The 57,671-nt window shown below is 55.7% G+C and carries 54 protein-coding genes and 4 pseudogenes (2 of these 58 only partly in view); 35 read left to right on the forward strand and 23 right to left on the reverse strand.

The features are described from left to right. From MOQ67_RS21075 to MOQ67_RS21115, 9 genes are all read left to right on the forward strand, one after another. Positions 1–419: the 3' portion of a sulfite exporter TauE/SafE family protein gene (locus MOQ67_RS21075; RefSeq protein ID WP_017847582.1), read on the forward strand. 388 nt of this gene lie to the left of the window's left edge; only the last 419 of its 807 coding nucleotides appear in the window; its start codon lies off the left edge, out of view; it ends in the stop codon at positions 417–419. A gap of 396 nt (positions 420–815) precedes the next feature. Then, positions 816–1,049 carry a hypothetical protein gene (locus MOQ67_RS21080; RefSeq protein ID WP_026140102.1) on the forward strand — a complete coding sequence of 78 codons (234 nt, stop codon included), beginning with the start codon at positions 816–818 and terminating at the stop codon, positions 1,047–1,049. A 352-nt stretch (positions 1,050–1,401) separates the two neighbouring features. After that, a complete protein-coding gene (locus tag MOQ67_RS21085) occupies positions 1,402–2,958 on the forward strand; it encodes a methyl-accepting chemotaxis protein (RefSeq protein WP_017847584.1) in 1,557 nt (518 codons plus the stop codon). Between the two features lie 255 nt (positions 2,959–3,213). Then, positions 3,214–4,245 (forward strand): phosphate ABC transporter substrate-binding protein PstS, encoded by a 1,032-nt coding sequence (gene pstS / locus MOQ67_RS21090; RefSeq protein WP_026140103.1) that lies wholly within the window; start codon positions 3,214–3,216, stop codon positions 4,243–4,245. A gap of 74 nt (positions 4,246–4,319) precedes the next feature. Further along, entirely contained in the window at positions 4,320–5,285 is a 966-nt protein-coding gene (gene pstC / locus MOQ67_RS21095; RefSeq protein WP_026140104.1) for a phosphate ABC transporter permease subunit PstC, read from the forward strand. Further along, positions 5,285–6,178 (forward strand): phosphate ABC transporter permease PstA, encoded by an 894-nt coding sequence (pstA, locus tag MOQ67_RS21100; protein WP_026140105.1) that lies wholly within the window; start codon positions 5,285–5,287, stop codon positions 6,176–6,178. The genes pstC and pstA overlap by 1 nt, the downstream gene beginning before the upstream one ends. 76 nt (positions 6,179–6,254) lie before the next feature. Further along, a complete protein-coding gene (gene pstB, locus MOQ67_RS21105) occupies positions 6,255–7,016 on the forward strand; it encodes a phosphate ABC transporter ATP-binding protein PstB (RefSeq protein ID WP_017847588.1) in 762 nt (253 codons plus the stop codon). A 104-nt stretch (positions 7,017–7,120) separates the two neighbouring features. Then, positions 7,121–7,822: a hypothetical protein gene (locus tag MOQ67_RS21110; protein ID WP_017847589.1), complete on the forward strand. Its 702-nt coding sequence runs from the start codon at positions 7,121–7,123 to the stop codon at positions 7,820–7,822. After that, positions 7,819–8,454 (forward strand): hypothetical protein, encoded by a 636-nt coding sequence (locus tag MOQ67_RS21115; protein WP_169885755.1) that lies wholly within the window; start codon positions 7,819–7,821, stop codon positions 8,452–8,454. Before MOQ67_RS21110 ends, MOQ67_RS21115 begins: the two co-directional genes overlap by 4 nt. 248 nt (positions 8,455–8,702) lie before the next feature. On the opposite strand, the gene MOQ67_RS21120 is transcribed toward MOQ67_RS21115, so the two are convergent. Beyond that, a complete protein-coding gene (locus MOQ67_RS21120) occupies positions 8,703–9,602 on the reverse strand; it encodes a LysR family transcriptional regulator (protein WP_046382743.1) in 900 nt (299 codons plus the stop codon). A 275-nt stretch (positions 9,603–9,877) separates the two neighbouring features. Between MOQ67_RS21120 and MOQ67_RS21125 the strand changes: the two genes are divergently transcribed. Further along, the gene (locus MOQ67_RS21125; RefSeq protein ID WP_307847660.1) at positions 9,878–10,855 is read left to right on the forward strand and encodes an amidohydrolase family protein; all 978 of its coding nucleotides are present in this window, start codon (positions 9,878–9,880) and stop codon (positions 10,853–10,855) included. Positions 10,856–11,260: 405 nt separating this feature from the next. After that, positions 11,261–11,530 carry a DUF2790 domain-containing protein gene (locus MOQ67_RS21130; protein ID WP_017847593.1) on the forward strand — a complete coding sequence of 90 codons (270 nt, stop codon included), beginning with the start codon at positions 11,261–11,263 and terminating at the stop codon, positions 11,528–11,530. Between the two features lie 167 nt (positions 11,531–11,697). Here the strand turns inward: MOQ67_RS21130 and MOQ67_RS21135 are convergent, their stop codons facing one another. The 4 genes from MOQ67_RS21135 to MOQ67_RS21150 form a co-directional block, all read right to left on the reverse strand. Further along, positions 11,698–12,840, reverse strand: coding sequence for an FAD binding domain-containing protein (locus MOQ67_RS21135; protein WP_046486601.1), 1,143 nt, complete (start codon positions 12,838–12,840; stop codon positions 11,698–11,700). A gap of 52 nt (positions 12,841–12,892) precedes the next feature. Next, positions 12,893–14,005 (reverse strand): alkene reductase, encoded by a 1,113-nt coding sequence (locus MOQ67_RS21140; RefSeq protein ID WP_198718062.1) that lies wholly within the window; start codon positions 14,003–14,005, stop codon positions 12,893–12,895. A 37-nt stretch (positions 14,006–14,042) separates the two neighbouring features. Further along, positions 14,043–14,687 (reverse strand): DsbA family oxidoreductase, encoded by a 645-nt coding sequence (locus MOQ67_RS21145; protein WP_057005726.1) that lies wholly within the window; start codon positions 14,685–14,687, stop codon positions 14,043–14,045. Positions 14,688–14,798: 111 nt separating this feature from the next. After that, positions 14,799–15,716: a LysR family transcriptional regulator gene (locus tag MOQ67_RS21150; RefSeq protein ID WP_198718063.1), complete on the reverse strand. Its 918-nt coding sequence runs from the start codon at positions 15,714–15,716 to the stop codon at positions 14,799–14,801. 235 nt (positions 15,717–15,951) lie between these two features. Here MOQ67_RS21150 and MOQ67_RS21155 point away from each other — a divergent pair, with 235 nt between their 5' ends. The 3 genes from MOQ67_RS21155 to MOQ67_RS21165 are packed head-to-tail and all read left to right on the forward strand — an operon-like array spanning position 15,952 to position 19,981. Then, positions 15,952–17,226: a c-type cytochrome gene (locus MOQ67_RS21155; RefSeq protein ID WP_198718064.1), complete on the forward strand. Its 1,275-nt coding sequence runs from the start codon at positions 15,952–15,954 to the stop codon at positions 17,224–17,226. Beyond that, positions 17,223–17,687: a (2Fe-2S)-binding protein gene (locus tag MOQ67_RS21160; protein ID WP_017847599.1), complete on the forward strand. Its 465-nt coding sequence runs from the start codon at positions 17,223–17,225 to the stop codon at positions 17,685–17,687. Before MOQ67_RS21155 ends, MOQ67_RS21160 begins: the two co-directional genes overlap by 4 nt. Next, complete coding sequence (locus MOQ67_RS21165; RefSeq protein WP_198718065.1) at positions 17,684–19,981, forward strand: xanthine dehydrogenase family protein molybdopterin-binding subunit; 2,298 nt, start codon at positions 17,684–17,686, stop codon at positions 19,979–19,981. The genes MOQ67_RS21160 and MOQ67_RS21165 overlap by 4 nt, the downstream gene beginning before the upstream one ends. An 86-nt stretch (positions 19,982–20,067) precedes the next feature. Here MOQ67_RS21165 and MOQ67_RS21170 read toward each other — a convergent pair whose 3' ends face one another. The 4 genes from MOQ67_RS21170 to MOQ67_RS21185 all read right to left on the reverse strand — a co-directional run bounded on the left by MOQ67_RS21170 (position 20,068) and on the right by MOQ67_RS21185 (position 23,748). Beyond that, positions 20,068–20,787, reverse strand: coding sequence for a TetR/AcrR family transcriptional regulator (locus tag MOQ67_RS21170; protein ID WP_126586333.1), 720 nt, complete (start codon positions 20,785–20,787; stop codon positions 20,068–20,070). A gap of 67 nt (positions 20,788–20,854) precedes the next feature. Then, entirely contained in the window at positions 20,855–21,499 is a 645-nt protein-coding gene (locus tag MOQ67_RS21175; RefSeq protein ID WP_104902782.1) for a DsbA family protein, read from the reverse strand. Positions 21,500–21,584: 85 nt separating this feature from the next. Continuing rightward, a complete protein-coding gene (locus MOQ67_RS21180) occupies positions 21,585–22,502 on the reverse strand; it encodes a LysR family transcriptional regulator (RefSeq protein ID WP_017847603.1) in 918 nt (305 codons plus the stop codon). A 13-nt stretch (positions 22,503–22,515) separates the two neighbouring features. After that, positions 22,516–23,748, reverse strand: a complete 1,233-nt coding sequence (locus MOQ67_RS21185; RefSeq protein WP_057005734.1) for an MFS transporter — start codon at positions 23,746–23,748, stop codon at positions 22,516–22,518. Positions 23,749–24,136: 388 nt separating this feature from the next. Here MOQ67_RS21185 and MOQ67_RS21190 point away from each other — a divergent pair. The 4 genes and pseudogenes from MOQ67_RS21190 to MOQ67_RS21205 form a co-directional block, all read left to right on the forward strand. Continuing rightward, a pseudogene (locus MOQ67_RS21190) lies at positions 24,137–24,352 on the forward strand (transposase); the annotation flags it as partial. Positions 24,353–24,466: 114 nt separating this feature from the next. After that, positions 24,467–25,966: an IS21 family transposase gene (gene istA / locus MOQ67_RS21195; protein ID WP_448675953.1), complete on the forward strand. Its 1,500-nt coding sequence runs from the start codon at positions 24,467–24,469 to the stop codon at positions 25,964–25,966. Further along, a complete protein-coding gene (gene istB / locus MOQ67_RS21200; protein WP_130209155.1) occupies positions 25,959–26,762 on the forward strand; it encodes an IS21-like element helper ATPase IstB in 804 nt (267 codons plus the stop codon). Before istA ends, istB begins: the two co-directional genes overlap by 8 nt. Before the next feature lie 171 nt (positions 26,763–26,933). Next, positions 26,934–27,181: pseudogene (locus MOQ67_RS21205) on the forward strand (DUF932 domain-containing protein); the annotation flags it as partial. A gap of 29 nt (positions 27,182–27,210) precedes the next feature. Here MOQ67_RS21205 and MOQ67_RS21210 read toward each other — a convergent pair. After that, a complete protein-coding gene (locus MOQ67_RS21210) occupies positions 27,211–27,477 on the reverse strand; it encodes a helix-turn-helix domain-containing protein (protein ID WP_032902013.1) in 267 nt (88 codons plus the stop codon). A gap of 302 nt (positions 27,478–27,779) precedes the next feature. Between MOQ67_RS21210 and MOQ67_RS21215 the strand changes: the two genes are divergently transcribed. After that, entirely contained in the window at positions 27,780–28,439 is a 660-nt protein-coding gene (locus MOQ67_RS21215; protein ID WP_155521834.1) for a hypothetical protein, read from the forward strand. Positions 28,440–28,626: 187 nt separating this feature from the next. Beyond that, positions 28,627–29,480, forward strand: a protein-coding gene (locus MOQ67_RS21220) for an IS5 family transposase (RefSeq protein WP_086005488.1) whose coding sequence is annotated in 2 segments (ribosomal slippage) — positions 28,627–28,968 and positions 28,971–29,480 — 852 coding nt in all. Because the reading frame shifts where the segments join, the coding sequence is not laid out codon by codon here. 69 nt (positions 29,481–29,549) lie between these two features. Here the strand turns inward: MOQ67_RS21220 and MOQ67_RS21225 are convergent. Further along, positions 29,550–29,732: pseudogene (locus MOQ67_RS21225) on the reverse strand (transposase); the annotation flags it as partial. A gap of 94 nt (positions 29,733–29,826) precedes the next feature. On the opposite strand from MOQ67_RS21225, the gene MOQ67_RS21230 reads away from it, so the two are divergent. From MOQ67_RS21230 to MOQ67_RS21285, 12 genes are all read left to right on the forward strand, one after another. Next, complete coding sequence (locus tag MOQ67_RS21230; RefSeq protein WP_032902014.1) at positions 29,827–30,123, forward strand: ArsR/SmtB family transcription factor; 297 nt, start codon at positions 29,827–29,829, stop codon at positions 30,121–30,123. 55 nt (positions 30,124–30,178) lie between these two features. Continuing rightward, on the forward strand, positions 30,179–31,189 hold the full coding sequence (locus tag MOQ67_RS21235; protein WP_032902015.1) for a zinc-dependent alcohol dehydrogenase family protein: 1,011 nt from the start codon (positions 30,179–30,181) through the stop codon (positions 31,187–31,189). 791 nt (positions 31,190–31,980) lie between these two features. Continuing rightward, complete coding sequence (locus MOQ67_RS21240) at positions 31,981–32,586, forward strand: TetR/AcrR family transcriptional regulator (protein ID WP_032902016.1); 606 nt, start codon at positions 31,981–31,983, stop codon at positions 32,584–32,586. A gap of 65 nt (positions 32,587–32,651) precedes the next feature. Then, positions 32,652–33,809 carry an iron-containing alcohol dehydrogenase gene (locus MOQ67_RS21245; protein WP_448675551.1) on the forward strand — a complete coding sequence of 386 codons (1,158 nt, stop codon included), beginning with the start codon at positions 32,652–32,654 and terminating at the stop codon, positions 33,807–33,809. 81 nt (positions 33,810–33,890) lie between these two features. Beyond that, positions 33,891–34,568: a type 1 glutamine amidotransferase domain-containing protein gene (locus MOQ67_RS21250; RefSeq protein ID WP_032902018.1), complete on the forward strand. Its 678-nt coding sequence runs from the start codon at positions 33,891–33,893 to the stop codon at positions 34,566–34,568. Between the two features lie 10 nt (positions 34,569–34,578). Continuing rightward, positions 34,579–34,872 (forward strand): DUF1330 domain-containing protein, encoded by a 294-nt coding sequence (locus tag MOQ67_RS21255; RefSeq protein WP_010562395.1) that lies wholly within the window; start codon positions 34,579–34,581, stop codon positions 34,870–34,872. A gap of 93 nt (positions 34,873–34,965) precedes the next feature. Next, positions 34,966–36,357 (forward strand): NAD-dependent succinate-semialdehyde dehydrogenase, encoded by a 1,392-nt coding sequence (locus tag MOQ67_RS21260; RefSeq protein ID WP_032902019.1) that lies wholly within the window; start codon positions 34,966–34,968, stop codon positions 36,355–36,357. A gap of 261 nt (positions 36,358–36,618) precedes the next feature. After that, a complete protein-coding gene (locus MOQ67_RS21265) occupies positions 36,619–38,118 on the forward strand; it encodes an aldehyde dehydrogenase family protein (RefSeq protein ID WP_010562393.1) in 1,500 nt (499 codons plus the stop codon). 63 nt (positions 38,119–38,181) lie between these two features. Further along, the gene (locus MOQ67_RS21270; protein ID WP_032902071.1) at positions 38,182–39,306 is read left to right on the forward strand and encodes an alkene reductase; all 1,125 of its coding nucleotides are present in this window, start codon (positions 38,182–38,184) and stop codon (positions 39,304–39,306) included. Between the two features lie 66 nt (positions 39,307–39,372). Further along, on the forward strand, positions 39,373–40,356 hold the full coding sequence (locus MOQ67_RS21275) for an LLM class oxidoreductase (protein WP_448675552.1): 984 nt from the start codon (positions 39,373–39,375) through the stop codon (positions 40,354–40,356). A 138-nt stretch (positions 40,357–40,494) separates the two neighbouring features. After that, a complete protein-coding gene (locus tag MOQ67_RS21280) occupies positions 40,495–40,800 on the forward strand; it encodes an ArsR/SmtB family transcription factor (RefSeq protein WP_032902021.1) in 306 nt (101 codons plus the stop codon). 411 nt (positions 40,801–41,211) lie between these two features. After that, positions 41,212–41,811: a nucleotidyltransferase family protein gene (locus MOQ67_RS21285; protein WP_032902022.1), complete on the forward strand. Its 600-nt coding sequence runs from the start codon at positions 41,212–41,214 to the stop codon at positions 41,809–41,811. Here the strand turns inward: MOQ67_RS21285 and MOQ67_RS21290 are convergent. The 8 genes from MOQ67_RS21290 to MOQ67_RS21325 form a co-directional block, all read right to left on the reverse strand. Beyond that, the gene (locus MOQ67_RS21290; protein ID WP_010562387.1) at positions 41,789–42,757 is read right to left on the reverse strand and encodes a GTP 3',8-cyclase MoaA; all 969 of its coding nucleotides are present in this window, start codon (positions 42,755–42,757) and stop codon (positions 41,789–41,791) included. The two genes, MOQ67_RS21285 and MOQ67_RS21290, sit on opposite strands and share 23 nt — an antisense overlap. Next, on the reverse strand, positions 42,754–43,092 hold the full coding sequence (locus MOQ67_RS21295; RefSeq protein WP_032902025.1) for a putative quinol monooxygenase: 339 nt from the start codon (positions 43,090–43,092) through the stop codon (positions 42,754–42,756). Before MOQ67_RS21295 ends, MOQ67_RS21290 begins: the two co-directional genes overlap by 4 nt. Continuing rightward, on the reverse strand, positions 43,089–44,327 hold the full coding sequence (locus MOQ67_RS21300) for an XdhC family protein (protein WP_050587206.1): 1,239 nt from the start codon (positions 44,325–44,327) through the stop codon (positions 43,089–43,091). Before MOQ67_RS21300 ends, MOQ67_RS21295 begins: the two co-directional genes overlap by 4 nt. A 13-nt stretch (positions 44,328–44,340) precedes the next feature. After that, entirely contained in the window at positions 44,341–45,561 is a 1,221-nt protein-coding gene (locus MOQ67_RS21305; protein WP_448675553.1) for a cytochrome c, read from the reverse strand. A gap of 10 nt (positions 45,562–45,571) precedes the next feature. Then, positions 45,572–47,764, reverse strand: coding sequence for a xanthine dehydrogenase family protein molybdopterin-binding subunit (locus MOQ67_RS21310; RefSeq protein ID WP_032902028.1), 2,193 nt, complete (start codon positions 47,762–47,764; stop codon positions 45,572–45,574). Between the two features lies 1 nt (position 47,765). Beyond that, positions 47,766–48,227, reverse strand: coding sequence for a (2Fe-2S)-binding protein (locus MOQ67_RS21315; protein WP_010562382.1), 462 nt, complete (start codon positions 48,225–48,227; stop codon positions 47,766–47,768). A gap of 462 nt (positions 48,228–48,689) precedes the next feature. Next, positions 48,690–49,724: an NADP-dependent oxidoreductase gene (locus MOQ67_RS21320; RefSeq protein ID WP_010562380.1), complete on the reverse strand. Its 1,035-nt coding sequence runs from the start codon at positions 49,722–49,724 to the stop codon at positions 48,690–48,692. A 119-nt stretch (positions 49,725–49,843) separates the two neighbouring features. Then, complete coding sequence (locus MOQ67_RS21325; RefSeq protein WP_032902029.1) at positions 49,844–50,437, reverse strand: TetR/AcrR family transcriptional regulator; 594 nt, start codon at positions 50,435–50,437, stop codon at positions 49,844–49,846. A 403-nt stretch (positions 50,438–50,840) separates the two neighbouring features. On the opposite strand from MOQ67_RS21325, the gene MOQ67_RS21330 reads away from it, so the two are divergent. After that, a complete protein-coding gene (locus MOQ67_RS21330; RefSeq protein WP_169878815.1) occupies positions 50,841–51,464 on the forward strand; it encodes a glutathione S-transferase family protein in 624 nt (207 codons plus the stop codon). Between the two features lie 275 nt (positions 51,465–51,739). On the opposite strand, the gene MOQ67_RS21335 is transcribed toward MOQ67_RS21330, so the two are convergent. Next, positions 51,740–52,720, reverse strand: a complete 981-nt coding sequence (locus tag MOQ67_RS21335; protein WP_010466230.1) for an IS5-like element IS1384 family transposase — start codon at positions 52,718–52,720, stop codon at positions 51,740–51,742. Between the two features lie 376 nt (positions 52,721–53,096). On the opposite strand from MOQ67_RS21335, the pseudogene MOQ67_RS21340 reads away from it, so the two are divergent. Next, a pseudogene (locus MOQ67_RS21340) lies at positions 53,097–53,252 on the forward strand (IS5/IS1182 family transposase); the annotation flags it as partial. A gap of 222 nt (positions 53,253–53,474) precedes the next feature. Here MOQ67_RS21340 and MOQ67_RS21345 read toward each other — a convergent pair. Further along, positions 53,475–53,882: a carboxymuconolactone decarboxylase family protein gene (locus MOQ67_RS21345; protein WP_010562376.1), complete on the reverse strand. Its 408-nt coding sequence runs from the start codon at positions 53,880–53,882 to the stop codon at positions 53,475–53,477. 50 nt (positions 53,883–53,932) lie between these two features. Between MOQ67_RS21345 and MOQ67_RS21350 the strand changes: the two genes are divergently transcribed. Continuing rightward, positions 53,933–54,796, forward strand: coding sequence for a TetR/AcrR family transcriptional regulator (locus MOQ67_RS21350; protein ID WP_448675554.1), 864 nt, complete (start codon positions 53,933–53,935; stop codon positions 54,794–54,796). A gap of 414 nt (positions 54,797–55,210) precedes the next feature. Here MOQ67_RS21350 and MOQ67_RS21355 read toward each other — a convergent pair whose 3' ends face one another. Together MOQ67_RS21355 and MOQ67_RS21360 are read right to left on the reverse strand one after the other, a co-directional pair. After that, the gene (locus MOQ67_RS21355; protein WP_448675555.1) at positions 55,211–56,851 is read right to left on the reverse strand and encodes an MFS transporter; all 1,641 of its coding nucleotides are present in this window, start codon (positions 56,849–56,851) and stop codon (positions 55,211–55,213) included. Further along, positions 56,848–57,671: the 3' portion of an HlyD family secretion protein gene (locus tag MOQ67_RS21360; protein WP_050587207.1), read on the reverse strand. Its footprint extends 229 nt past the window's final position; the window shows 824 of its 1,053 coding nt (coding positions 230–1,053); its start codon lies off the right edge, out of view; the stop codon is at positions 56,848–56,850. The genes MOQ67_RS21355 and MOQ67_RS21360 overlap by 4 nt, the downstream gene beginning before the upstream one ends.

Genomic DNA, 57,671 nt, shown 5'->3' on the forward strand with positions numbered 1-57,671 from the left:
AACCGCCGCCCTGCGTATTGGACGCCCAACGCGGCAAGCTGAACTGGACGGCGCCGTGCGCCTGGGCGCTCACGGTGTCGGGCGTGATCGCGGGCGGGCTTTCGGGGTTGCTCGGCGTGGGTGGCGGCTTTGTGATGGTGCCGGCGCTGCAGCGCTACACCAATTTGACCGCGCAGTCGGTGCTGGCGACGTCGCTGGCGGTGATTGCGCTGGTGTCGATGGCCGGCGTGGCCGCCAGCTCGGCGGCCGGGCATTTGCAGTGGGCCGTGGCCCTGCCGTTCTCCGTGGGCGCCTTGTTTGGAATGGCCGGCGGGCGCCTGATCGCGGCGCGGCTGGCAGGCCCGCACTTGCAACGCGGATTTGCCGCCGTGTCGATGCTGGTGGCGGTGGCCCTGCTGGTCAAAGCGCTTGGATCGTGAGCGCGGATTCCCGACTTTCCAGGCGTGCCTGAAACACGCCTGTCAGGGTTCAACGTCACGCTTCGGTCGTGCCTGGCAGGCGTGGGCATTGGCGGGCCATCGTGGCAACCGTTGATCACCCGGGCCACCAAGATACAAGTACCCGCGCGGCACGTTATTAGATAAAGGCTAAATAAATATCCAACTTATCGGCTGAATCGAATCACTGGCTTAATCCGAGAAAATACTATAAGTGCGCGCGCAACATTATAAATCGCATGAATAGGCGTCCCAAAGGAATTGAACTTTACCGCCTCACCCGTTAGCCATTAGTCGAATACTGCCTTTCGCGGACAGCGTTTTATAGTGTGTAATAGAAAAACCATCCACTATTAAAATTGATTCCCGGTACTTTGAATGTCGCCCATCCCCTCTTCACCGAATACCCTTCCGATAAATGAGGAGCTGTTGCAATTACTCCAAGCGACGGCTAACGCCCAAACCGCCTGGATGACAACTGTCAATCATTTGGAAGCGGCCTGTGATGAGGTATGGCTGGCTCGCATGTGGGAAGTCGAACACCTTGAAAATCAATACAGGGCCTGCCAGGACCAGCTGTTTTCCTATCTGAAAAAAGCGATCAAGATCTAGACTTATCAGTACGGCCCTGCACTCTTTTCGGTCGTTCGCGCGCCGAAAACAGCGCCCGCCAGAACTCGGGCCAGCTGAATATTCGACTAAAGTACAAAGCCGCACTACGCGTGTCGAAAAAGCCACCTTAGTTGAATAGCCGACAACTCCGCCAACGCCCGACAGACGTGGAGCTGTATCCTTTCAGTCGCACCGCCAATCAATCTCCCTCGCATCCTGATATTTTTCATACATGGCCCGATTTGCCATCTGGATCAGCCTGACCGTCACACTAGTGCTAAAGCATTGGGAGGGATGGTCGACATTCAGGTGATAAAGGATCAATCAACCTGAGTTACTCACTGGAGTCCATATGTTCGGCTGGATCAGCAATATCCGAGTCAGTGCTAAATTAAGTTTGGGATTCGGCCTGGTACTGGGGCTTGCGTTGTTGCTGGCCGCGACCGGCTGGTACGCAGTGGTGACATTGACCGACCGCGGGCTCAAGGTTGAGGAAATTGCTCAGGTCAGCGATTACACCAAAGACTTGCGAATCATTCGCCTACGCATCGGTACGAGCACCCAACCGGATGCCTATCAACCGCTGCAGCAAACCCTGGATCGCCTCGCAGCCCACTTGGACAGTATCGGGGATACGTTCGTCGACCCACAGGATCAAAACCTGATTCAACAGCAGGAAAATGCAGTCAAAGGGTACGGGCAACTGCTGCATGAATTGGCCACCCCCAACATTGACCAGGCGCCCTTGTTTAAACGGATGGGCCAGTTGGGCGACGTGTTGCTCGACACCACACAAAAGCTGATTGAATCGCAAAACACCAAACGCGATACCGATGCCGCGTCCGCCAAGGCCTCGCTGAGCCTCGTCGCGACCCTGGCGCTGCTGCTGGGCGCGCTCGCCGCATGGGTGATCACACGGCAAATCGTCAATCCACTGCAACACACACTCCAGGCGGTGAACCGCATTGCCCGGGGCGATTTGACCGAGCATGTGACGGTGACCCGGCGCGATGAGCTGGGCCAACTGCAGTCGGGCCTTCAGCAGATGATGCTCAACCTTCATGAGCTGATCGATGGCATTCGATCCGGCGTCATTCAGGTTGCCAGCGCGGCCGAACAACTGTCGGCGGTGACCGAGCAAACGAATTCGGGGATCAGCACCCAGAAAGCCGAAACGGATCATGTCGCCACCGCAATGAACGAGATGACTGCCACCGTCCACAACGTCGCACGCAACGCCGAGGAAGCTTCCGTCGCTGCGTCGGCCGCCGATCAGCAAGCCAGCGAGGGCGAGCAGATCGTGGGTGAAGCCATCGAGCAGATCCAGCGCCTGGCGACAGAACTCAACCAGTCGGCAGACGCTGTGCGCTACCTCCAGGAACAGAGCGATAAAATCGGCGGTGTCCTAGATGTGATCAAAGCCGTCGCCCAGCAAACCAACCTGCTGGCGCTGAACGCCGCGATTGAAGCCGCCCGCGCCGGAGAGGCCGGCCGTGGTTTTGCGGTGGTGGCCGACGAAGTGCGCAACCTCGCCCTGCGCACCCAAAGCTCCACCGAAGAAATCGAGAGCCTGGTCGCCGGTGTGCAAAGCGGCACCCAAGCCGTGGCCTCGGGCATGGAAAGCAGCCTGCTGCTGAGCGAAAGCAGCGTGGAATGCACTCACCGTGCCGTCAGCGCGCTGGAGAACATCACCAGCAAGGTCTCGATCATTCAGGCCATGAATCAGCAGATTGCGACGGCGGCGGAAGAGCAAAGCGCCGTCACCGAGGAGATCAATCGCAGCGTGATCAACGTTCGCGACATCTCCGACCAGACGGCCAACACCTGCGAGGAAACCGCCGCGTCGAGTAACGAGCTGGCGCGGCTGGGACATGAGCTGGAACGGCTGGTGGAGCGTTTCAAGGTCTAGGTGCGGCGGCCTGGGCTTTGCCAGAGGCCATCACTCCCCTTTCTGATCGTCTGTCAGGAGCGGGCAAGGCTCAGACTTTGCCCCCTCAGCCCCTCCCCCAAAAAGCAAAGGGCGAAACAAGGCTAGACCACCTAATGCACAACGGCCAGGCCCTAGCGCCTGGCACGATTGGCGCGACCCGCCATTCAACTTTCATAAAAGCTTAACGAAAGTGCTGCAGAGTTCGGGAGCCCGTTATCACAATGAGTTCCTTCGATGAAAAATTTGATGAAATCTGCTGCACTCGCCGTTGCGGTTTCTCTTTGTGCAAGTTCCATGGCTTTTGCTGAGGAAAGCGTTCGTCTGAGCGGCTCAGGCGCTAGTTTCCCGGCACCGATCTACCTGACCTGGTTCAAGGATTTCAGTAAGAAAACCGCAGGTGTCACTGTGGATTATCAATCCAAGGGCAGTGGCGCCGGGGTGCAGGACTTCCTGAACAAAACCGTCGATTTCGCCGCCAGTGACTCGGCAATGAAAGACGAAGATATCGCCAAGGTTGCCGAAGGCGTGCAGTTGCTGCCGATGACGGCAGGTGAAATCGTGTTGGCTTTTAACCTGCCGGGCAATCCTAAAGAACTTAAATTGCCACGCGACGTTTACTCCAACATCTTCTTGGGCAAGATCACCAAGTGGAACGACCCGAAAATCGTTGCTGCCAACCCGGGCCTGAAACTGCCTGATATGCCGATCACCGTTGTCGTGCGTGCAGATTCCAGCGGTACCACTGCGGTATTCACAAAGCATCTGGCGACGATCAACCCACAGTTCCAGAAAGATTTGGGTGAAGGCAACACTGTCAACTGGCCTGCCAGCGACAAATTCATCAAATCGCCGAAGAACGATGGTGTGACAGCGACCGTGCGCCAGACTCCGGGCGCTATCGGCTATATCGAATACGGTTTCGCCAAGCTGGCCAAGGTTGACTTTGCCCAACTGCAGAACAAGGCCGGCAAGTACGTTGTCCCTAACGCAGAAAGCGGTGCCGAGGCCCTCGCGGCAGTGAAAATGCCGGAAAGCCTGGTGGCCTGGCTGCCGGATCCGGACGGCGCCAAGTCCTACCCGATCACGTCCTACACCTGGATGATCTTCCGCAAGCACAACGAGAACCCGGCCAAGGCCAAGGCGATGCGCGAAATGGTCGAATACAGCCTGACCGAAGGGCAGAAAATCGCCGACTCGATGGGTTACATCCCGCTGCCGAAATCGGTTGTGGATGAGGTTCGCAAAGCATCCGCCAACATCCAGTAACGCACGTGAGGCCTCTCTCGGTATGCGCGCTCAGCCATACCGGGAGCGTTTCCCCCTTGTTCCGGAGTTAGCCAATGAGCACACCTTTTGTCGTACCGGTTAACCAGGATTCTGCCTGCCAGCCACCCTCTGCAAAGGATTTCCTGGTTGATCGCACCTTCCGTGCGCTCGCACGAATAGGGGTGATTCTGATTCTGGCGTTGGTCTTCGCCTTGGTATTCGAGGTGGGACGCAAGGCCCTTCCAGGCATGGAAAAGCACGGTTTTGATGTGCTTCTCGGCAGCGTCTGGGACGTTAACCAAGGCAAGTACGGCATTTTGCCGGCCATTTGGGGCACGCTCTACAGCGCCCTGATCGCGTTGCTGATCGCAGGCTTTTTCGGCGTCAGTATGGCGATTTTCCTGACCCAGGATTTCCTGCCGGCGAAGCTGGCAGCCGTGTTTCGAACCATCGTCGAATTACTCGCGGCCATCCCCAGCGTCGTTTATGGCCTGTGGGGGATTTACGTGGTGATCCCGACGATTCGCCCGCTTACGGCGTGGCTGAACAGCGAACTGGGCTGGATACCTTTTTTTGGCACGACCTTGAGCGGGCCGGGGCTGCTTCCTGCGGCGTTGGTACTGGCCATCATGATTCTGCCGACCATTGCGGCCGTGTCGCAGGACGCCCTCACCGGTGTCCCGATGAAAACCAAGCAAGCCGCCTACGGCATGGGGACGACCCATTGGGAAGCGATTCTGAAGGTGATGGTGCCATCCGCTGCCACCGGTATTTTCGGCTCCCTGGTCCTCGGCCTGGGTCGCGCGCTGGGGGAAACCATGGCGCTGGCCATGCTGGTGGGCAACGCGAACAACATCTCTCTTTCTCTGTTTGCCCCGGCCAATACGCTAGCGGCCTTGTTGGCGCTGAACTTCCCCGAAGCCGGGCCGAACGAAATCGAAGTATTGATGTACGCCGCACTGGTACTGATGTTTATCACGCTCCTGGTGAACATCATCGGTTCCATGATCATGGTCTATGCCCAACGTGGTACTAAATGATGACTGACATCACTTCCTCTACAGCCGCTTTACCAAGCCTGCAGCGCAAGTTTGAAGGCCGCGCCCTGCGCAGCCTGGTGTTGACCACACTGGTCTGGGGTGGTGCTCTACTGGCCAGCGTGCCGCTGATTTCCGTGCTCTACATGCTGATCACGCGCGGAGGGGCACGCCTGAGCCTGGAGGTATTCACCGAACTGCCGCCAACCGGTTTCGAGACCGGCGGTGGCTTCGGCAACGCGATGGCAGGCACCTTCGTCATGGTCGGTATCGCGGCGGCAATCGCAGTGCCGGTCGGCATCATGGCGGCCATTTTTCTGGCGGAACTGGGGCCAGACAGCAAGCTGGCAAACGCCGCGCGCTTTGCCGCCAAGATGCTTACGGGCCTGCCATCCATTCTGGCCGGGGTGTTTGCCTACGCGCTGGTGGTGATGACCACCGGTACCTATTCAGCACCGGCGGGTGGCGTGGCACTGGCGGTACTGATGTTGCCCATCGTCGTGCTGACGGCTGAAGAGTCGATGAGGATGGTGCCTAAAATCATGAAGGATGCGGCCTACGGCATGGGCTGTACCCGCTCGCAGGTCATCTGGAAAATCGTATTGCCTACCGGCATGCCGGCAATCCTGACGGGCGTCATGCTCGCCGTGGCCCGCGCCGCGGGCGAAACCGCGCCGTTGTTGTTTACCGCGCTGTTCAGCAACTACTGGATTTTTCACGACGGCAGCCTGGCAGTCATGAATCCGACGGCATCGCTTGCCGTGCTGATTTACAACTTCTCCGGTATGCCCTTCGACAACCAACTCGAGCTCGCATGGGCAGCCTCGCTGGTGCTGGTGATGATCGTATTGGTCGTGAATATTGTCAGCCGCATTTTCGGCAAGCCCAAGTATTGAGAACGGGAGCATCTGAATTTTGAACGTATCAACTGCGCAAATAGCCGCTCCGTTTGTCACCCAGGCGCCTGTCGTCATGGACTGCAAGCTGGACAAAATTTTCTACGGCAACTTCATGGCGGTACGTGACAGCCATGTGCCGATCGAAAAAAACAAGATCACCGGTTTCATCGGCCCTTCTGGCTGCGGCAAAAGTACCGTGCTGCGTAGCCTCAATCGGATGAACGATCTGGTGAAAGGCTTTCGGTTTGAAGGGCACGTGCATTTCCTTGGGCAAGACGTCTATGGCAAGGGCGTTGACCCGGTGGTCGTGCGGCGTTACATCGGTATGGTTTTTCAGCAGCCGAACCCATTTTCGATGAGCATTTTCGACAACGTTGCGTTTGGCCTGCGCCTCAATCGCTACAAAGGCGACCTGGGAGACCGTGTAAAGCACGCCCTGCAAGGCGCGGCGCTGTGGGATGAGGTCAAGGACAAGCTCAAGGTCAGCGGCCTGTCACTCTCCGGCGGCCAGCAACAACGGCTTTGTATCGCTCGCGCCATCGCGACCGAACCTGAAGTGCTGTTGCTGGATGAGCCCTGTTCGGCACTCGACCCGATCGCGACGCGCCGGGTCGAGGAGTTGATGGTTGAGCTGAAGAAGGATTACACCATCGCCCTGGTCACCCACAATATGCAGCAAGCCATCCGTGTTGCGGACACGACGGCGTTTTTCTCGGTTGATATTTCCCAGGGCACGCGCACCGGTTATTTGGTTGAGATGGGCCCAACGGCGCAGATTTTCGATAACCCGCGCGAACAAATGACCGGGGATTACATCAGCGGCAAGTTCAGCTAAACAGCAAACGTCCAGTCAAGACCGCATACCGCTATAGTGCCAAAGGTGCTTTAGCGGGCATCCGGTCGTTTTACCTGCTTATCTACCGTTTCCCAGGATTGCCAATGCCTGCACCCCGTCGTCTTGATTTACCTGCAATCGAACGCGCGCTACGCGAGGTGCAGAGCCGCTTTTCCGAGCTCAGCAGGCACTTTACCGAGCCGCGCGACCCCTTGACTGACGAAGTGCTGCACAATGTACTTGAAGGTTATGCGTTGATTGACAGCTATGTCGCAAGCGGCGTAGACCTGTTCGACCTTCAGCAACTGAACCTGATGCTGGAGATCAACGCCACCGTGCTCTGTGGCCGGGACCCGGTACGCCGACGGGAATACGCTCAACATCTGGCGGCGACCGAGGAACACTTCTTCAACAACGTCGAGGGGGGGATAAAAGACTTGTTCAATTGGTACTGTGCGTATCGCAGCGAATCCGTCTGGAAACGTGCAGCCGGTGTCTACGTGCGAATCCTCAGCAAGCCGCAGTTGTTTATTGAAGGCAATAACCGCAGTGGGTCGCTCATCGTCAGCTATTTGCTCATGCGCGCAGGTTTGCCTCCATTCGTGCTGACGCTGAAAAACGCCGAGGGCTACTTCAACCCGTCATCGGTCATACGCAACTCCGCCAAGCATGGCGTCAAGGCGTTGTATGAATTGCCCAAGATCAAGAAAAAGTATGCAGCCTTCCTGGAAGATCAGGCATCTGATTCAATGAAATTTCTTCTCAACGACAAGGCCTCGCCCCTTTACCAGGAGGGTCATCGATGAGCCGGTATCCCACGCTCGCTAAATGCCGAGCTTCCGGCAGCCGGGTATGGCACGCCATGCGGCGCGCCGTCCCGATGCACGTATTCAGGCGTCAGCGCATACGCATTTCGTTCGATATCGATGACACCCTGGCCTGCCAACTCCACCACTGCGCAGTCGAGCCAAGCCGGCTGCCGGCCTGTGTGCATCGTTGGCTGGGTGAACCACTGCGTATCGGCACACGCTCCCTGACCCAAGAGTTACGTCGCCAGGGCTGCAGTATCTGGGTCTACACCTCGTCCGGTCGCACTCCGTCCTACATCAGGCGTTGGCTATTGCTGTACGGCATCCGCGTCGACGGTGTGGTCAACAGCATGCTGCATAACCGTGCCCTGACGGTGCATGGCCTGTCGAACGCGCCCTCGAAATTTCCGCCGGCATTCGATATCGACTTACATGTCGACGATTCCGAAGGCGTGCGGACTGAAGGGCGTGATCACGGTTTTCGCGTTGTTGTCGTGCATCCGGAGGATGAGCGCTGGGCACAGAAAGTCCTCGATGCCGTGGCGGAAGTCAAAGCACAGCTCGCTTGGCAACAACCGTTCAGGAACAAGAAGCCAGCACAACAATGCTCGGAAATTGTGCCCTCGTGATTTTTAGTTACCCTGGCTTATCACCGCGGCCCATGGCTGCAAAAAAAACTTCACCGTCTGGACATTCTCTTGTGTGTTCATCGAAATCGCTCCATTGCCTTTACCCAGGATCGTGTCCGATCTAACCGGACACGTTGTGGGCCTGCGGGTGAGGAAGAGGGTATTCGCACGCCGCGCGGGTACTGGCTGGCAGTCAATTCGATCAAAAGCGACGCGCAACGCGATCTTGCCTGATGCGCAGGACGTGCTTAGGGCGCGAGTATTTCCTGAAGAAACGCGATGAATACACTGATGCGGCTGGAACCACGGTGGTTGGGCAGATACAGCGCATTGATGCAGGTGCTTGCACTGCCTGGGTTGACTTCATATTGCTCCAGCACCCGCGTCAGCCGACCTGCACTGACGTCCTCACGTACCAGCCAATCGGCCAATAGCGTCACCCCGCCACCGGCCAAGGCAGCCTCGCGCAGAATGTCGGCATTGTTGCTTTGCAGCCGTCCCTGCACATTCACGCGGATGACGTCCTCATCGCCCAGGAATGTCCAGTCGTGGTGGCCCGTGTGGTAATCGAAACGCAAGCACGGGTGCTCGAGCAAGTCGCGAGGGTGTCGCGGCAGTCCGGTTCGTGTCAGGTATTCGGGACTCGCCACCACCCAACGCTGGAAATAGCCCAGCCGCTTGCTGACGATGTCATCACTGACAACCGATGAACCAAGACGTACTGACACATCGATTTGTTCGCTGAGCAGGTCACTGACCTCGTCGCTCAGCGAGAGACTGATTTCCAGACCGGGATGGCGTTCAAGCAACCGCCCCAAGTGCGGGGCGATGATTCGCCGGCCGAATTCCACCGGGACACTGACCCGCAAACGCCCCTGAGCTTCGCTGCCACGGTCGGCAACGACGGCATCCGCGCCATCGATGGCCTCAAGGATCGCCACGACTTTATCGAAATAGTGCTGCCCCGCCACCGTGACGCTCGTATTGCGCGTGGTGCGGTTGAGCAGGCTGGCGCCCAACTCACTTTCCAGCCCCGCGACCTGCCGTGTCACAGACGATGTGGAGATACCGAGCTTACGCGCCGCAGATGAGTAACCCCCACAGCGCACCGTTTCGACAAACATTTTCAGCGCCAGCAACTTGTCCATGCACGGATTCCGAGATCGAAAGGTAAAGGTAGCGACTGTGCATGACCAGGCAATGGGAGTCTTGCATGGCTGTGCTCAATGGCCTGATTGATTAAGGAGGCTTGCGATCTCCCTATTGATCGGATGATAATCAAAATTAATCAAATGATCGATCGATTAATAGAGCGACGTTTCGGAGCGGGTACATGCCACGGCGGGAACCGGTCGCTCTGAACCGTTTATCACCCGCCTCGGCGGCACCGATCAAGAAAGGTGCCGATGTCCCGGTGCGATCGGTGGACATCCATGCACATTACTACCCTGAAGAGTTCTTACACCTCCTGGGAAGTGAGGGCAAAACGTTCGGTGCAAGCTATACCCGCCAGGAGACTACTTTCAGCTTCGCCACCCCGGCCGGAGGATTGGGGCCATTGCCGTTGAAATTCATCGACGTGCAGGCGCGTTTGCTCGATATGGACCATTCCGGCGTCGACGTACAGGCGCTGTCCCTTAGCGTGCCAATGCTGTACTGGGCAGATCGACAACTCAATGCCCGCCTGGCACGTGTCAGGAACGATGCTGCGTCGATGGTCCATCGCCAACACTCACAACGTTTTGTGGTGCTGGCCACGTTGCCGATGCTAGAGGCTGACGATGCCATCGCCGAGCTGGAACGCGCCGCCGAATTGCCTGGGGTTCGTGGGGGGTACATGGGCACAAACATCAACGGCCTGGACCTGGACAATCCGCGCTTCGCGCCCGTCTTTGCCCGTATAGAACAGCTCGGACTCCCAGTATTCCTGCACCCGCAACAAACGGTCGGCGGCAACCGTCTGAGCAACTACTACTTGAGCAACTTGCTGGGCAACCCGTTCGATACAGCTATCGCGGCGTCACACCTGATCCTCGGCGGAGTATTGGATCAATACCCTCAACTGCATGTGTCATTGCCTCACGCCGGTGGGGCTTTGCCAATACTCGTGGGACGTCTCGATGCCGGATGGACCGCACGTCCTGAGACACGACGCCTGGCCCAGAAGCCGAGCAGCTACTTGACGCGATTCAGCTACGACACCGTGTCGCACTCCGGGCCGGTGCTGGACTATTTGATCGCCAACGTCGGTATCGACCATCTGGTCCTGGGCAGCGACTACTGCTTCGACATGGGCTATGAACAGCCGGTGCGTTTTGTCGAAAGCGTAGGCTTGGGTCCGCGCGAGAAAGCGGCAGTACTCGGCGCCAACGCGGCCAGAATCCTGAAACTCCCCGCATAGCGTTGGCGAAACTCTCGATTTCCCTTTGGCCGGCCTGACCGGCCTTTTTTTGCGAACCGTTCAAGACTTCACCAGATCGTCTCTGCCGTTCGCTCGGGACCCCAGCCAAGATGATCGAACCGAATAAACAAATACTGATCAATCATAACCATGGGCCCATACGGCTTTAAATAAATCAGTCAAAAGACTATAAAAAACCAACCGACCCGCATTGCCGACAGCAAGCACTACACCCATTAAATTATATTGGCCCATCTGTAGACAAACATGGATAAACATCATTTTCGGTAATAATCAGTATCCCGCCTGAGCATTTCTACAAACAACCTGGCGACAGCATAATCAGCTCCAGAAGCAAACAAAGAGATCTTGTCCCCTCTCTCACTCTTACTGGAAGACACCCTGATGAAATATGCAATGCTCGCCTCACTGATGATGTTTAGCGTATACGCTTCAGCCCATGATGGCGCCAACAACAATGCCTCTGCCCCTGAACCTGAGCGGTACAATTATTCCGAACACCTGGATATCGCCAAGGTCATCGACATCACTACAGCCGAGGACACAAACAACGCTTGTGGCCCAGTGGACGCGCACATGGTGTATGTGGATCACAAGGGTATAACGCACGACCTGCAATACAAAATACTCGGTGGCGCTTGCCAGAATGGTTAAAACTTCAAAGTTTACAGGTGCTGAAAAAGAGGAGACCGCTTCGATCTGAAGCTAATCTCCTCTTTTTATATTCAGTCTAGAAAGACTGCAACAGCCCAACGATCACAGCCCGCTTTCATCCCGCCAACGCAAGGCTCTCGCCAATAAGTCCGATGTGAGCCGCTCCATCAGGCTTGGGCGATCCCCATAATCCGATTGCCCATACTCACCCCCCAATCCGCCATACGCATGCCTTCTGCAAGTTGTTGGTGCTGCCAGGCAAGCAGGGCTTTATCGAGGTCGCCGATGTCGTCGATTGTTTGCGCCAGGGCCAGTGCATTGCGGGCTGCCTTGGCCGTGCTTCCGGCGGTATGAGGACGCGGCACAAAAGCGGCATCGCCAGTCAACAGCACACGGCCAAACACCATCTGAGGAACTTTGAGATCAAGGATCGCTTGCACAAAAATATCTTGGGTCTGGCGAATCAGTTCCCGAAAAGCCGGGTTCGCCTGCCGCTCCCCCATTCCCCGTATGTAAGCATCCTGCCCGGTGGCCAAGGCTCCGGGTGGAATGGAGTGGCTACGCCGACGGCCATCGCTGTCAGTGAGCACAGCGTCCAGTTCCGCCCCTTGCGCAGCTTTCAGATACCACAGCCAATTGAACCGACGCTCGCCCGGATTAACGGAGCCATTCACGCTCGGCACCATGTATTCCAGCATCAGCGATTCAGGGTCTTGTTGAAAAACAAAGTCCTCGTAAAGCTGCATTTTGGCGAAGTCTGGAAGTTGCTCTTCATCGACCAGCCCGCGCCACACCACATACCCCGAATAGCTGGGTACTGTTCCAGGCAACACCACGCTTCGCACGGTTGAACCCGAGCCATCAGCGCCAATCAGCAGGTCTGCCTCGGCAGTGCTGCCGTCGGCAAAAATCGCAGTCACCCGGTGTTCATTCTGAGTCAGATCCACCAACGTCTTGCCACGGTGATAATGCTCAGCAGCAAATGCAGAAAATAATGAGCTGTACAGTGTGTTCCAGGACGTCTGGGTTTGCGGCATCGGCTCTTTATGCACGACGCTACCCTCTCGATCCAGATAGAGACGATCATGGGAGCGGACGCCGAGCGCACCTGCCGGATGAATGCCCGCATAACGAAAATGGTGCAGGACGTCCGCTTGCAGAACGATGCCGCCGCCACGACTATCCATCGCCGCAGGGGATCGCTCGTAAATATCGACCTGCCAACCAATCGCGCGTAACGCCGTGGCGGCGAACAGCCCGCCCAGGGAACCACCAATGACCAAGGCCTTTGGAACGCCTGAACTCTTCATTACCTTTCTCCTCGTTGCAGGGTGATTCCCGCAGCTGCGGTTTACCGTTGCGTTATGCCAACACCGGATAGTCGATGTACCCCTTGGCGTCGCCGCCAAAAAAGCTGTTGCCGTCAGCCACGTTGAGTTCGTTGCGACCACGCAAGCGAGCCGGTAAGTCGGGGTTGGCAATGAACGGGCGACCAAACGCAATGAGGTCTGCACGGCCCTGCGCAATGGCCTGTTCGGCCGTTTCGCCGGAATAGCCACCCGCCAACATCAGAACGCCGTGGAAGTCAGTACGCAGTTGCTTGATGATCGCGTCCCAGCGTGGATCGTTACTCTCATCGAGCACTGTGCCGACCATCATCGGTTCTACCAGGTGCAGGTAAGCGAGATGCCAGTGATTGAGCCGGGATGCGATGTAGCCAAAGGTTTGTTCCGGGGTGTCATCGCCCATTCCCATGAAACGTCCCATCGGTGTCAGGCGGACAGCAACGCGTTCGGCACCTACTTCCGCGGTCACGGCTTCCACGACTTCAAGCAGCAACCGCGCACGGTTTTCGATACTTCCCCCGTAGCGATCACTTCGCTGATTGCTGGCGCTGTTGATGAATTGGTCGAGCAGGTAGCCGTTGCCCGCGTGAATTTCCACACCATCCATACCGGCCAGAATCGCGTTGCGAGCGGCCCTGCGGAAGTCGGAAACGATCGCTTCGATCCCAGGAATGTCCAGCGCCTGAGGGACAGGTACATCACCCCATACGCCCTCGCCCTCTTCATTCAGGATGAAGGTCTTGCCGGGCACTGGCTGCGCGGTCGGTGCCACCGGCAAGCCGCCGTTAGGCTGGAACACCGGGTGCGACACTCGCCCCACATGCCAGAGCTGCAGGAAAATGCGCCCGCCTTCTGCGTGTACGGCCTCGCTGACAGCCTTCCAGCCCTGAATCTGCTCGTCGCTATGGATGCCGGGCGTCCAGGCGTAACCCTGGCCCTGCTGCGAAATCTGTGTAGCCTCGGTAATGATCAATGCAGCACTGGCACGCTGACGGTAGTACTCAACGTTCATCGATGTCGGTACGTTGCCAGGTTGCCCCGCTCGCGAGCGAGTCAGAGGCGCCATGGCGACGCGGTGATCGAGGGTGAATTGGCCGAGTTTGAGAGGGCTGAACAAGTGATGAGTCATGATGATGTCCTGAATGGATTGGGATTGAAAAACCGCCTTAGGCGGCTTGGCTTCGCTTCAGTATCTGGATCATTATTTCGATGGGCTGCGCGCCACTGATCACGTCATCTGCGATCTGGATACTCGGCACCGAGCGCACACCGGACGCCTTGGTTTGGGCTTCGAGCTTCAAGACTTCAGCCGTGCCTTCATCCGCCTTGAGAAAGTCGACAATGACCTCTCGGTCCAGCCCGGTTTCGGCAGCGATGTCGGCCAGCACAGTGAGGTCGCCGATATCCCGCCCTTCGCTGAAGTACGCCTTGAAAATGGCCTTGACCAGCAAGGAAGCATCTCGACCCGCCTGTTGCTCGCGCCATACCAACCGATGCGCGGCCAGGGTGTTGGGGGTTTTTTCGACTCGCTCATAATCGAACTCAAGGCCGACGGCCTTACCGGCGTGGGTGACCTGTGCGTCCATAGCCTGACTACGCGCCCAGCTGCCGAACTTGCCAGAGCGATAGGCTTTGCGATCCATGCCTCGAACCGGCATGTCCGGGTTCAACTGATAAGGCAGGAAACTGATTGGGCGGTCCGTTGAAAAACCCGAAGCGGCCAGCGCGCGTTCAAGATTTTCCTCACCGATCCAGCACCATGGGCAGATGAAGTCGTAAGTCACCTGAATTTTGGATGAATGCAAACTCATGACGGTCTCCGTGGTTGAATGTTTCACCTCCCCAAGGTAGGTGCCGGAGCGCCGACAGAGAATCCACCTGCTGCACAACGTTGCTTTTCGCAAAACGCAACGATGCACCGATCACGTCGTCGGCTGTGTTTGCGACTTGAGCAATTCGGTGAGGAAATCAATGAACGCATTGATACGTTTCGAGCCGCGATGATTGGGCAGGTACAAGGCCGAGATCGCTGAACTGGCGCTGTTCGGATTGACGAAAAAAGCTTCAAACAAGGAAGTGAGTCGACCACTGTCGACGTCATCATTGACCAACCAATCGGGTAACAGCGCCACCCCGCACCCGGCCAGCACCACTTCGCGCAGGACCTCGGCATTGTTGCTCTTGAATTGCCCTTCGACGGGCACGCGCAGCTCTTGGCCCTGCTCTGTAAATGTCCAGAACTGCTGTGGCGCGCCATAGTTGAAGCACATGCACTCGTGCTGCATGAGGTCCATGGGCCGGTCGGGAAATCCTCGAGCGTTCAGGTACTCGGCGCTGGCGACTACACGGCGGCGAAAGTTGCCGATGCAGCGGCTGACCACCGTTTCCATCGCCGCTGGCGACCCCAGCCGGATCGATAGATCGATGCGTTCGCCGAGCAGATCGACGATGTCGTCCGATAGCGTCATATCCAGTACGAGCAGGGGATAGCGCGCTAAAAGCGCGCCGATATGAGGGGCAATAAGACGCTGTCCAAACGCCACGGGCACGGAGATGCGCAACTGTCCCGCGGGCACTTCACCGCGGTCCGAAACTGACTCGTCGGCGTCAGCCATGGCGCTCAGAATATCCCGGCTTTTCAGGTAGTACACACTACCGGCATCGGTCAACGTGACTTGCCGGGTAGAGCGATTCAGCAGCACGGCACCCAGGTCATCCTCAAGCCTGTCGATCATTCTGGTGACTGAAGAGGTCGCCAGATTGAGTTGCCTGGCGGCAGACGAAAAGCCCTTGGAATCTACTGACTGGATGAATATTTTCAGTGCGAGCAGCTTGTCCATGAAACCCCTTCCGTCATTACGCTCCTTGAGCGCCTATCTTTGGACATCGGCGCACCCTGCGCGAGTTAACGGTTGTTAATTCTGCCGCCGTTGCGCCTGGCGCAATGTAGCGTTGCGCCTTGATGGGGTACTCCATCACAAGCGCCCTCTCTAAGCTCACGACATGGAAAATCGCCGCCCATCGCACGCGGCGGATTGAAAAATCTGTCGTTAATTCAGCTCGAGAGGTAAGGCGATGAAGCGCAAGACGATCATCGGTGCCGTTCTGGCAATCGGCGTCGCGGGGTTAGGCTTTGCGTTCTGGATGATGTGGAGGCCGGAAATTGCCACTGTCAGCCAACACCTGAATGCTGATCGCGAGACGCTGGACAGAGGCCGCCGCGTGGTCGAAGCGGGCGACTGTGCGGTCTGTCACACACGGCCAGGGGGCGCCTACATGGCCGGCGGTTTACCGCTGGTAACGCCCTTCGGAACCCTCTTCACCACCAACATCACCCCGGACCCGCAGTCCGGTATCGGTCAGTGGTCGCTGGACGCCTTTGAACGGGCCATGCGTGAAGGCATCGCGCGTGACGGCCACTTTCTCTATCCGGCCTTCCCCTACGTGCATTACCGGAAGCTGAGCGATGCCGATATTGCCGACGCCTATGCTTTCCTGATGAGCGTGGACCCGATCAAATACACCGCACCGGAAAATCATATGGTCTTCCCCATGAACTTCCGTCCGCTGGTGTCTTTCTGGAACTTACTGTTCCTGCATGGGGATCCGCTGGAACCACTTCCCAACCGATCAGCACAATGGAACCGCGGACGTTATCTGGTCGAGGGCGCGGGGCACTGTTCGTCGTGCCATTCGCCCCTGAATCTGATTGGTGGGGAGAAAGGCAGCGAACTGTTCAACGGTGGCGTCGTCGACGGCTGGACAGCTCCTGCCCTGCGCGGAATGACCGAGGCACAACACCCCTGGAATGAAACCCAGTTGGTCGCCTATCTGACGGGCGAGGTCGCCGAAGGACATGGCGCAGCGGCGGGCCCGATGTTGCCGGTCAGCCTGAGCATCGCGCAATTGCCGGCGGAAGACGCGCATGCCATCGCGCAGTACATTCTTGACCTCAAGAAAACTTCATCGGATGCCCCATCGCCGCCCTGCACCTCTGGGGTCAAGCCCAGCGCCACGGCGCTGCGGGGCGCCGCGTTGTTCGAGGGGGCCTGCGCGAGTTGCCATGGCCGCGCGGCGCCGATGCGCGTCATTGAATCGCGGCCGGCACTGGCGAACACCTCGGCGGTGAGGGCGGACTCGCCACGCAATTTGATCCAGACCATCCTGCAGGGCATCCCGATGTCCAGCGCCGCTTCCAGCCACTACATGCCTGCCTTCGCCCACAACCTGGACGACACCCATGTGGCCGCACTTGCCGAGTACTTGCGCAATGAAAGCTGTGCAAACCGACCCTGGACGGATCTCGACAAGACAATCAAAAGTATTCGGGCTCAGGAGCAGCAACCGTGATCACACTTGACATCAACGGCAAGACTCACGAACTGGACATCGCGGACGACATGCCCCTGCTATATGCCTTGCGCAACCAGGTGGGGCTCAATGGCGCCAAATACGGCTGCGGCCTGGGTCAGTGCGGCGCGTGTACCGTGTTAGTCAACGACAAGCCGGTGTTTTCCTGCCTGACGCCGTGCGGCGCGCTGGCGGGCAAATCGGTACGCACCGTCGAGAGCCTGGGCAGCGTCGACCAACCGGGGCCGTTGCAGAAAGCCTTTATCGATGAACAGGCCGCCCAGTGTGGTTATTGCATCGCGGGAATGATCGTGAGGGCGCAGGCGCTGCTGGAGGCCAACCCTCATCCGGACGATGAAACGATCCGCCGCCACATGGCACCCAACTTGTGCCGCTGCGGCACCCATGTGCGGATCTTCGCCGCGATCAAGTCGGTTGTCGCGCAGGGAGGCAAGGTATGAAAACCCCCACGCAAAACGTCAATCTGAGCCGCCGCGCCTTCGTGATAAACGGGGCTTTGGTGATGGGGTTCGCGATGCTTCCAGGTATTCCCCGTGCCTTCGCTGACACCGAGGTGGACACCTTGGGTACGACAATCCTGGCGCCTGATCTGCCCGGCAGCCTGCGGGCCACGCCCTATCTGGACGCCTGGATCCGCATTGATGCGAAAGATGGCATCACCGTCTACACCGGCAAAGTGGAGCTGGGCACGGGGGTTAAAACTGCGCTCCTGCAGATCGCCGCCGAACGCCTTGAAGTGTCACCTGGGCTCATCCGTTTTCTCACTGCCGACACCGCACTGACACCCAATGAAGGTTACACCGCCGGCAGCCATACGATCGTCGACAGCGGCACTGCACTGTTCAACGCCGCGGCCCAGGTGCGGCAGTTGTTACTCGAGTCCGCAGCACGGCAATGGCAGCGCAGCATCGACAGCCTGACCACGCGGGATGCGGTGATCTACGATACACAAGGCCGCAGCATGACCTACGCACAGGCAGTGGTGGGGGTTCAACTGCATCGCTTTGCGTCGGCCAACTCGCCCTTCAAGCCCGCTGGAAGCTTCACCCTGATCGGCAAATCGTTGCCTCGGCTGGACATCCCGGCCAAAGTCAGCGGCGGTGCGGCCTATGTGCAGGACATGCGGCTGCCCGATATGCTGCACGCCCGGGTGATACGCCCGCCCCGGCGCGGCAGTCAGCTTCTGGAGATTGACGAGGCCGCCCTCAGGCAACTTCCCGGCGAGGTGAAACTGGTCCGCAATGGCAGCTACCTCGCCGTGGTCGCCACCGATGAATGGCTGGCGGTCAAAGCGATGCGCGAAGGCTACGCCAAGGCCCGCTGGACAGAAGGTAACCCGCTGCCTGACTCGACACACATCCATCAACTCCTCACCGAATTACCGGCGCGGCGCTATCCGGTGAGCGCCAAGGGTGACCTCCCGCAACCGCTGCCGCGTGCTTACAAGGCCCGGGTGACCAAGCAATACCTGATGCACGGCTCCATCGGGCCCTCCTGCGCAGTGGCCTGGTTCAAGGATGGAACATTGACCGTCTGGACCCATACCCAAGGTGTCTACCCTCTGCGCGCGGGTATCGCCGAGATGGTCGGCCTGCCAGTGGCTCAGGTGCGTTGCATCCACGCTGAAGGTTCCGGTTGCTATGGCCACAATGGCGCCGATGACGCCGCCGCCGATGCAGCGCTGATTGCCATGGCCATTCCCGGCAAGCCGATTCGGGTGCAATGGATGCGCGAACAGGAAAACCTCTGGGAGCCCTACAGCTCGGCCATGCTTGCCGAGGTGGAAGCGGGACTGGACGACAGTGGGCGTCTTCGTGACTGGAAATACGAACTCTGGAGCACCCCACACAACGAACGTATCGTCAATGCCGGGCGCCTGTTGCCGGCGTGGCTGTTGGCCAATCCCTTCACCCCCGCCCCTTCGGTGCCGATTGCTCAGCCCGAAGGTGACGGCGACCGTAATGCCGTTCCGTTGTATGAGATACCCAACCTGAAGGTCGACATGAACTTTGTGCTGACCATGCCATTCAGGACCTCGGCCATGCGTTCGCTCGGTGCCCACATCAACATCTTCGCCATCGAGAGCACCGTCGATGAACTGGCGGCTAGGGCCACCATCGACCCGGTGCAATTTCGCCTGAATCACTTGAGCGATCCGCGAGCACGGGCGGTGGTGGAGCGCGTGGCCGCTGAGTTCCGCTGGCCGCACAAAGCAACGGGACCCGGTAGCGGAATCGGCTTCGCCTTTGCCCGCTACAAAAACATCATGGGTTACTGCGCGATCGCCGTGCAGTTGCATGTGCAGCGCCAGACCGGGCAAGTGATGATCGATCGCGTAGTCGCCGCCGTCGACGTGGGGCAAATTGTCAGCCCCGACGGGCTGCTCAATCAGATCCAGGGGGGCATCGTGCAGTCTGCGAGTTGGACGCTCTATGAACGAATCCTCTATGACGCCAGCGGCATGCACAGCTTCGACTGGAGCGGCTATCCGATCATGCGTTTTCCGGATTTACCGCAACAGGTCGAGGTCCATATGATTGATCAGCCGGATCAGCCATTTCTGGGTGCCGCAGAAATCGTCCAGGGCCCCATGGCCGCAGCACTGGGCAATGCCATCAACGATGCCACCGGCAAGCGCTTGCTCGATCTGCCCCTGGCACGACGTGGCTGGCAGGATGCCCTGGTCATGACCGATCCGGGCGGTGTCGACGTTATGCCCTTCAGCCAAAAGTAAGCCACCCGATTCCGGCGAAACGTCTGAATCGGTAGCCAGGCGCACGCTCTTGAGCGCCTGGAGCTCATGCAGCAACTAGTTAACGATCAATTCAAGCGAGGCTTCTTACCCAAATCGTTATCGACTTGCTGCAGTACGTGGGGACTGCCGTTAAGGAACGCATCGACCATTTGCTCGATCAGCGCATCTATGTCCTCAGTCACTGGAAGATCGTAAATCCATTTGCGAACACCGATATAGAAAATGCTGGCATGCAGACTCCAGATCAGCTCGAGCTCTTTTTCATTGATCGTGTCACCTGAGGATGGCGCCAATCCATGAGTCTGGCGGATTTCTGCAATGACAGGGATGAAGACCCGCTCACGCAATTTAGCCAGATACCGATCATTGATACCTTCACGTGTCAGCCCGGCGAATACGAAGATACGAATCCACTCTCGCCGCAGAATCACACGAGCGTATGAGGTGTAGAAATGAACCAGGCGAGACTGAAGGGGTTCGGAGCGATCCTTGATCATCGCCTCCCACGAGGAATCCCATTGATATACCTCGTCGTACACGCGGTCTATCAGTGCCTCTTTGCTGGGGAAATATCGATAGAGTAACGGTTGGGTAATATCCAGTTGTCGCGCCAGCTCACGGGTACTGCCCGAGAATCCGCACGTCGCAAAATGCTCGATAGCTTTCTGCACGATTTGCTTTTCCCTGACCTCAGGCGAAAGGCGTCGAGTCGTCGATTTGACGGGGTCTGTTGATTTCGCTGATTTTCCCGACTCGTTCTCGTCTCTATCTTTTGAGTCTTGCATAACGCCTCGCTGGAGCTTCATTAAGGCATCATACAAAACAAAAGAATGCACTGGCTATGAACCACACCTATTTGGCCAGACGACTTTCAATATCCTTCTTGAACAACGCAGGTCGGCTTAAATAATGCCCCATGGCCAACACTTCCATTTGGCCGTCGATCTCCAGCGCAAATGCCGGAAAGCCGCGCGCATTCAGAGCTTCAAGCATCTCGTTGCTGTGCTCGATGTGGTCTTGCAATGAGTCTGCAGTGATCAAATCAAAAGTTGCCATAAACGATTCGGGTTCAAACCCAAGCTCATTGGCAATGCCGGCGATTACCCCTCGGTCAGCAATGGCCTGACCTTCTTGGTAGTAGGCAATTTGCAGGCGTTTGAGCATTTCGATGCCACGTCCGGACAGCTGTTGAGCGGTCAACATCGCTGCAATCGGTGGTGAAGAGTCCAACTGGACATTTTCATGTTCCAGTACGCCTTGAACATAGGCGTCCGCGAAGGTCTGTTTGCTGAATGCCGTAATCCGGGCTTCGTGAGGACGAACAAAATCGCGCCACTCACCCGACATCAACTTGCTTTTGTCCCCCGAAAGCATGCCCACGCCATGGGCCTGAATTTCCAGGCCAGGAATAGCGGTGGCCGCCGTGATCATCGGCGCCGCCCCATAGCACCAGCCACAGAACGGGTCGTAGACGTAATGCAATGTCGCAGTGCTCATTCAAATCTCCGGGATCTGCCGTGCCACACGGCGAAAGAGGTTCGTTACGTGGTGGATCAAACATGCGAAAACAGCAATGAGACGATCAGCGCTCGGCCAAGCCTTCAGGCCCGAGCAATTCGCTGATGAAATCGATAAACGCATTGACGCGTTTGGAGCCACGATGATTGGGAAGATACAACGCAGAAATGGCCGAACTGGCATCGTTCGGATTGATAACAAAGGACTCGAACAATGACGTCAAATCACCGCTGCCAATATCGTCGTTGACGAGCCAGTCAGGTAACAGAGCCACCCCGCCACCCGCCAGCGCAACCTCACGTAAAACTTCCGCATTGTTGCTTTTGAAGCGCCCCTCAATCGGTACCCGAGTCTCCTCACCTTCCTTTAAGAAAGTCCACACCTGCTGCTTTGGGCCGTAACTAAAACGCAGACACTCGTGTTGCATGAGGTCCATGGGATGTTCAGGAAAACCATGTGCATTCAGGTACTCGGCACTGGCCACAACCCGGCGTCTGAAATGACCGACGGGACGACTGACGACACCATCCATGGCTGCTGCCGATCCCAATCGGATCGCCAGATCAACGCGTTCCCCCAGTAGTTCGACGATGTCATCGGAGAGCGTCATGTCCAACACAAGTTGAGGGTATCGCTTCAACAGCGAGGCAATATGCGGCGCAATCAGACGGCGCCCCAGCGCTACGGGCACGGAAATACGAAGATGGCCCGCAGGGAGTTCCCCGCGGTCAGTGACCGAGGCATCCGCCTCGGCGACAGCATTCAGCACCTCCCGCGCTTTCAAGTAGTAGGCGGCCCCGGCATCTGATAATGAGATTTGACGCGTGGATCGATTAAGCAGGACAGCGCCTAGTTCCGCCTCAAGCCCATCGATCATCCGAGTCACAGAAGACGTCGCCAGGCCTAACTGTCGAGCGGCAGAAGAAAAGCCCTTCGAATCCACAGCCTGGACGAACATCTTCAATGCGAGCAGCTTGTCCATGACACTCCTTGACTCATCCGTTGTTCATCTTGAGCATTGCGCCAGTTCGGGTCCGACGAGAAACCACCGAGAAGACGACCAAAGCGACCAGTGACAATCCGCTTCCCACCGCAGCAATCGCCAACCAGCCGGCATGTTCATAAAGCGAACTGGCCACCGAAGAACCGATTGCACCACCGATAAAGATACTGATCATGTACAACGCATTCAGACGGCCTCTGTTAGCAATGCCCAAGGCGTAGACGGCTCGCTGACCCAACACCATGTTCATTTGCACTGCAAAATCCAGCGCTACACCGGTGACCGCTAACCCAATCACACCGTAGAAGGGATTGATGAAGGCCGGTAGGAAACTCAATATACCCAGCACCATGGCCAACTGCGACGCTCGTCGAGTATGTCCTGCATCAGCGAGTCGACCACTGATAGGTGCGGCAATTGCACCGATGGCGCCGACCAGAGAGAAAATCGCAATCTGACTTTGCGTGAGGCCGAACTCACGACTCAATATCAACGGCACAGCGGTCCAGAACAAACTGAACGCCGCAAACATCAGCCCTTGATAAAGCGCGCGCTGACGCAGCACGGGCTCGCGACAGAACAGTTGTCCCAGGGACATCAGCAATTGACCATACGACGCGCGATGGGTCGGTTGCCATTTAGGCATGGTCATGCCAATCACGATGGAGATAACGAGCATCAAGGCGGCGGCCCCGATAAACACCGCCCGCCAGCCCAAATGATCGGCAACCAGACTCGACAGCGGCCGCGCAAGCAGAATCCCTAGCAGCAAGCCACCCATAATCCCGCCAACTACCCGACCGCGAGATTCTTCCGGTGTCAGATGTGCCGCCAACGGGATAAGCATCTGCACGGAGACTGAGCTGAAACCGATGAGTGCCGACACCACTAGAAATACACTCGGCTGCTTGGACAAACCGGCGGCTACCAGGCTGAAGATCGTAATCACAATTGTCGCGATCATCAGCCGACGGTTTTCTACCAGATCCGCCAAGGGCACCAGGAAAAACAATCCGAGCGCATAACCAATCTGAGTCAGCGAAACGATGAAACTCGCGCTTCCACTCGACATGCCGATATCCGGGGCGATCAAGCTGATAATCGGTTGAGCGTAATAGATGTTGGCCACGATGGCACCGCAACAAAAAGCAAACAGAAGCACGAGACCCTTTGTCATCGACGCTTTTTGTATCGTCGCTGCTGTATCTCTTGTAGAAACGCCCATGCCATAGACTCCTGAGGTTCGACAGCGGTGACTCTTCAGAAAAAAGTCACGCGCATTGATGTTTTCCAGGTCAACAACATAGGCGGCACTGCATCTTGAGAGAATATGGTCAGGACGCAACGTCGCGTTGCGTCTTGCGCAAGAGATACCCAGGCTCGGTGAGCGCCCCCGCTTGATTCGAGGACGAGGAATCGCTCGGGACGCCTCATTGTCGGCCCCTCCGCCTCATAACTTTTGACTTGCCTGGCCTCGCTCATCTGATGACCACAACTCACCTATCAGCCGACTGGTGAACGACGGGCGAGGAATCGCCACGCGCCCAGTAAACTGAATCGCCGATGATCCAAAGGCCAAATACGACTTCCGATGGGATCTGGCTGCTTACACGGTGGCCGAGCTGTTGCATGGCGAAGAAAATGCGGTGTACGCGGACGCTGGATACACCGGTATCGAGAAGCGTGAAGAACATGAAAGTCGTGAGGTGATCTGGCAAATCGCGGCGCGCCGCAGCACCTATTCCAAGTTGAATAAACGCAGTGTGCTTTACAAAGCCAAGCGCAAGATTGAGTACTGCAAAGCTCAGACACGAGCCAAGCTTGAGCATGTTGCCGCTGACCGAAAACTGACCCAGTAAAGGCTGTTCTGCCGACTGAAAACTGACCCAGGTGTTCAACTGCTTCTGCTCACTTTTCGAGCAGGAGAACACAGGGTGATCAGCATGGAAATGTTGGGAAAAATCCGGCGGATGTACTTCCGCGACAAGCTCTCGCTGCATCAGATAGCCAAGCGTACCGGGCTGTCGAGAAACACCATCCGAAAATGGGTCAGAGCGCCCGAAGCAACTCAGCCGGCGTACCAGCGCAGCGCAACCTTCAACAAACTCAGCCCATTCCACGAGACGCTGGAACAGGCGCTGAAGGCCGATTCGTTCCGGGCAAAGCACAACCGCAGGAGCGCCAAAGCACTTTTCGAGCAGATCAAGACCGAGGGTTATGACGGCGGCTACAGCCAGCTCACAGCGTTTGTGCGTTCGTGGCGAGGTGAGCAAGGCAAGTCTTTACGCGCTTTTGTACCGCTGACGTTTGCACTTGGAGAGGCCTTCCAGTTTGACTGGAGCGAAGAAGGTCTGCTGATCGGTGGCCTGTTTCGACGCATCCAGGTTTCCCACATGAAGCTCTGCGCCAGTCGCGCATTTTGGTTGGTTGCGTATCCCAGCCAAGGCCACGAGATGTTGTTCGATGCCCATACCCGCTCGTTTGACGCGTTAGGTGGGGTGCCGCGTCGCGGCATCTACGACAACATGAAAACGGCTGTCGACAAGGTCAATAAAGGCAAGGGCCGCACGGTCAATGCACGGTTTGCCGTGATGTGCGCGCACTACCTGTTCGATCCGGATTTCTGCAACGTAGCCTCTGGCTGGGAAAAGGGCATTGTCGAGAAGAACGTTCAAGACAGTCGACGGCGCATTTGGCTTGACGCTCAAAACTGCATGTTCCGCACCTTCGAGGAACTGAATGCCTGGCTCGGCCTACGCTGTCGTGCGCTCTGGAGCGAGCTGCTGCATCCGCAGTACAACGGGCTGACGGTGGCGGAAGTTTTGGAGCTGGAGCGGGTCGAAATGATGCCGATGCCGACCGCCTTTGATGGCTACGTCGAGCGCACCGTAAGGGTCTCCAGCACCTGCCTGATCAGCGTGGCACGAAATCGCTACTCGGTGCCTTGTGAGCGAGTCGGCCAGTGGGTCAGCAGCCGTCTTTACCCATCCCGGATCGTGGTCATCGCCGATGACATGATGATCGCCAGCCACGAGCGTCTCTTTGATCGAGATCAGGTCAGTTTTGACTGGCAGCATTACATCCCACTCATCGAGCGCAAGCCGGGTGCACTGCGCAATGGCGCACCGTTTGCCGATCTGCCCAATCCGTTGCGGCTTCTCAAACGGGGCCTGAGACGTCACAGCAACGGTGATCGAATCATGACGCAGGTGCTGGCTGCCGTGCCCATCGCCGGTCTCGACCCGGTGCTGGTAGCGGTAGAACTGGTGCTTGAGTCGGGAAGCTTGAGCGCCGATCACATCCTGAATGTTCTAGCTCGACTGACCTCCACCGCACCACCGCCTTCCGTAGAAACCAGCCTGCAACTCAAGGTGGCTCCCGTTGCCAACACGGCCCGATATGACCAACTCCGTACAACAGATGAGGAGAGCCGCAATGCGTGACTTGATGGCAGAACTTAAAGAACTGCGTCTGCATGGCATGGCGCAGGCTTGGGAAGAACTGGCGGCCCAGGGAGAAGCTTCGACGGCATCCTCGAAATGGCTGCTTGAGCATCTGCTCCAACAGGAGCAGGCAGATCGCGCCGTGCGCTCTGTGAATCATCAGATGAACATGGCAAAGCTCCCCATGCACCGTGATTTAGCTGGCTTTGACTTCAGCGCTTCCAGCGCTGATGCCCGTCTGGTCAAGGAATTATCCAGCCTTGAGTTTACGGAGACTGCGCAAAATGTCGTGTTCATCGGTGGGCCTGGAACCGGAAAAACACACCTGGCCAGTGCCTTGGCCGTGTCCGGAATCACCACTCATAACAAACGAGTACGGTTCTTCTCCACGGTCGATCTCGTCAACCTGCTGGAACGTGAAAAGTACGATGGTAAGGCAGGCAGAATCGCCCAGGGACTGCTTCGGACAGACCTAGTGATACTCGATGAGCTTGGGTATTTGCCCTTCAGCCAGAGTGGTGGCGCGCTGTTATTTCACCTGCTTTCCAAGCTGTACGAACACACCAGCGTGGTCATCACCACCAACCTCAGCTTCTCGGAATGGTCGAGTGTGTTTGGTGACGCCAAGATGACCACAGCGTTACTGGATCGGCTGACACACCACTGCCACATCGTCGAAACGGGCAACGAGTCCTACCGCCTGCAACACAGCACCTTGGCCGCCCAGACAAAGATCAAATCGCGTGAACGAAAGCGCAAGGACGAAGATGGTATCGAGGACGATGAGCCGTTTTGATCTGCACCGTAAACACCCTTCCGCATGCCTGCATGCGGTGGGGCCCGATGCGTCTTCAATCAAGACACTACTGCTAAGCTTATCCACAATTGCTGGGACAAAAATCAGCAATCCGCCCTGGGTCAATTTTCAATCGGCAGGGTGGGTCAGTTTTCAATCAGCGCCAACACGCTACCGCCAGTCCTTCCCAATGAACGGGCGCTACGCAAGGTGCAGAGCCTACATGAAGGTCAGGACGAGGATCGACATTAGAATCAGCTCAAGGTACCGCCTGGGGATTACTCAATGCTGTAACCAAGTATACGGATCACGAGCGACGGTCCAAGAGCAGTGAGTATCGGGTCGACTCCGCTTGGTTCGGCCAAGGAGCAGCGCTCAAGCAGAAAGCCCTCAAATCCGCACTTCTATTGGTGGCATAAAGCGGCGGGCAACCAGCTGCACGCTTATCCTAACCTTCCAATTCCTGGGATATTTGTGACAGGAGCATTTCCTTGGACATTTCCGGATCCTGGAGCAACTGGCTTTTGATAAGCACAGTTGCGGGATGAACTCCAAGATGGGCAGAAAGCTCAATTAATTTTTCTACGGAAGGGCTTTTCAAGCCTCGTTCAACATCGCTGACGTAGCTCTGGCTCGGAGCAAGCTGCTCTTGGGCAATACCATGTCTGCTCCTCAGGATTTTCACTGCCATCCCGAAGGCTTGCTTTGAGTTCATTTCTGTTGCTCGCAAAAGCAACGATGAAGCCTTCGGAAGCGCAAAAGCACTATACTCGATTGAGCATATACAGCTAAAATTCGAAAAAACCCTTACACAATTTTTTGATTGGATCGAATGCAAGCAACTAACCACGTGATTGCCATCTCGCAGGGCTAGCTCGTCCCTCTCGTCACCAAGTGGCTCAACGAGTACACACCCTACGGATCGTCAACGGTGGTTACGGCTTTCCAGAAAAAGCAGGGATACATGCATCTTGCTTTTGTTTTTTCTATGCGTTTTAAATCTGAAAAGGGAATCACATGAAAATCGTGTACAAAATATTTGCGCTTACTTTGATGACGTCCTCTGCATACGCTGTTGATCTATATAGCCAATATTCAACTCCCGACTCTATAAGTTGCACTGGCCCGAACAACAACGTATGCACCGACACTACCCGACCTGACGACATTGTCGTCCAATATAAAGATGCCTATGGCAAAGTCACCATGCAACAAGAGCCCTCTTTTGAAATCATTACTTGTATACGCATTTTAGAAAAGTGCATTGATAACGATCGAAACTATCGAGGAAAATCGATAACGGGTCGCGATGTCAAATATGTGGCGTTCAAAGATTTTTATATTTATCCGGGCGGTGACGGCAAAGATTGGGCATACAAAAATGGTACGGGGCCTCTATTCGGAGGCGCTCCAGCAGGCAACGTCGTAGGAGCACCTGCGACCTCCACAGTTAAAGCAACGGCTACAGCTACCGGCACCTATGACATATGGTGCGATCCGCAAGGCAATAGCTGCGATCTAACCATAGACGGTGGTAGTGACATGGTCAACCGTGATCGACTACCGGTTTACGTACCGATGGCTTCTGATACCAGTAACTGCTCCATGGAGTTTTGCTATAACTCAAAGCAGGATGTAATTGGTTTGAACCCAGGGTACACACTCTGGAAAAAGTAACGCCTATTCCCGCTGGCTCGCCAAGAGCCTGAGTATCAAATGTACTCACTCTGGTTGGGCCATGGCGCTGTCATCAAACAACGCGCCCTGCAGCGCTGTGCTGGAACTCGCGGCCTAGGCTCTGTACGTAAACCCAAGAAATACGATTTTCTGTAAAATACACCGCCATTAAAGCCAGGAGGCCAAGATGGCAAAGCGGTATGAACTCCCCGACGCAGCCTGGGATCTGGTTGCAGATATCTTCACCAAAAATCAGCGCACCGGGCGCCCTCGGGCCGATGATCGCCTGATGCTAAACGGTATTCTCTGGGTGCTTTGCTCTGGCGCAGCCTGGCGAGACATGCCCGAACGATTCGGCCCTTGGTCAACGATCTATCAACGGTTCCGGGGATGGCGTGATTGCGGAGCTTTTGATCAGATGCTCAAGCGTCTTCATATCCGATTGAATGAGCAGGGTTTGATTGACTTGGAAACATGGATGATCGACTCCACTGCCGTACGAGCAACCCGGGCCTCATCAGGTGCCGGGAAAAAAGGGGATTTGAAGAACCGCAAGACCACGCGCTCGGGCGCAGCCGGGGTGGCCTGACGACCAAGATTCACATGCTGTGCGACGCCAATGGTGTGCCTCTGCGTTTCCTGTTGTCAGGCGGACAAGCCAGCGATATAGCCTATGCCCAACCGCTACTCGATCAGGCTTGCATACCCAGCCTGCGCGGTCGCCCACGCAAGCGTTGCCGCTGGTTGCTGGCTGACAAGGGTTACGACGCTGAAGCGCTGCGCCAGTATTGTGATCGTTATCGCATGCAGCCAGTCATTCCGTTGCGAAGCATGAAGCGCAAAACCAAGCCAGGATTGCCTCGACTTTTTGATCGCCCCAAATATCGGCAGCGCAACATCATCGAACGCATGTTTGGCTGGCTGAAGGAGAACCGTCGCATCGTGACGCGCTTCGACAAGCTCGCAACAAGTTTTGCGGCGATGGTCTCATTGGCCTGCGCTATGCGGTGCTTGCGACAATACTTTACGTACAGAGCCTAGCAACACTCATTTACTCAACTATTAAAGCGCCTGGCCAGCTTCTGTTGGCCGGGCTTTTTTTTTGGTTCTTTACGGATTACCGGGAAAGACGCTCTTGATCTTCATGAAAAAGAACTCGCTGTCCCGGTAGCCATACGCCATGCGCTTGATGACTTTAATTCGATTGTTTATCCCTTCCAGTTGCCCTGTATGCATCGGCCACCTAACTCGGCTCACAATCCTTCGCCAATAGCGTTTCAGTCGTTTTGCAAACTGAACTGGATGCGTTTTTTTTGACTTCAAACCCTTGCGCCGGGCAATAGATTACTTATTGAACATTTTGTAAAAATCCGTAACATTGCCCGCCATGATACTCGAACAGCTCAAAGCCCTGGGGAATGACACTCGCATGCAAATGATGGAGTGGCTCAAAGACCCACTCAGTAATTTCCCACCTCAGGATCATGGCGATCCTGCCATAGGGGTGTGCGTAACCCATTTGCAGCACAAGGCAGGGCTTTCACCTTCTACCGCGTCTGCACACTTAGCTATCTTGCAACGTGCAGGCTTCGTGCTAACCACCCGCATCGGAAAATGGACTTACTATCGACGCAACGAGGAGGCGATTGATGACTTTGCGGCTAGGCTGACCATCGACTTGTAATTTTTAACCTTTCATTTCGTTATTTCGCGTAATTAGAAAACACAAGGAAACCCCGATGAGCAACAAAACAATCTTCGTCCAACCCGGTGGCGGCTATGAAAAGGTTGTGGTTGGCAGCAGCGAAGCCCGAGCCGCAGCCCACGGCGAAATCACCGTGCGCCTGCACGCCAACTCGCTTAACTACCACGACTTCGCGGTGGTCAGCGGTATGTGGGGCCCTAGCGAAAAACGCATCCCCATGGCCGATGGTGCAGGTGAAGTCATTGCTGTCGGCCCAGATGTCACTGAATTCAAGGTGGGTGACTCGGTCGTCAGTACCTTCTTCCCGGAGTGGATCAGCGGCGCGCCACTAGTTGAAGGCTTTGTTAGCGTGCCAGGTGATGGAATTGACGGCTACGCTCGTGAGCAAGTGACTGCCCAAGCCACATCGTTCACCCTCGCGCCGACCGGATACAGCCACGCTGAAGCGTCGACGCTCACCACTGCCGGCCTTACTGCATGGCGCGCTCTGATGGCCGATGACTCACTCAAGCCGGGCGATACCGTGCTCGTTCAAGGCACTGGTGGCGTTTCAATTTTTGCCCTGCAGTTCGCTAAAATGGCCGGCGCTACCGTCATTGCTACCTCTTCAAGCGACGAAAAACTTGAACGTCTGAAAGCACTAGGCGCTGATCATGTGATCAATTATCGCAAAGATCTTAACTGGGGCGAAACTGCACGCGCTCTAACGGGGGGCCGCGGTGTTGATCACATCATAGAAGTCGGCGGCCCTGCGACGCTTGAGCAATCGATGATTGCAATTCGGGTTGCTGGTCACATCTCCGTCATCGGGATACTGAGTGGCGTAAGCGGTGCAATGAATTTTGTACCGGCATTGATCAAGCAAGTGCGCCTGCAGGGTGTGTTGGTAGGCAGCCGCAGCCAGCAGCAAGATATGGTCCGAGCCATCAACGTTAACGGTATGCGCCCGATTATTGATCGTCATTTCCCTATGAGCGAGATTGTCGAAGCGTTCAAGTATCAGGAGACCAACCAGCATTTCGGCAAAATTTGCCTGGATATCTAAGCGCGCATGAATGGCCATGATCCGTATGCCCACCTCAAAGTCGTGCCGAGGTGGCTGCCGACGCAGCGCGAGACGGATTTGCCCATTGCTGTCTGTCGCAACCGGCAGCAGTGGGTCGACTCACCCATGCTGTGCTCCGAGGCAATCAGCTAAGAAGCATTCTAAGTGCCATGAAAACGATTCGATTTAGCCCCTCTAGTCAAAGCAGAATCATTAGGGCTACAACGATTTTGTCATGCAGTTATTGGGTTGAAGAATAGACAATCGCAGGCATTCTCACAGAGCCATGGTCGCTCTCTGCCGGTCATGGTCACGCAACGTGATGGTGAAATCCGATGCAAATGCTTGGTCAGGTCGAATGCAAATGGCTGGGCAAGCCCGTGCAATTACCCACCGTTCTAGCCCACAGATCCGGATAATCCGCCCAGCAGCCGTTCCGGCTCAAGCCATAGTACGGGCAGCGCGATGTTTTTCGTCAAATTTGACGCGTACAGCTCGTTGTCCAAAACTCTGGCGGGCCGCTTGGTTTACGATGGATGTCAAAACTCGTTCCCAGCCTAAGCAATGCTGTAGCAAAATCAGCTCGACTCGAGAAGAGCTGCAATTTGCTCCCCTCCGGCGAGTATCGTAGATCTTTCTTCCTAACGCGGCGGCGATCATCGGACCGACATAATGCTGCGCATCAAATGAAGTGATGGCTGGCTCACGAACTGCGATTATCAAGATTTCGTCGGAGGGCTTGCTCAAAACCCAAGGTAGACGACTGGTCTAATTGTTGGTATGGTGCGTCCATGAATACGATGACCACCACCGATGTACGGCAACACATCCTCGACACGGCTCAAAACATCATCGCCGGGCGAGGATTCACAGCTGTTGGTTTGAGCGAAATCCTTAAATCTGCGAATGTGCCAAAAGGTTCGTTCTATCATTACTTCAATTCCAAGGAAGCATTTGGCGAGGCGCTCTTGGAGAGCTATTTCAGTGACTACATGGTGCAATTGGAAACGCTATTGAACCGTCCAAGTGTATCAGCAGCACAACGCTTGCTGGCCTACTGGGCTACCTGGATTGAAACCCAATCAGCCTGTTATCCCGCCGAGGGGAAATGCTTGGCAGTGAAGCTTGCAGCGGAAGTCAGTGATCTATCGGAGCCAATGCGTATGGTGCTCCAGGATGGCATGGAAGGAGTAATTACTCGTCTCGCCAATGTGGTGAGTGACGCTGTAAACGATGGTTCTCTGCCGGGCGATACTGACACCCGCGGCTTGGCGACCATGCTGTACCAACTTTGGCTCGGAGCCAGTCTAAGGACCAAGGTCACGCGTGATCAGATGCCTTTGCAGGCGGCCTTCGAGACTACTTCTCTGTTACTCAGTCAGGTATCCGACCGATGAGATTTTCAATGTAAAAAATTTACTCAAAAAATATACGACTGGTCTATTTAATCGGAGTTAAAGCAATGTTTAATTTTGACTTCTACAACCCTACGCGAATCGTCTTCGGCAACGAAACCATCAGCCGCCTGGATGAACTGGTTCCGGCTGCGGCCCGCATCCTGCTGCTCTATGGTGGCCAGAGCGCTCGTGCAAACGGTACGCTCCGCGAAGTCCGTGACGCATTAGGCTCTCGGGAAGTGCAAGAATTCGGGGGTATAGAACCAAACCCCAGCTATGAAACGCTAATCAAGGCTGTTGATCAGGTTCGCACCCATCGCTTGGATTTTCTCCTGGCTGTCGGTGGAGGTTCGGTCATCGATGGCACCAAGTTCGTTGCCGCTGCTGTTGGCTACGAGGGTGATGCTTGGGACATTCTGGAAACGCGGGGTGCAAGTATTCGACGAGCGCTGCCATTTGGCACCGTTCTGACCCTACCGGCAACTGGCTCGGAAATGAACAATGGAGGCGTGGTTACTCGCCGGGCGACACAAGACAAGCTGCCGTTTCGAAGCGCTTACATGTTTCCACAATTCTCGATTCTCGATCCCACCAAAACCCAAACCCTCCCCACCCGTCAACTCGCAAACGGCGTTGTCGATGCGTTCGTGCATGTCATTGAGCAGTACCTGACCTACCCAATCGATGCGCGCGTCCAAGATCGTTTTGCCGAAGGTCTTTTACAAACGCTGATCGAAATTGGCCCCCTTGTACTGAAAGAGTCCGCGGACTACAGCACGCGTGCCAACCTCATGTGGACGGCCACTTTGGCGCTCAATGGCCTGATCGGAGCGGGCGTACCACAGGACTGGTCCACCCACATGATCGGCCATGAGCTCACCGCGCTGTACGGCATCGATCACGCACGGCCCCTGGCCATCGTACTTCCTGCGAACCTAGAGATTCGTCGTGAAGCCAAGCGCGCGAAGCTGCTGCAGTACGCCGAGCGGGTTTGGCAGATCAGCCAAGGGGACGAAGAACAACGGATTGACATGGCCATACAACAGACCCGGATGTTCTTCGAGAGCCTGGGCTTACCGACGCACTTATCCGCCTACAAGCTCGGCACTGACGCTATAGATGCGCTAATAAACCAGCTCGACACACACCACCTCACCGCACTCGGCGAACACAACAACGTCAGTTTAGACGTCAGCCGCCGTGTGCTTGAAGCGAGCCTATAAGCCAACCTCCAGCACTGCTTATCCACACAGGCAGCGCATTACAAAACATCCACAAGCATGCACAACTGCAAGGTATACGACATGAAGATTCTCCTCGTTCTGACTTCCCACGACCAGCTTGGTGACACTGGCGAGAAGACCGGTTTCTGGCTCGAAGAGCTGGCCGCGCCTTACTACGCCTTCATCGACGCTGGCGTGCAAGTGACCCTAGCATCGCCGAAAGGCGGTCAACCACCCATCGACCCAAAGAGCAATGAGCCCGACTTCCAGACAGACGCCACCCGTCGCTTTCAGACCGATTCAGTCGCCACTCACGCGCTGGCCAACACAGAGAAACTGCGCGACGTGATCAGTTCCGAGTTTGATGCGGTGTTCTACCCTGGCGGCCATGGCCCACTGTGGGATCTTGCGGAGAACACCTTTTCTATCTCTCTGATCGAGCAATCAATCCAATCCGGCAAACCTGTCGGAGCGGTTTGTCACGCACCAGCGGTTTTGCGCCATGTCAAGTGTGTAGATGGCAAACCTCTGGTTGCAGGCAAGACAGTAACCGGTTTCAGCAATAGCGAGGAGGCTGCGGTGGGTCTAACTCAAATCGTGCCTTTCCTGGTAGAGGATATGCTCAAGGCAAATGGTGGGCGCTATACCAAGGGTGCTGACTGGAGCGTTCATGTCGAAGTCGATGGGTTGCTCGTAACTGGCCAGAACCCAGCTTCCTCTGAAGCTACGGCTCACTCGCTGCTCAAACTGTTGGCCTGAGACTACGTCAATGTCCGCCTACGTAGTCTTCACACGTGAACACACCACAGACGAGGCTGAGTTGAAACTCTATGCCCGTAAAGCACCGGCGGCACGCCAGGGTCGGAACCTCACACCATTGGCCTTCTACGGCCAACTGGAGGTGCTCGAAGGCGGACCGATTGAGGGCGCAGTCATTCTTCAATTTCCGGACATAGCAGCAGCTCGAGAGTGGTACTCCAGCCCCGCCTACCAAGAGGCACTGCAACATCGTCTTAAAGGTGCGGTTTACAGAGTATTCCTGATTGATGGCATCAATCATTAGTAAATGCACCAAAATATTCCCGCAGTTTAGGTCCTGTCTACTTACCAGCCTCATTAACAAATCAAATTTACTTAAAATTACTGGAGAAACAGCATGGCATACGCATCCGTTAATCCCTATACAGGTGAAGTTCTAAAAAGTTTTCCAGATGCAACAGATATTCAGATTGAACAGGCTCTTGAGGCGTCTCACAACGCATTTCTTGTCTGGAAGAATTGCTCAATCGCAGAGCGTGGGACCGTCCTTCAGCGAGCTGCCGACCTGCTGCGCGCGCGAGCAAACGACTATGCCCGGTTGCTAACACTGGAAATGGGCAAGATCACTGCCGAAGCATTAGGTGAAGTAGAAATCTCAGCAAGTATCTTTGAGTATTACGTTAAACATGCAGAAGCTTTGTTAACTCCGCAGAAGCTGCCGGTAGCCGACCCAGCCGAGGGTGAAGCAATCTTGGTCCATGAGCCGTTGGGCACTATCCTGGCCATTGAACCATGGAACTTTCCTTACTATCAAATTGCTCGCATTCTCGCACCACAGTTGGCAGCGGGTAATACCGTGCTGCTCAAACATGCTTCAAACGTACCGCAATGTGCCGAAGCTTTCGAACAACTACTGCTTGATGCTGGTCTACCTGCTGGCGCATTCAGCAACATGTACGCAACTCGCCAGCAAATCGAGACAATCCTCAACGACTCTCGAGTACACGGGGTGGCACTGACCGGTTCCGAAGGCGCAGGTGCCATCATCGCCTCCCAGGCTGGCAAGGCACTGAAGAAATCTACATTGGAACTGGGGGGGGCAGATGCCTTCATAGTTCTGCGCGACGCTGAACTGAAAAAGACCGTGAAGTGGGCTGTTGTAGGCCGTCACTGGAATGCTGGACAGGTGTGCATATCATCCAAACGCATGATTGTAGTGGAAGAAGTCTACGATGAGTTCCTGCGCCTTTATGCCGAAGGTGTAGCACAACTGAAGGCCGGCGACCCGTTCGATCCGGAAACAAATCTAGCCCCCCTGTCATCTCAAACTGCCGCCGACGAAATCCGCGCGAAGATTCGTGAAGCAGTCAACTACGGTGCTACGGCCACCGAGGTTGGGCCCAAGGTACCAAGCAAGGGTGCATTTGTTCAACCGACCATTCTGACCAACCTGACGCCTGATAACCCTGCCTACTACTGGGAGTTCTTCGGTCCAGTCTCGATGATCTTACGAGCTAAAGACGAAGAAGACGCGATAGTTATCGCCAACGACTCTCCGTTCGGGCTCGGTGGTTCGGTATTCACCGCAGACGCCCAGCATGGTGTTGAGGTTGCTAAGCGCATCGAGACAGGCATGGTGTTCGTCAATCACCCAACGTCATCGAAAGCCGACCTACCTTTCGGCGGAATCAAAAGATCTGGTTACGGTCGCGAGCTGATTGGTTTGGGAATCAAGGAATTCGTCAACCACAAGCTGATTAACGTCATGGATATCGACGCGCCGTTCTGACTTACATCTTCACCTCAATGCAAACAGGCCTCAGTGCTTTTATGCAGCAGCCCCCCCCCTCTTTGATGAAGAGATCGGGGGGGACTGGACTACGTAGCCAAGCCTGGCGCGCAGCACAGCGCGCTCCCCGCCGATCCAGAAGCAGGCTGAAAAAGTGCGGCGATAGGAATGCCTGCGCGAACACACAACTACATATTGACATATATCAATATCTCAAATAATCTCAACCAAACCCATCGCACTTACCTCAGGAGGTAACCCATGCAAAATTCCAGTGATACCCATCCGAGCTACCTTCCCGACAACAGCTACGGCCTGTTTATCGACAACCAGTGGGTGGCGGCCGAAAACGGTGAAACCCTCGACATTATCAACCCCGCCAACGGAAAAATTCTCACCAACATCCCAAACGCCACAGCTGCCGACGTCGACCGCGCGGTGCAGGCCGCAAAACGCGCCTTCGTGACCTGGCGTACCACCTCGCCAGCGGAACGCGCCAATGCGTTGTTGAAGATCGCCGACCTGCTGGAAGCCGATGCCGATCGGTTCGCCGTTCTGGAAACCCTTGATGTAGGCAAACCCATTCGTGAAAGTCGCTCCGTCGACATCCCACTGGCGATTGATCATTTCCGCTACTTCGCCGGCGCAATCCGCAGCCAATCGGATGAGGCGGTCATGCTGGATGAGCAAACACTCAGCATCGCTCTCAGTGAACCCCTCGGCGTCGTGGGCCAAGTGATTCCGTGGAACTTCCCGCTTCTTATGGCCGCCTGGAAGATCGCTCCAGCCATCGCGGCGGGTAACACCGTAGTCATCAAACCTTCTGAGCTAACCCCGGTCACCATCCTTGAACTGGCGAAGATCTTCGCCAAGGTACTTCCGGCCGGCGTGGTCAACATCGTCACAGGCTTAGGCACCTCAGTTGGCCAGGCGCTACTGGATCATCCAGACCTGCGCAAGCTTGCCTTCACTGGCTCGACGCGTGTCGGCGAACTCGTCGCCAATGCGGCAGCGAAGAAAATCATTCCTGCCACCCTTGAACTGGGCGGCAAGTCAGCCAACATCGTTTTCCCCGATGCGAACTGGGACAAGGCCGTGGAAGGCGCAGTCCTCGCCATCCTGTGGAACCAAGGCCAAGTCTGCGAATCCGGCGCACGGCTGTTCGTTCACGAGTCCATCTACGAGCAATTCCTGGCTGAGCTCAAGCATAAGTTCGAAGCTGTGCGTGTGGGTGACCCATTGAACCCAGACACCATGATGGGCGCACAGGTCAGCAAGACCCAGATGGAACGGATCCTCGGCTACGTTGATATCGCCAAACAGGAAGGTGCCGAGGTACTGATCGGCGGCGGTCGCCTTACAGGTGCCGATTACGATGCCGGCTTCTTCATCCAGCCAACGATTCTGGTCGGTGTTCGCAACGATATGCGCGTCGCCTACGAGGAAATTTTCGGCCCTGTTCTGTGCGTCATTCCTTTCAAGGATGAAGCGGAGGTCATCGCCATGGCCAACGACTCCGAGTACGGCCTAGCGGGCGCAGTCTGGACCCAAGACATCAACCGGGCGTTACGTGTGGCACGCGCGGTGGAAACCGGACGTATGTGGGTAAATACCTACCATGAGATCCCTGCCCACGCCCCCTTTGGTGGCTATAAGAAATCTGGCCTAGGACGGGAAACTCACAAGTCAATGCTGGAAGCCTACAGCCAGAAGAAGAACATCTACGTCAGCCTCAACGAAGCACCGCTCGGGCTCTTCTGACCTCGCTGATCCATGTTTTTTTGACCTATAACATCGAATATTTTAGATATGCAGGTAAACGAAATGACACAATCAGAAATTTTTAAAACCACTCAGCTGGGCCCATACACCCTCAAGAACCGTATCGTTCTGCCGCCACTGACGCGTTCGCGCAGCTCCCAACCCGGCAATATTGCGAACGACCTAATGGCCACATATTACCGTCAGCGCAGCGGTGCTGGCTTCATGGTGACCGAGGGCACACAGATCGAACCCCGAGGACAGGGTTATGCCTGGACACCCGGCATTCATAGCCCAGAACAGATACAAGGCTGGCGTAAGGTCACCGACGCTGTTCACGCCGAAGGGGGGGTGATCTTTGCTCAACTTTGGCATGTAGGCCGCGTGTCGCACACATCGCTGCAACCCGGTGGTGAAGCGCCCGTCGCGCCATCAGCCATCCGCGCGGACAACGTCAAGGTGTTCATCGAAACTGGCCCCGGCACGGGTGCACTGGCCGACCCATCGACCCCACGAGCCCTGTCCACCAAGGAGGTAAAGGAACTGGTTGAGCTCTACGCCCAAGCAGCCCGAAATGCTTTGGACGCAGGTTTTGACGGGGTGGAGCTTCATTGCGCGAACGGGTACCTGGTAAACCAGTTCATTTCGGTCCATACCAACCAGCGTGATGATGAATATGGCGGTTCGCTGCAGAACCGTCTTCGCTTCCTGCGCGAAATCACCCTGGCCGTTGCTGGTGTCGTCGGCAAGGAGCGCATGGGCGTTCGCTTCGCCCCGCTGTTCGCGACCACAGACGAAGACCGCGTATACCTTGGCCTGGTCGAAGAAGATCCTCACCAAACCTACATCGAGGCAGTGAAGATCCTCGAGGAAGTGGGCATTGCCTACCTGTCGCTCGCCGAAGCCGATTGGGAAAACGCACCCGAGCTGCCTGAGACGTTCCGGGAAGATGTTCGTAAGACCTTCAGCGGCAAGATTCTCTATGCCGGCAAGTACACCGCTGAACGAGGAAATCGCGTGATAAAAGCTGGCTGGGGCGACCTGATCGCTTTTGGTCGCCCCTTCATTGCGAACCCCGACCTGCCCGCTCGTATCGCCAACAACTGGCCGCTTAACCCAGTTGATCCAAGCAGCATGTACGGCGGTACCGATAAGGGCTACACCGACTACCCGACTTACAAATCCTAAACGCTCAATGCCACGCCCCATAACTCAGGGGCGTGGCTCAGCGTTTGCTGACCGAGGAAGTTAAGCATGTACCAACCGAGCACGATCCCCTACCAAGAGCATAGGGGATTCAAACGAACCTTCAGGCAGGGTCATCTAAGCCTTGGGCTGTTCTTTCCCCTAGAGGCTTTCGAAAGTGATGCACCGAGCATGCTAGATCAGGTCGCGCTGGCCAAACGTGCAGAGGCACTTGGTTTTTCGGCGCTCTGGTTTCGCGACGTCCCACTCAGGGACCCAAGCTTCGGCGATGTCGGCCAGGTTTTCGACCCTTGGGTGTATCTGGGCTACATGGCAGCCCATACAACAGAAATCGCACTAGGTACCGCCTCCATCGCCCTTACTTTGCGTAATCCCTTGCACACGGCAAAGGCCGCAGCGAGCATTGATCAGTTGAGCGGAGGTCGCTTGCTCCTGGGAGTAGCCTCTGGCGATCGTCCCGTGGAGTTTCCCGCATTCAGCATTGATCCAGAAAAGCGTGGCGAGACCTTTCAAGAAAACTTCAATGTGATACGCCAAGCCCATCGAACACACTTCGAGCCCATTCGCTGGAGTGGCGGCGAGTTAGTGGGGGCCGACCTCGTTCCCAAACCTACGACTCGGGAAATACCGCTATTCGTAACCGGACACAGCCGCCAGCCGATCGATTGGATCGCACGTGAAAGCCATGGATGGATCAACTATCCACGTCCGCCAAAAATACAGCGACTGATCGTGGAGGATTGGCGACAGGAAATAGTTAAACAGTGTGGCACTATCTACAAGCCGTTCTTGCAATCGCTTTATATCGACCTGGACGAACACCCGTCCATGCCGCCCTCGCATATCCATCTAGGATTCCGACTAGGACGTAACCACCTTCGGGCCTTGCTGGATACACTTCAGGAAATCGGTGTAGATCACGTCATCCTGAACCTCAAGTATGGTAAACGTCCCGCAGCAGAGGTTATCGAGGAACTTGGCAAGCATATCGTCCCGCAATTCGGCGTCCAGGCTTCTGATAGTGCTGCCTGACAGAGCAACAATACTTCAGCCAGGAGCGGCCAGTCCTTGCAACAGACGGCGGGCGCAGAGGTCACGTCAATACCTTCCATTTTTCTGCGCAAACCCGGAAGATATCTAAATATCGCAAAATACAGGTATCAAAATTCCATGACCATTGACGTCAACGAAGCACTGAAAGCATTGGCAAACCCGATGCGCCTTGCCATCCTCAATTGGCTCAAGGATCCCAGGACAATCTTTCCAGAGCAGGAGGTCGACCCAGAAACGGTAGGCGTGTGCGTCAGTATCATCCAAGAGCGCACAGGCCTCTCGCAGTCCACTACATCGCTTTATCTCGCAGCTCTGCAGCGCGCGCAATTGGTGACATCGCAGCGGATCGGCCCCTGGACCTACTACAAACGCCACGAAGAAAATATCGATGCCTTTTTCAAGGCGCTGCAAGAAAAAATCTAAGGCTGAAGAAACCTTGTATTTCTGGCTGATTTCAGTGCTTGCCGATTTCAAAAACAGCAATCTGACCAAGTAACATCAAATCACCCGTTCATTTATGAGTTTTTAGCCGCAGCGAGCATTTCGTAGCGGGCATACTCTGCATTACACCCCCATCTCGCCTGGGGTGATCAGCAAATACCGGCCAGCCAGGACATGTTCAGGTTCGACAGATCGAACAACTTGACCTGTGGCGCGGCGTTCTTCACTACCCATTGGAAACGCACTTTGGTTTCGCCAAACTGTCACTTAATCACTCTGAAACCAGAGCGGTATACGCAAAATACTGCACATGCCAGAGAGAAGCGCGAAGCCTCCTAGTGGTTTTTTACGGCCGGCCCTCTTCTTCAGGGGGCAGCATAGGATTTTTTCAACATGACAGAACCGCACCGCAAGCCTGAGTATGTCGGCCTAGTTCTCGCCGCCGGCTCCGGGCAACGCTTCGGCAGCGACAAACGCCTTGCCCAGCTGGCAGACGGCAACAGCCTTTTGCGCGCGACGTTGTTGCGCGCGAAAGAAGCCTTCAGCGATGTTCGAGTCGTATTAAAGGCTGAGGATGATGCACAGGCCTTGGCTATTCCGCATGGCATTCATCTGGTACGTGCGGCCCACGCCAAACAGGGCATGGGCTCAAGCCTGGCCGCCGGCATCCAGAGCCTGGCAAATACGCAGGCCACTGCGGTGGCGGTGCTGCTCGGGGATATGCCGTGGATTACTCTCGCAACGCTGTTGCAGTTGCGCGCGCATGCGCACGCTGAACATATTGTTGTCGCTTACTGCGATGGCCAGCGCGGACACCCCGTGTTGTTCGGCCGGCGCTTTTGGCCGGAGCTGATGCAACTGCAAGGGGAGAATGGGGCCAAGGCTTTAATCGCCACCCATGCGCAACAGGTGATAGAAGTGACGCTTGCTGACAGGGGCATCCTGCTAGACGTCGACAAGCCGGCCGACCTTAGCCACCCACCGATTTCATAATCAGGGCACTGCCGGTAAAAGTGGCGTCTTGTTTGTCCTGCAGCGCACGACTGAGCAACCCTTTCAGTTGCGGCTGCGCCTGCTCAGTCGGCAGATCCAACAGCGCGCCCATAAAATGTCCGCGATTGGATGATAGGCATCCGTATAACCAGCCCGTAGACGACAACCGCAGACGACTGCAGCTCCGGCAAAAGGGCGCGCTTTCGTTGGCAATAATACCGAACGCCCCGCGCTCGCCCACGCTATAACGCAGCGCAGTGGCATCTAGCGCTGCCTCGGTTTGTGTGAAGACATAACACTCGCCGATAAGCTCCAGCAGCTCGCGCTGGCCGACGAACTGGGTACGAAAAGCCTCTGCATGCTGGGCCAGATGGCCCATGCGCATCAGCTCGATAAAGCGCAATTCGTAGCCCTGCTCCAGGCAGAACGCCAACATGGGCATGACCTGGTCGAGGTTGCTGCCACGCATCGGCACCATATTGATTTTGATGCTCATACCAGATCGACGCGCCAGCTCAATGCCGTTAAGCACAGTCTGCAGATCGCCGCCCTTTGCGATCTTGCGGAAGGCGCGCGGGTCAAGTGTGTCGAGGGACACATTGACCCGCTGGATGCCCGCGCTGCGCAATAACGGCAACTTGCCGGCCAGCAATTGTCCATTAGTGGTCAGGCTGATGTCCTGCAACGCTAGCGCACCGATGCCCTGCAGAAAAGGCTCCAGCCGATCACTCAGCAGCGGCTCACCGCCGGTAATGCGCAGCGCGTCGATACCGGCGACATCCCTGAGCAGTTCGACGGCGCGCAGCATCGACGCGGCCGTCAGCTCATCACGCGCGGCCACCAAGCGGCGGCCATCGGCCACACAGTAGGTGCAGGCGTAATTGCAGGCAGCCGTGAGGCTCAGGCGAAGTTTGCGGAAACGCCGACCCTGTCGATCGACGATCACCCAGCCATGTCCGTGTCGAAGCCAGTGGCTGACTCGCCATCCTCAGCCAACGCCTCCAGCACATAAACCTGACGATCGCTCAGCAGCTCGCCAAGGGCATTGGCCATGGCCGTGTAATGGGGCATCTGCCGATGAAGCGCTATCGCCTCATGGCTTGCCCAGCGCTCGACGAAGACAAACCGTCCGACCTGTTCAATGCACCGACTCAGGACGTAAGACAGGCAACCGTCTTCGGCCCGCGAGGGCTGCACGCAAGCTCGCAGAATCTGCTCGACCTGCTGCTCTTTGCCGCCTTTGGCGGTCAGTATCGCTATAACGCGTATGGCTTGATTCATGCTGATAGGTTCCTCGGTTGATCAGTCGTCAAGGCTGCACGGCGAACCGCCGATAAGCCTGCTGCAGCAAAAGCGATTTCGGTTTCGGTCTCGCTAGCGATCAGCACTGGGTCGCTATCATGGATACTCGCGGACCTGAAACGCAGGCTGCCACCATTACGACCATTGAGCACCGCCTGAATTTCCGCCAGCATCGCCATAGCCACGCTTTCCGGAGTGTCGCAGCCCAGGTCCAGGCCAATCGGATAATGCAAACACGCCAGCCCCGGCAACTCGCCCTTCTGCTCGTGGATACCGGCCAGCAGGCGCTCGGTGCGCTCACGCGGGCCCAACTGCCCTACATAACAGGGCTCACTGTGCAACACTCCCTGCAGCCAGTGCGCGTCTTGCGCCAAGCTGTGAGTCATCACCGCCACCGCTGCGCCGCGTACAAGTTCACGGTAGGCGAAAGGTTGCTCAACATCGCCAACCAGCACCTGGTCAGCGTCGGGAAAACGCTCTGCTCGGGCAAAGTGTGACCGCCCATCGATGATTGTCACATGCCAGCCCAAGAGCTTGGCCATGCGCACCAGCGGCTGGGCATCATGGCCCGCACCAAACACTACCAAACGCCGCACGGGCGGCAGGTACTCCATAAGCACTTCAATCTTGTCGGTGCCATTCGGGTAAAGATATCGGGATGACTTTCCACGCACCAAGGTCTGTTGGAGATCACTCCTGATCTGCTCAGCCAGCGCCGACTGCAGCAACTCGCCCTCGGCGCTTTGTCCTGACACTAATAACAGGCGATCACCTAACCGGTGTGAACCATCAGCCGGACTGGCGATCACCGTGGCGATGGCCGCCGGTTGCTGGGTGTCGCGAACGCCAAGCAACGCAGTAATCAACGCGCAAGGTCCACTGGCAGGCAGCCGCTCGAACAATACGTGAACCTTACCGTTGCAGCCCAGCCCGAAACTAAGCGCTTCCTCACTGCCCTCATCCGCCTCGGAGGTGCTGTAGCTACGCAGTGCAGGCCCAGTTTCAGTTAACCACCAGGCTTTTCTGGCGACTTCCGCCTCAAGGCAGCCACCACTGATGGTCCCCTCGGGCCTGCCGAAGCGCGAGACTAGCATCCGCGCTCCTGGTCGCCGATACGCAGAGCCGTCGACTTTTACCACGGTCGCAAGCACCGCTTCTCGGCCAGCATTGCGCTCCGCCAGGAGTACATCCAGCAGTGGAATCAAACCAGACATGAGGCACCTCGGCTCAATGAAGGGACTCGGTACGGCGCTTGGCCACAGCTTGCTCAGATACCTGCGCACCAGTCTCGCCAAAGCGTTTCAGTACGAAACTGCTCAGCGCAGCCAATTCCTGGTCGGAGTAAATGGTCCCGAACGACGGCATGCGTCGATCTACCCGGGTGTCGGTCGAACCATGCCCATTTAGCAGGATGCCCAGCAAGTTACTGGCGGCAGGATCGTTGACCGTCTTTAGACCCCGTAGCATGGCCGTCTGACTCTGGTTTCCGGCCCCGTCCCAGCGGTGACAACTAGAACAGGCTTCGGCGAACAGTTTGTTGCCAAGGGCATTGTCGCCCCCCTGCGGTGCAAGCTTAGCCTGCTGCGGACGAGCCACACCTTCGCTGCGCGCCGGTGAGTCCTTGAGATAAACGGCGATCGCGTGACGATCGGCGTCGGTCAGATGGCTCAGACTGTGCTCCACCACCTCCGCCATCGGCCCGGTGGACAACCCGAATCCGGGCGCCGCGCCGTCTTTCAAGTAACGCGCCAGCACGTCCGTGGGCCAGGCACCGACGCCATGTATCGGGTCAGAGCTGATGTTGTAAGCGTTCCAACCCTGTATCAGGTTACCGGCAAGCGAACGGTCTTTGCTGACAGCTTGGAACAGGTTCCGAGGCGAATGGCACTCACCACAGTGGCCAGGACCTTCCACTAGGTATTTGCCTCGATTCCACTCGCTAGAGTGCTGGGCCTCGGTTTGAAATTGTTTGTCGTCCAGGAACAGCATATTCCAGAAAAACATCCCCCAACGCTGATTGAACGGGAAGTTCAGTTGGTTCTCTCGAGCCACCTGCTCGATTGGCTCCAGGCTATCGAGATAGCTTTTGATGGCCAGGATGTCGTCACGCGACATCTTGCTGTAGGACGTATAAGGGAATGCTGGATAGTAGTGTTTGCCATCGCGCCCCACGCCGTTTCGCAGCGCGCTAACGAACTCATCATCAGTCCAGGCTCCGATGCCAGTTTGCTTATCTGGAGTGATATTGGGCGAAAAAAGCGAGCCGAATGGCAGCTTAAATTCGACACCACCGGCGAAGGGTTTACCACCGGGCACGGTATGGCAAGCCACGCAATTTGCAGCGCGCGCAAGATACTCGCCCCTAGCGAGTAAGTCGTCCTGCGCATACGCAAACTGCGCCATCAGGAAACCGCTAGCGAGCAATAGCCAGCTTGTTATCATATTCATGAGTAACTCCTCAAACCGGATAGTAGCCAGCACGGCTAAGTGGTAACCGACGAATGCGCGTACCGGAAGCAGCGTAGAGAGCGTTAACCAAAGCTGGACCGATCAGCGCAGTACCGGCTTCCCCGACTCCGCCCGGTGCTTCCAGGCTAGACAGCAGGTGCACCTCAACTGCTGGCGCCTCACTTATGCGCAGCTGCCGATAGTTGTGGTAGTTGGTCTGCTGAACCTGACCGTTCTCGATAAGAATCTCGTTGAACAACGAAGCAGACAGACCGAATAATGTCCCTCCTTCAACCTGCGCCAAGACCGACGTCGGGTTAGTCGCGAAGCCGCAGTCCACAACACTGATCAAGCGTTTAATGCGCAAGCCAAATTCACCCTGCATCTCAAGCTCAACGAGAGTTGCTACATAGCTGCCAAACACCGAACTTACTGCCACACCCCGACCCTGCCCAGCAGGTAAAGACTGGTACCAGTCACTCTTCTCAGCAAGTAAGCGCAGCACCGCCTGGGCACGTGGCTGGTCCGCCAAGAGCTCCAAACGGTAGACCACAGGGTCGGCCTTGGCATTGTGCGCCAGCTCATCAATAAAACACTCCAGGGCATAGGTCCCCCGCAGAGGGCCCACGCCTCGCCACCAGGACACGGGCACGACACTCGGCTCCTGGCGGATATAGCGAACCTGCAAATGCGGCAGGCGGTAGATGGGTTCCACCGCGACTTCAACGGCATCGGCATCCACGCCGCTGGGAGGCAAGCTGCCGGCATAGCGGGCGAGAATCGAGGCACCAGCGATACGGTGTTCCCAGCCCAGCGGACGCCCCTGCTTATCGAGGGCGGCTTGCATACGATCGGCATAGAGCGGCCGATACAGGTCGTGGGTCATGTCCTCCTCACGGCTCCAGACCAGCTTGATCGGGTAATCGACCTGACGCGCGATGGCCACTGCTTGGGTGATGAAGTCGAACTCCAGACGCCGGCCAAATGCCCCACCGATCAATTGATTGTGCACCTGGATTTTTTCCAAGGGCAGCCCGGTGACTTGTGCGGCCGTCTGTTGGGCGAAGACCGGCACTTGGGTGCCCACCCATAGCTCGCACGCATCTTTACGCACATGGGCCACGCAGCTCATGGGCTCAAGCGGCGAATGCGACAACAGCGCTTGCTCGTAAACGGCCTCGAACTGGCTGGAAGATCCCTGTTTGGCTTGCTCAATATCGCCTGTGCGCTTAGCGACCACGCCATCACGGCTACTTGCGGCTAGCAGCTCCTGGTCCAGTTGCTTTGATCCGATAGTAGCGTTCGACCCAAGTTCCCACTCGATCTTTAACGCTTTGATGGCCTGCTGGCAGGCCCAAAAGTTACTTGCGGTAACGGCCACGGCATTGTCCAAACGCACGATGTCGCGCACCCCTAACACCCGTCGCGCCTCAGTTTCATCAACCGAACGCAGCCGTCCGCCATACACCGGACAGGTGATGCTGGAGGCCACCAGCATCCCGGGGATTTGCAGGTCAATGGTAAAGCGCGCCTTGCCGTTGACCTTCGCGGGCGTGTCCAGGCGTTGCGCGGGAGTGCCCAACAGCTTGAACTGCTCGGGGGTTTTCAGCGGCACCGCGTCGGGCAACGGCAGCGTCGCAGCGGCCTCGACCAAATCGCCGTAGTCAGCCTGCAGGCCTTTGGGGCCAAACACCTGGCCATTCTGCGCATGACACAGGCTCGGCGCGACACGCCATTGCAGCGATGCCGCCTGAATCAACAGGATGCGCGCTGTAGCGCCCGCCCGACGCAGCGGCTCCCAGGTGTAACGGGTAGAGGTCGAGCCACCAGTGGCCTGAAACTGAAGCAGGGTATCGGTATACAGTGCGGAGTTCGGTGGGGCCTCCTGGATTACTACCTTATCCAAATCGACCTCAAGCTCCTCCGCCACCATCATTGCAATACCAGTTTGCGCGCCCTGACCCATTTCAATCTTCGGCGAGATCACCGTGACCACGCCATCTGGGCCCACCCGCACAAAGGCCCCGAACCCCTCAGCGGAGCGATCACCCAGCCGGCCTAAGGCAGCAGCCTCGGAGGCAGCGCTTTTGGACACCAACGGCGGTAGCCAGGTACTCAACACCAAGCCGCCGACCGCGATACCGCTGCCTTGCAAGAGACGGCGACGGGACATATCAACATTCATTTCGATTGTCTTCTTCATCTCACGCCTCCTCTACACGGCCAACACTGTGGATGGCTGTGCGAATACGGGTGTAGGTGGCGCAGCGACAAAGATTGCCTGCCATTGCAGCATCAATCGCCTGATCGTCTGGCGCGGGCTGGCTCTGCAGCAGAGCAGTGGCCGCCATGATCTGCCCTGACTGACAGTAACCGCATTGCACCACCTCATGCGCCAGCCAAGCCTGTTGAACGGCTTGACCGACAGCAGTCTCACCGATGGCCTCAATGGTGGTGATTGAGCGGCCCGTCAAAGCAGCAACAGGGGTCACGCACGAACGTATCGGCTGACCATCAAGATGCACGGTGCAAACGCCACACTGAGCAATACCACAGCCGTATTTTGTCCCGGTGAGGCCTAGCACATCGCGTAAGACCCAAAGCAGAGGCATATCCTGCGGCACGTCGACTTGGTGCGACTGTCCATTGATGATTAGCGTTTGCATCTTCATTCCTCAGACTAGTATTTTTAATGCCGACAACCTTAGTTATCGCTTTAATCATGTGGGTGCGGTACGGGAAGCAGGCCAAAACAGCCTCATACCTTCACGAATTAATCCGCCTTAAACGGGCAACCAACCACCCGGCCAGCGGAAAGGAGACAAGCTGGGTGATTGGTACCAATACCAGCACCTCCACCAATACCATTACTGGGAAACTCAAATCACGGGTCAGCGGGGCTAATATACTCAGCACCAACAAAAGCGTTGGGTAAAGCCCCAAGCAGCCAACCAGTACACGCCAGAACGCGGCGTTTATTTGATGCGAGCGCTTACTGCGTGCGTGCATAATCCCCCCACAGGCATTACTTGTACTTAGTGGCCTGGATCTTTTTAAATAAAAAAGCCCTACCAGCAAGGAGCTTGAGCTGGCAGAGCAAAAAACACTGTCATTCCAACAACAGGCAATCAGTCTTCACTTACCCGAACCACTAGCTTGCCAAAATTACGCCCCTCTAGCAGGCCGATAAAGGCCTTAGGCGCCTCCTCTAGACCACTCACCAATTCTTCACGATACTTAATCCGGCCCTGCGCAAACCAGCTCGACATATCGTTAAAGAATTCGTCGTAGCGGTGCGCGTAATCATCAAAAATAATGAAGCCTTGGACTTTAATACGCTTACGCAGAATAGCCCCCATCAAGGCAGGCGAGCGATCTGGCCCGTCGGGTAAAGCGGTATCGTTGTAGTGCGCAATAATTCCGCAGACCGGCACTCGGGCCTTGGCATTGAGCAGCGGCAGCACAGCATCGAAGACTTTTCCACCGACATTCTCGAAGTAAATGTCGATACCCGACGGGCAGGCCTTGGCCAGTTGCTCGGCGAAGTCCGGCGCTCGATGATCGAGGCAGGCGTCGAAACCTAGCACCTCGACAGCATGCCGGCACTTTTCCGCCCCTCCGGCCACACCGACCACGTGACAGCCCTTGATCTTGCCGATTTGCCCGACAGTCGCACCGACCGGCCCGGTAGCAGCCGCCACCACCAGCGTTTCACCCGCCTGCGGCCGACCAATATCCAGTAAGCCCATGTATGCGGTGAAGCCTGGCATTCCAAATATGCCCAATGCATAAGACGGCTGCGCTGGCGAATCGCCCAAAGGGGTCAGGTCGCTGCCATCGGACAGCGCATAGTCCTGCCAGCCACTAAAAGACAGCACCCAGTCATTCACTTTATAGGCATGATGCTTTGAGGCAACCACACGACATACAGTGCCCCCCACCATTACTCCGCCCACTTCGACAGGAGGGGCATAGGACGGCGCATCACTCATGCGACCACGCATGTAAGGGTCTAGCGATAGATAGATAGTGCGCAGAAGTACCTGCCCCTCTGCGGGTTCAGGAATTGGACCTTGTTCAATAAGAAAATTCGCTTCGACAGGCGCACCATGTGGACGCGATGCCAGAACAACGCTTCGATTGATTTGCTTTGATTGAGACATCTTCACACTCCTTGGATGGCGGGGAAAAACAACCGCATCAACGGAAAAATTAGACCAGTCTGCTATTTTTCCCATAAAAAAGCCACCCTACCGAGGCAGGAGGGTGGGCGATCTCGTAATCACGCCTCCTCAGGGACCAGCATCATCAGAGTAGTAGCCATGGCATTTTCTAGCGACCGACTGTTACGGTGCAGCTTGCTCAGCAGGCTTGCACCAAGCCAAAGCTGGTATAGCGCCAAGGCCGTTCGGTAAGCATCACCTTGCGGCAAAGAACCGTCTAGTTGACCCTGCTCAAGACAGCCAGAAATACGTTCAATTATCTGATCTGTTCCGTCACGGAGAGTGAGGCGCATAACCTCCGAAAGATCTGCAACCTCAGCGCTCAGTTTAACTACAAGACACTTTTGCTCATCGCAGGGCTTACAATAGCTTTCAAGCCACTTCTGCCAATATCCCATAAGCCGCTCACGGGCTGTATTGCCGGTAGCGGCAAATCGTTCATCCATGTTCGCCAGATAATTGCGAAAGTAATCCTCGAGCAAGCACTGCCCGTACTGCTCCTTGGATTTGAAGTAATGATAGAACGAACCTTTTGGCACAGTTGCGGCTTGCAGAATCTCGTTAAGCCCAACACCCGTGAACCCCTTAACCACCATCATTCGGTGACCCGTATCGAGCAAATGTTGGCGCGTATCATCGTAACGTGGTTTCATCAGTGCAAGCTACCATAAAATAGACCAGTCGTCTATGTGAGTTTTATGCTCCAGAGATTGTAGCAATTGTTGATGGCCTCCGCAGGTATAAACACTAACCCACGCTCGGCATCCTCATAGCGCCGCAGTACACGCAAAGAACCAATCCTAAGCCTCCCAAAGCTCCTTGGATTTCAGTGGGCGCACTCCTCTCTCGCTAGAAGACAAGCATCGAGATGCAGATCTCAAAGGACTCGGAGCGGACCGTAAGTGCTATCGGAGCATTCAGCCCACCAGAATAGTAGACTGGTCGCATATTGACAGATACAATTTCTTGCCTACTCGTTGCGAGTCCGCAAATTACCTATCGATAGCCTCAGACAATGCACATTTCCCTTACCGAGATCACTCAGAAGGCGTAAAAATGATGATAAAACTTCACCACCTCAATGACTCAAGGTCGTTTCGTATTCTGTGGCTGCTGGAAGAAATAGGCCAACCATATGAAATTATTCGGTATCAGCGTGATAAAAAAACACATCTAGCCCCCGAGACACTGAGGGGCATTCACCCCCTAGGCAAATCTCCAGTTATCGAGCTTGATGGAAAAATAATTGCGGAGTCAGGCGCGATCGCAGAAATCCTGATAAAAAAATTCGCACCTCATTTAGCACCAACAGAAAGCTCTGCAGAATACCTTGACTACTTACAATGGATCCATTTCTCAGAAAGCTCCGCAATGCTTCCGTTCTTACTGAAAATATTTAATGAGTTTGAAACACAATCTGGAACCGAACTAAAATTCCTTAACAACTACGCCGAAGCTGAATTCAATAAAGTTTTTTCCTATCTAAACAACCACTTGAATAACAAAAAGTTTTTAATCGAGGAGAGACTCACAGGAGCAGACTTCATGCTGGGATTTGTGGTAAAAGGCGCGCTCAACCTGCTCAAATCCAAGAGCGAATTTCCACATATTGAAACCTACATTAAAAACCTTGAAAACCAGAAAAGTTACAAGCTAGCGCTGGATATAGACGCGAAGTGAGTTTAGCTTTTTAACAAATAGCTGTGGCAGACTCTCAAACTGCCATGGCTCTCACCATCATGAAGCTAAGACCACCAAAGCTGACATCCTTCAAGTGACGGAACACTGGAGTGATGATCAACCTGCTTAAGGATGGTCTGAAGTAGCCATGTATTTCCCCGGCATACCACCTAGCGCAACTTTTAAACTCGCCAAATGATCAAAAAACAATCAATTCGACGAGTATTTCTTACGTTTTCGCCACCCGGACCCCACTCCGGTGGCCATTTCCCGCATTACAGGCGCACCTCTCCTGCATTCGTCAGTAAATGTCGGCGCGCCATCCACAGGTTCGACAGAGCGAACAGTGTCACCAGTTGCGCCGTGTTTTTGGCCAAGCCGCGAAAGCGCACCTTGGTGTAACCGAACTGGCGCTTGATTACCCGGAACGGATGCTCGACCTTGGCGCGCACCTGAGCCTTGGCCTTTTCAATCTTGCGCTTGGCTTTGTACAGCACGCTGCGCTTATCGAGTTTTTTGTAGGTGCTGCGGCGTGCCGCCACCTGCCAGATAACTTCACGTCCTTCATGCTCGGGCCGCTTTTCGACACCGGTGTAGCCTGCATCGGCGCAGACCACGTTTTCGTCGCCATGCAGCAATTTGTCCACCTGGGTGACATCCGCCACATTGGCCGCCGTGCCCACTACGCTGTGCACCAGACCCGATTCGTCATCGGCGCCGATGTGGGCCTTCATGCCAAAATAATACTGGTTTCCCTTCTTGGTCTGGTGCATTTCCGGGTCGCGCTTGCCGTCCTTGTTCTTGGTCGAACTGGGCGCATTGATCAGCGTTGCATCGACGATGGTGCCCTGGCGCAGCGACAGGCCGCGGTCGCCCAGATAGCCATTGATGACAGCGAGGATGCCGGCCGCCAGCTCGTGTTTCTCCAGCAAGCGGCGGAAGTTGAGAATGGTGGTTTCGTCGGGGATGCGCTCCAGGTTCAGCCCGGCAAACTGGCGCAGGATCGTGGTTTCGTACAGCGCTTCCTCCATCGCTGGATCGCTGTAGCCGAACCAGTTCTGCAGCAGATGCACACGCAGCATCGCCATCAACGGGTAGGCCGGACGGCCACCTTCACCTTTCGGATAATGTGGCTCGATCAAAGCAATCAAGCCCTTCCACGGCACCACCCGATCCATCTCGATCAGGAACAACTCCTTGCGGGTTTGCTTGCGCTTGCCAGCGTACTCGGCGTCGGCGAAGGTCATCTGCTTCATCGGGAAACTCGGTGGGTGGGGTCGCGGTATTTTGCCAAATCAGAAAGTCTTTTTCAGAGTTTCCTTAAAGCTTGTCAGTAACCAGGCTTAAAAATTTACTCAGCTAACGATGAATACGGCTGTTACGTCAGAGCCAGACCGGGCGTCGCTTCGCAGCTACACAATAGCAAGCACAGGCTTACATGTTGGAGCTTATTGAAAAATGACCCAAGAAAGATTTATGTTTTTGTTTCCCAGTGGCAGTGGATAAGCTTGGCAGTAGTATCCCGATTGAAGTCGCATCGACACCCACTGCAGGTAGGCATGCGATTCAGAGCGACGTATATAACGAGCCTACAGAAGCGAGCGGTAAAGTAATTTTGAATAAGTTCTAACACCCTTTCCAATGATCAATAGCCAGTTCAGTTTTGTGAAAACACGCTTCCCTAGCCTGGCAAAGGACACGGCACATCTGGCGACGCGATTTGCAATGTCGAATCTGTGGATGGCATTCCGACATTTAGCGAGCGATACAGGAGAGGTGTGCCTGTAATATAGGGAATAGCCACCGCGAGGTTCTCACGGCGGCTAATAAAGATAGGAATGAGTGAGTGATCTGAGCGTTTTGGATCAAATCGGCACTTTCAAAATTGAAGGCAGCCGAATTTTACAAAAAAATATGGCTACCTCAGACCACCCCTAGCCGGGCCTTCCAAACATCGCAGAGCCTTGTTTTATTCTCGAGCTCCCTACTAAAAAAGCAACAGATAACACTTTAAGCATCGAGCACTGCAAATACTTCTCCAGCAGACTGAATCGCCGCTAGTGCAGCAGGAACTCCGGCAGCTATACCTATTTGGATAATTGTGTCAATAATTTCCTGACGCGAAACACCGGCACGCAAGGCTGAGCCAATTCGCAGTTTCAGAATGGGAGCAGCAGTTGCTCCTAGCGCAACACATCCAGCTACCATAATGAGTTCTCTGGTACGCAGATCTAACGAACTCTGCCCATAGACATCGGCAAATTCCCACTCCATAACAAATCGGCCTATAGCAGGAGCAAGGTCCTTTAGCCCGTCCAAGAATTCACTAGAACGCAGCCCAGTGATCTCCTCAAACGCCGCCTGGCCAGCAAGGAAACGCTGATCGTTGACTGATACAGTTTCGGGGGCTTTAGCCATTACAGAAATCCTCCTAATTGATTTGAAATGCGCTTCAGTTTGTCCGCAACGTGAATAATTACCGGATGGTAATTATAGGGCAAAAAATCAACCGATCAATAGTTATTTACCAATCAGTAATTAGCGAGCGTGGTGCGACATTTCACTGCAAAGCGTCCCACCTTGTTTACCAAGCGATTGTCTATCGTTATGCTGAAAGCATGATCAGATCACCACAATCGAAACGCAAATGTGCCCCCACCGAGACGATCGACGACTCCTCGAGGCCAACGCCAAACAAACGCAAACGCATGCCCCCCCAAGAGCGTGAGAGGGAGATTATTGAAGAGGCGGTACGCTTTTTCGCCGAGGTCGGATTCGAAGGTACCCTACGCGAGTTAGCCGAACGCCTTGGAATCACACACCAGAACCTGTTTCGTTATTTCGCAACGAAAGAGGCGTTGATAGATAGAGTGTACCAAGAGGTCTACCTTAGCCGCTGGCAACCTGAATGGGAGGCAATGCTAAAGCAGCCTGGAAAGACCTTGGAAGCGCGATTAATCGACTTTTACAAGGCATATTTGCCTGCGATCTTTCGATATGACTGGGTTAGGATTTTTATTTTTGCAGGACTCAAGAGCGTCGGCATCAGTCAACGTTATCTTTCCCTAATCCAGACCAAAGTGATCGAACCAGTGGCGATGGAATTACGTGAGCTTTCCTGCGAAAAGCCACCCGGTGAGACCTTATCGTCGGCTGAGCTTGAAGTTGCATGGGGATTACACGGTGAATTATTTTATCTTGCCCAACGTCGCTGGGTATATGACATGACAGTTCCGGAAGATCTGGATCGTTTTATCGAAATATCTATCATTCGCTTCCTGCATGGAGCACCTGCTGCCATGCAGGCATTGACGCGCGACGGAGCTAACTAAAAGTTGCGACGCCAGCTCACACGATTAAATCGTCCCGCTCACGCGCACCGCCAATCACTCCGACGGCTCCTATAACAGTACCGTCGCGAAGCAACTGTATTCGCCAAGAATATATCGCAACTGCCCCCCCTCCCCGTGCGAACTATTTATAGCGAAGAGTGGTCCGCCTGACTGAATATATCGAGCCAGATCTAAAGGGCTAATACCGAACTCACCAATCCGGATATGCGCGATTAAATCCCCTCCAGCGTCCTCCACCGCAATCCTCATCGGCTGATTGATTCGCTCAGTCTTAAATTGCGCCGCCGCAATAGACTAAAGGGCATTATTCAGACTCAACATCAATGAAGTCCTTTGAGTATGGATACCATTAAATATCATACACTCTGGCGAGAGTGCTAATAGGCACGGTACTCAAGCGTGGCGGACATTAGAACTGGGATGTCCCGATCCGTAGGGCATCATAAATGCCGCCAACACTGCACCTATTAATGTAACCACAGCGATCGCTGCCAAGGTATCGGCATGCGCCAAAATCTGAGATTGAAGCCGCACATTACTAGCTAGTAGATGCAATGCCTGTTCCGTCGCCTGATCACTGCCGCTGGACCGTATACTGACTGCCGATATAAGGGCATCCAGCCTCGCTGAAACAGCGGCCGAGGATGTGCTCACATGATCCATAAGTACATTAGATCGGGTTTGCTCACGTACTCGATCCAAAGTGCTAACCCAAGCCAAACCCGCCGTACCGCAGATACTGCGCATAACATTGAATGCCATAGCAGCATGCAATCCCTCGCGCGGCAAAAGATCACCAACATACAAATACAGCAGTGGCAACAAGATCAGGGGCAGCCCTAAGCCCTGCAATATCTGCCCAATGCGCAACTCATCGCCCTCCCATGAGCCGTCGATGTTCAAGCTGTCATGCAGAGCACCCGTGGCGACCAATACGCCCCCCAATACAAGTAAACGACGGGGACCTCCCAACCATTTCCTATCCAAGCACACTACCGCGCCCGCAAAACTAATCAATTGCGGCCAGCCTGCATCCCACAGCACCGCTCCCAATTCGCGCGGATGATAGCTGTGTATCTGTATAAGGAATTGGGGAATCACATAGCTGCAACCTGTCACAGCGACACTGAAAGGCAAAATTCCCAAAATGCCCAGTACTATATTGCGTCTCGACAGCAGTTCTACATTAAGCAGGCGATCATGCCTCACTCTGACCACGTGATATATAAATCCGCATATGGCAACCGTACCGGCGAATAGCAACACTCTAATTGGGGTTGCCTGTAACCAATCAAGCCGATTACCCTGATCGAAAGCACAGGCGAGCATGCCGAGCCCGCCAACGAACAGGAGCATTCCAAACCGATCCATATGAAGCAAAGGCCGCAAACGCAGTCTTTCGCGCGGCAGACCATAGAAACCCGCGATCAATGCGAATATGCCAGGCAGAAGGTTTGCGAGAAACAGTGCGCGCCATCCCCACTGGTCGAGCAGCCAGCCTGTGATTGCAGCGGCCAACTGCGGGGCCAGAGTCGAGGCGGAGGTATACAGTGCCAAAGCAAGAGCACGATGCCTAGCCGGTAGAGTTCGCAATAGCGCAACTATCGCCATCGGTAATAGGACCCCGCCGGCCATACCCTGTGCAAAGCGAACGATGACCTGAGCAGCATAAGGAGGGCTGAACGCCATTAATACCGAGGTAGCCATAAAGAGCAACGTTGCCCCTAACAACACCCGTCGAAGTGATAACGCAGTTGCCAACCAGCAGCCAATCACCACGCCGACTACATCTCCAGCGGCATAAGCTGAAGAAAGCAAAGTACCTTCGTCAACCCCCAGGCCTAAACCACCCCGTACATCGGCAAATCCCAGCACAACGTATCGGGCACCGAGCACGGTCATCCAGGCTGCAGCAATAGCGGCCACGCAGGCCGAAAAACGCCGACGATCCCATCGAATCAAAGATCCGGGAAAAAGTCGCGACTTCAGCCGACTATTCACTTCTGATACGGCAAGGCCTAAAGAGTCACTCACACCCGCCCTCGCAGCCAGCCGGTTAACCAATCAATAAAATTTCCTGAACTCAGTCCGGTTGATGTGTGAATGGTCGTAGTAACGGACATACCCGGGAGCAGAGAGGACTGCGAATCCTGACTCGGGTCAAGTGTGATCTTCACCGGAAAACGCTGAACTACCTTAGTGAAATTACCTGTCGCATTGTCGGCTGGAAGCAAAGCAAACTGCGCCCCGCTGGCAGGCTGAAGACTGTCAACCTTACCTTCGAATGCTTGGCCAGGCAGACTGTCAACCAAAATAGTAACGCGCTGTCCTGGGCGTATATGCGTTATCTCGCTTTCCCTAAAATTTGCGACCACCCAAACATGTGGCAGCGGAACTACATCGGCGATCAGCGTTCCGGTGCGCACATACATACCAGGACGCACATGACGCTCGCCAATGACGCCATCAACCGGAGACGTGATACGTGTCCAGCCAAGATCTATATTGCGCAGATTCAGACTCGACTGTGCAGCCTGAAGATTGGCTCTCGCCTTGTTTATACTCGCATTGCTCATTTTCTCCCGCTGTTGCGCCGCCATCCACTCGGCGCGCCTCTGGGCAAGATTAGCGCTCAAACGCTTAACGTCTGCATCAATACCATCAACCTGCTGGCGAGACACCGATCCACTTGGCAGTAAAGCATGATAGCGACTGTGATCAGCAACTGCGCGATCCAACTCAGCGTGTAAAGCCCGTAAGGATGCCGCAGCCGCTTCTACTTGAATCTGTTGATATTGCTTTTGGCTGAGAGATTCGACCAGCGCGGCAGCGGCTAAATCAGACTTAGCCTGAG

Source organism: Pseudomonas sp. LY-1, assembly GCF_053502595.1.

Coding starts and splice junctions, on each gene's coding strand:
- MOQ67_RS21080 (WP_026140102.1), top strand. CDS start 816: ATGTCGCCCATCCCCTCTTCACCGAATACCCTTCCGATAAATGAGGAG.
- MOQ67_RS21085 (WP_017847584.1), top strand. CDS start 1,402: ATGTTCGGCTGGATCAGCAATATCCGAGTCAGTGCTAAATTAAGTTTG.
- pstS (WP_026140103.1), top strand. CDS start 3,214: ATGAAAAATTTGATGAAATCTGCTGCACTCGCCGTTGCGGTTTCTCTT.
- pstC (WP_026140104.1), top strand. CDS start 4,320: ATGAGCACACCTTTTGTCGTACCGGTTAACCAGGATTCTGCCTGCCAG.
- pstA (WP_026140105.1), top strand. CDS start 5,285: ATGACTGACATCACTTCCTCTACAGCCGCTTTACCAAGCCTGCAGCGC.
- pstB (WP_017847588.1), top strand. CDS start 6,255: ATGGACTGCAAGCTGGACAAAATTTTCTACGGCAACTTCATGGCGGTA.
- MOQ67_RS21110 (WP_017847589.1), top strand. CDS start 7,121: ATGCCTGCACCCCGTCGTCTTGATTTACCTGCAATCGAACGCGCGCTA.
- MOQ67_RS21115 (WP_169885755.1), top strand. CDS start 7,819: ATGAGCCGGTATCCCACGCTCGCTAAATGCCGAGCTTCCGGCAGCCGG.
- MOQ67_RS21120 (WP_046382743.1), bottom strand. CDS start 9,602: ATGGACAAGTTGCTGGCGCTGAAAATGTTTGTCGAAACGGTGCGCTGT.
- MOQ67_RS21130 (WP_017847593.1), top strand. CDS start 11,261: ATGAAATATGCAATGCTCGCCTCACTGATGATGTTTAGCGTATACGCT.
- MOQ67_RS21135 (WP_046486601.1), bottom strand. CDS start 12,840: ATGAAGAGTTCAGGCGTTCCAAAGGCCTTGGTCATTGGTGGTTCCCTG.
- MOQ67_RS21140 (WP_198718062.1), bottom strand. CDS start 14,005: ATGACTCATCACTTGTTCAGCCCTCTCAAACTCGGCCAATTCACCCTC.
- MOQ67_RS21145 (WP_057005726.1), bottom strand. CDS start 14,687: ATGAGTTTGCATTCATCCAAAATTCAGGTGACTTACGACTTCATCTGC.
- MOQ67_RS21150 (WP_198718063.1), bottom strand. CDS start 15,716: ATGGACAAGCTGCTCGCACTGAAAATATTCATCCAGTCAGTAGATTCC.
- MOQ67_RS21155 (WP_198718064.1), top strand. CDS start 15,952: ATGAAGCGCAAGACGATCATCGGTGCCGTTCTGGCAATCGGCGTCGCG.
- MOQ67_RS21165 (WP_198718065.1), top strand. CDS start 17,684: ATGAAAACCCCCACGCAAAACGTCAATCTGAGCCGCCGCGCCTTCGTG.
- MOQ67_RS21170 (WP_126586333.1), bottom strand. CDS start 20,787: ATGCAAGACTCAAAAGATAGAGACGAGAACGAGTCGGGAAAATCAGCG.
- MOQ67_RS21175 (WP_104902782.1), bottom strand. CDS start 21,499: ATGAGCACTGCGACATTGCATTACGTCTACGACCCGTTCTGTGGCTGG.
- MOQ67_RS21180 (WP_017847603.1), bottom strand. CDS start 22,502: ATGGACAAGCTGCTCGCATTGAAGATGTTCGTCCAGGCTGTGGATTCG.
- MOQ67_RS21185 (WP_057005734.1), bottom strand. CDS start 23,748: ATGGGCGTTTCTACAAGAGATACAGCAGCGACGATACAAAAAGCGTCG.
- istA (WP_448675953.1), top strand. CDS start 24,467: ATGGAAATGTTGGGAAAAATCCGGCGGATGTACTTCCGCGACAAGCTC.
- istB (WP_130209155.1), top strand. CDS start 25,959: ATGCGTGACTTGATGGCAGAACTTAAAGAACTGCGTCTGCATGGCATG.
- MOQ67_RS21210 (WP_032902013.1), bottom strand. CDS start 27,477: ATGAACTCAAAGCAAGCCTTCGGGATGGCAGTGAAAATCCTGAGGAGC.
- MOQ67_RS21215 (WP_155521834.1), top strand. CDS start 27,780: ATGAAAATCGTGTACAAAATATTTGCGCTTACTTTGATGACGTCCTCT.
- MOQ67_RS21230 (WP_032902014.1), top strand. CDS start 29,827: ATGATACTCGAACAGCTCAAAGCCCTGGGGAATGACACTCGCATGCAA.
- MOQ67_RS21235 (WP_032902015.1), top strand. CDS start 30,179: ATGAGCAACAAAACAATCTTCGTCCAACCCGGTGGCGGCTATGAAAAG.
- MOQ67_RS21240 (WP_032902016.1), top strand. CDS start 31,981: ATGAATACGATGACCACCACCGATGTACGGCAACACATCCTCGACACG.
- MOQ67_RS21245 (WP_448675551.1), top strand. CDS start 32,652: ATGTTTAATTTTGACTTCTACAACCCTACGCGAATCGTCTTCGGCAAC.
- MOQ67_RS21250 (WP_032902018.1), top strand. CDS start 33,891: ATGAAGATTCTCCTCGTTCTGACTTCCCACGACCAGCTTGGTGACACT.
- MOQ67_RS21255 (WP_010562395.1), top strand. CDS start 34,579: ATGTCCGCCTACGTAGTCTTCACACGTGAACACACCACAGACGAGGCT.
- MOQ67_RS21260 (WP_032902019.1), top strand. CDS start 34,966: ATGGCATACGCATCCGTTAATCCCTATACAGGTGAAGTTCTAAAAAGT.
- MOQ67_RS21265 (WP_010562393.1), top strand. CDS start 36,619: ATGCAAAATTCCAGTGATACCCATCCGAGCTACCTTCCCGACAACAGC.
- MOQ67_RS21270 (WP_032902071.1), top strand. CDS start 38,182: ATGACACAATCAGAAATTTTTAAAACCACTCAGCTGGGCCCATACACC.
- MOQ67_RS21275 (WP_448675552.1), top strand. CDS start 39,373: ATGTACCAACCGAGCACGATCCCCTACCAAGAGCATAGGGGATTCAAA.
- MOQ67_RS21280 (WP_032902021.1), top strand. CDS start 40,495: ATGACCATTGACGTCAACGAAGCACTGAAAGCATTGGCAAACCCGATG.
- MOQ67_RS21285 (WP_032902022.1), top strand. CDS start 41,212: ATGACAGAACCGCACCGCAAGCCTGAGTATGTCGGCCTAGTTCTCGCC.
- MOQ67_RS21295 (WP_032902025.1), bottom strand. CDS start 43,092: ATGAATCAAGCCATACGCGTTATAGCGATACTGACCGCCAAAGGCGGC.
- MOQ67_RS21300 (WP_050587206.1), bottom strand. CDS start 44,327: ATGTCTGGTTTGATTCCACTGCTGGATGTACTCCTGGCGGAGCGCAAT.
- MOQ67_RS21305 (WP_448675553.1), bottom strand. CDS start 45,561: ATGAATATGATAACAAGCTGGCTATTGCTCGCTAGCGGTTTCCTGATG.
- MOQ67_RS21310 (WP_032902028.1), bottom strand. CDS start 47,764: ATGAAGAAGACAATCGAAATGAATGTTGATATGTCCCGTCGCCGTCTC.
- MOQ67_RS21315 (WP_010562382.1), bottom strand. CDS start 48,227: ATGCAAACGCTAATCATCAATGGACAGTCGCACCAAGTCGACGTGCCG.
- MOQ67_RS21320 (WP_010562380.1), bottom strand. CDS start 49,724: ATGTCTCAATCAAAGCAAATCAATCGAAGCGTTGTTCTGGCATCGCGT.
- MOQ67_RS21325 (WP_032902029.1), bottom strand. CDS start 50,437: ATGAAACCACGTTACGATGATACGCGCCAACATTTGCTCGATACGGGT.
- MOQ67_RS21330 (WP_169878815.1), top strand. CDS start 50,841: ATGATGATAAAACTTCACCACCTCAATGACTCAAGGTCGTTTCGTATT.
- MOQ67_RS21335 (WP_010466230.1), bottom strand. CDS start 52,720: ATGAAGCAGATGACCTTCGCCGACGCCGAGTACGCTGGCAAGCGCAAG.
- MOQ67_RS21345 (WP_010562376.1), bottom strand. CDS start 53,882: ATGGCTAAAGCCCCCGAAACTGTATCAGTCAACGATCAGCGTTTCCTT.